Source organism: Acinetobacter sp. MYb10, from assembly GCF_002980175.2.
GTDB lineage: Bacteria > Pseudomonadota > Gammaproteobacteria > Pseudomonadales > Moraxellaceae > Acinetobacter > Acinetobacter guillouiae.
Genome location: NZ_CP058272.1, coordinates 403,579 through 461,249 on the forward strand (window position 1 = coordinate 403,579; position 57,671 = coordinate 461,249).

Sequence of the window (57,671 nt, forward strand, 5' to 3'; positions counted from 1 at the left end):
ACGCACAAACTGACTTGGTATTTCAGCCTGAATCATGAGGATTAAGACTGGTTCAAAATAATCAATCGTAGAGAATAGGATGCTTTCTACAATGAAAAAATTTAACTACAACATCATTTTGGTGTCAATGGGATTACTTAGCCTAAATATGGCGCATGCAGATTCGATGACAGAAGTTGAACAGTTACGTAATGAAGTTAAACAATTACGTTCAATGATTGAACAACAGCAACACATGCAAAATAAGCAAATTGTGGCATTGGAAAATAATGTTAAAGCGGCACAGGTTGTATCGCAGGCAAAAGATCAAACCTTTGCACGAACAAAAGCAGGTGCAGAAGTAACATTATATGGGAATATCCGTGCGGATCTATTGTATCAGTCGGAAGGTGGAAGTGCCGATCGACTTTATAATCAGATCAATAGCGTACCGCTTAAAGGCCATAATGAAAGTAGTGATCAATTAAAATCAACACTTGCTGCGACTCGTTTAGGTTTAGATTTTAAAACTGCTGACAAAGATATTTCAGGAAAAATAGAAGTTGATTTCTTGGGTGCGAATGATGGACTTAGAATTCGCCATGCCTATTTTAATTATGGTCAGTGGTTGATTGGTCAAACATGGTCTAACTTTGCAATTCCCGATTATATGCCAGAAACAATTGATGCTTTAGGTTATGTGGGGGGCGCTGTTAAACGAGATGCACAAATTCGTTATACCCATAAATTTAATGCAGAAACACAGCTGGTAACGGCTTTGGAAGATTCCAAAGATGCCTTATCGAATATGCGGATCCCGGTTTTATCAACTCGACTAAATCAATCATTTGCTGATCGGGCGGGTGTATTGAGTTTGCGAGGCATGGTTAGTGAAAAGAGAACAGTTGCTGATAATGAACTCGCTTGGGGTGTTGGACTTGGAGCAAAATACGATATTTCTGCAAAAACCACCCTTAAAGCAGATTATTATCATGTTAAAGGTGATTCCAGTTTAGTGTCATGGACGAACCAAGGCTTTGCTATAGATGCCAATAAAAATATCATGGCGCTGAATCAATTTGACTCAATCACTGTGGGGCTGACGCAACAGTTTAACTCACAATGGCGAGGAACATTGGGATATGGCTATATGAAAGCAGATGAAAATCAGGATTATATTCGATATTTGAGTGATCCGACCAAAGCCAATAAAACACTTTGGCAAGCTTGGGCCAATGTATTTTATAGCCCGAAAAAGCCGTTAAGTTTTGGTCTGGAATATGTTTATGGTGAGCGTAAAGCCTTTGTTGCAGCGCCAAATGGACAGGATACAGGTGAGGACAATCGTTTTAATGCGGTTGCGATCTATAATTTTTGATAAATACTTCTATTTAGTCTTCTTGCGAAAGTAGAGTTTTAGAGGATATTAAAATGAGGTGAAGTCTTTAAAAAAATATGAAATTTACACTATTCTGTAAACGTTAATTCATATGGTGATAAAGTTTGTACAGCCATACCTTGCATTTAAAGTTTAATTATATTTGCGTAGGCGATGCCTCCCTTTTCAGGGATGAAAAGGGACAAAAATCCTCTGTTGGGTGAGAGGTACGTCCTGTACCCCCACCCAACGGCGACATCCATGTCGCCTCACGATAGAATGACCATGTATGGTTCAATAATGTATAAAGCTGTTTAATTTATATGATGATCAATATATGGATTGGTATTAAATAACGACTTTAAAAGCGTTTTTTAAAGATAACATGAGTAATTTGATAAAAAACCTCTTTTAATTTGATTTAAACGAGGTTTTTATATTGTTCGTTATTCGTTTAAATTAAGCAGATTCTTTTAAAAATAAACGGATTGCTTGGCTAAATTTCACGGGTTCTGTAATAAGCGGCGTATGCCCTGAACGTTTAAAAATAATATTTTTCGCATTGGCCAAACTGTCAGAAATTTGCATTTGACCTTCAGCAGGATAGAGTGATGACTTTTCCCCAATAAAGAATGTAGTCGGACATTCCAATTGTGAAATTGTCTGACGATAATCTTCATCATGGTTTAGATAATTATCGATATACCAAGTTAAATAATCCATTCGACGAATAGGCAATAAATGTTTTTGTAATTGTGGATGTTTAAGCGCCAAATTAAACATAAATGGACTTAATTTATTACTGCCTTGAATTTTAATAAAATTTAACCAAATTTGAATCAGTTCAGTTCGTGGTTCAATTGGTAATTCATCAACAAAACGATAGTTTGAATATTGATGTAAAAAATCAGAGAAGTCTTTTAGCAATCTTTTAATTTTAAAATACTTTTTCCCAAATAAACCAAATTCCCATGTTTCATCCGTTGGAATTTTAGGGGTTTGATCAATGTGTAGATAAGCTTTGAGTTTTTCAGCCAAATTGCCATATTGCATCCCATGCATGGCAGTGGTTGCTCCCATGGAATAACCCATAAGAATAAAATGATCTAAATTTAACTGGTCAATTAAGCTTTCAAGATCACGCCAATGGTTGCTAATCGCATCGATTTCTTGAGGGATCTTACAGGTTCTAGAGCCACCAAATCCGCGCCAATCTGGGATATAAAATTTATAATGTTTAATATTAGGCAGTAAAAAGGGAAGCCATTGCCAACTATGCATACCTAAACCAGACAGAACCAGTACAGGTTCACCCTGACCAATTTCACGAACAAATAATTTTTCGCCATCTGGCATTGTATAGTGTGGCATGCAGTTTCCTATGAATTCTCTTTATTCTCAAACGCTTTAAGCTGTGGGATGACTTGGTCGAGCCAATTGATCCAGCCCATTTCTAAGTCTATACCCAATTGTAAAATCATTTTGTGAATATATAAAGTTCGATCCAGTTGCTCGATTTGTTCAAAATCTTTGGAAAAAATCTGGCGGTATAGTTTTAAATTTTCACGATGTAATTCTAAATGACGCTCAAGTTCAGGTAAAACAGTATTTCCACCAAATTGTGCTTCTGCTCGTAAGCGAACCATAATTTCTTCACGTAGCTGGGCAGGTTGGCCTTGTTTGACCATCCAGTCAGCCAGTTCGACCCGTCCAAGTTGCTCAACTTGATAGGTTTTTTTTCGGCCATGATCAGACTGATCTTCAAGGGTGGAAATCCAGCCTTTCTTTTGCATACCGTTAAGTTCACGGTAGATTTGTTGATGCGTTGCATTCCAGAAGAATCCCATAGATCGGTCAAAGCGTCGTGCCAATTCAAAACCTGTACTTGGCTTCTCTATCAGACTGGTCAATAAAACATGGGCTAATGACATTGTGTAATATCACATCAACAAAATGAATATAAAGTCATTATGCAACATGTTGCATAAAAATCAAATCTCGATTATAAATACTCACACTATGCAACTTGTTGCATTAAACAGATATGAAGTGTCATTTAACAGATTGATAGCTAGCGAGAGCACGCCAAGGGAGTTCACATGTCTAATTATCCGCATTTACTTGCGCCTTTAGATTTAGGCTTTACCACATTAAAAAACCGTGTATTGATGGGTTCAATGCATGTTGGACTAGAAGAAGTTCAAGGTGGATATGAACGTATGGCTGCATTTTATGCAGAACGTGCAGCAGGTGGCGTTGGCTTAATTGTGACGGGTGGTATCTCGCCCAATGATCATGGGGTAACATTCTTTGGTGGTTCAAAACTGGATCATTTAGAAGAAGCAGAAAAACATAAGGTCATTACCAAAGCTGTGCATGATGCTGGCGGTAAAATTGCACTGCAAATTTTACATACAGGTCGTTACTCCTATCAGCCTGAAAATGTTGCACCATCTGCGATACAAGCGCCAATCAATCCAACTAAACCGCATGCTTTAACTTCAGCAGAAGTTCATCAAACCATTGCAGACTTTGCGAATTGTGCAAAATTGTCACAAATCGCAGGTTATGATGGTGTGGAAATCATGGGATCAGAAGGTTATCTGATCAATGAATTTATTGCTGCACGTACCAATCACCGTGATGATGAATGGGGTGGAAGTTATGAAAATCGTATTCGTTTCCCGATTGAAATTGTCAGAAGAACACGTCAGGAAGTGGGCGAAAACTTCATCATTATCTATCGTTTATCTATGCTGGATTTGGTTGAAGGTGGCTCTACACTTGAAGAAGTGATTCAACTTGCGAAAGAAATTGAAAAAGCTGGTGCAACCATTATCAATACTGGAATTGGCTGGCATGAAGCACGTATTCCAACCATTGCCACCAAAGTACCGCGTGCCGCATTTACTTGGGTGACTAAAAAATTAAAAGGTTCCGTCAAAGTTCCTTTAATTACCTCGAACCGTATCAATACGCCTGAAATGGCTGAGCATGTCTTGGCTCAAGGTGATGCTGATATTATTTCGATGGCGCGCCCAATGCTTGCAGATTCGCATTTTGTATTGAAGGCTGAACAAGGCCGTGCTGATGAAATCAATACCTGTATCGGTTGTAACCAAGCTTGCTTAGATCATATTTTTTCAATGAAAATTGCAACATGTTTGGTCAATCCACGTGCATGTTATGAAACTGAACTTATTTTTAAAGAATCGCCAGTATCTAAAAATATTGCTGTGATTGGGGCAGGTCCAGCAGGACTTAGTTTTGCAACATATGCAGCTGATCGTGGACACAAAGTCACAATCTTTGAAGCATCTAATCAGATTGGTGGTCAGTTTAATATTGCAAAAACCATTCCTGGCAAAGAAGAGTTCTATGAAACTTTACGTTATTTTAAACGTAAAATTGAATTACAACCGAATATCAAACTGGTACTTAACCACACTGCAAGCTATGAAGAATTAGCAACAGGTGACTTTGATGATGTTGTGGTGGCTACAGGTGTAATGCCTCGTCATTTAAATATTGAAGGTATCGATCATCCAAAAGTTTTGTCATATATCGAGGTTTTACGTGAGCGTAAACCTGTCGGTAAGAAAGTAGCAATTATTGGTGCAGGCGGTATTGGTTTTGATACTGCTGAATATCTTTCCCATGAAGGCGAGAGTGGCAGCTTAAATCCACAAAAATTCTATGATGAATGGGGAATTGATACATCGTATGAACATGTGGGTGGCTTGAAACAACCTGAGATCGAACAATCTCCTCGTGAAATCTATTTACTGCAACGTAAAGCCAAATCTGTTGGCGCTGGTTTAGGTAAAACAACAGGTTGGATTCATCGTACTGGTTTAAAACATCGCCATGTCAATATGATTCCTGGTGCAAGTTACGACAAGATTGATGATCAGGGCTTACATATTACAGTTGGCGAAAAAACCATGATTTTAGATGTCGACAATGTGGTGATTTGTGCAGGCCAAGAACCCTATACAGCAATGTTTGATCAACTCCAAGCTGATGGAAAATCTGTACATTTGATTGGTGGTGCGAAAGAAGCGGGTGAGTTAGATGCGAAGCGTGCAATTCGCCAAGGCGCTGAATTGGCAGCTGTGATTTAAATGGATTAACGCTGTTTGAATTCCTTCTCTTTAAGCCATGTGTAGTGTGAAGCATGCTGCAAGAGAAGGGATTTTATGACTGGATTTTTAAGAAAATGACTGGAAACGAATTCAAAGTATTTCAAATCAAAGGGATATAAAAAATGAGTTATACAAATACCAAACCTGCAATCCAAAAATGGCACAACATGCTGGAAAGTCGAGACATGAGTCTTTTAAATGAATTATTGGCAGACGATGTGGTCTTTCGTTCACCTGTGGCTTATACCCCCTATGAAGGTAAGCAAGTGGTCTTTTTCATTTTAAGCAATGTGATTCAAATTTTTGAAAACTTTACTTACCATCGAGAATTTTTTACAGAGGATGAGCAAAGTGTTGTTTTAGAATTTTCTGCCAATGTCGGCGAAAAAAAATTAAAAGGGATTGATATGATTCGTTTTAATGAACAGGGTCAAATTGTTGATTTTGAAGTGATGATTCGACCAAAAAGTGGTTTGGAAGCATTGGCTGCTCAAATGGGGCAACGTATGGCCAGCTTTATACCTAAGGCCTAATTACGTATATACTGCAATAAATAAAATTAAGCGTGAAAAATTTCTTAATTTTTAAAATGATGATGAGTGATAAAAAGAGTTGAGGTGGAAAATGTCTGTATTACATAAGTTTACTGAGATTAGCCAAGATTTATTGGATCAAGTGACAGGTGCTGAATTACCAAAGCTGTATTTTAATCAGCAAGGAAAAATGTCTGAGATTATCAAGAAACTGCCTCAACTACAGGATAAATATCGTCCTACACCATGGCTCAGCAATACCCATGCTCACCTGTTATATTTTGATTTAATTAAGAAAAAATCCATTAAGCTGGACTATGATCGAATTGATCAGCTGACCATGCAAGATGGTGGGGTCACGGCAATTGCTTGGTATGGCTACGATTTACCACAAGCAACTCCAACTATCGTGATTATGCATACGATTACAGGTACACCTGACAGTATGCGTGAATTGGTCAAAGATCTACATGAATATACAGGATGGCGTATTGCATTATGTTTACGCCGTGGGCATGCGGGCTTACCTATGCCTGTTCCACTAATGTCGATTTTTGGTTCAACCTCGGACTTAAAAGAGCAATTGGCTTCGATTCAAAACACTTTTCCACAATCTGATCTTTATGCAGTTGGTTCTTCCGCTGGTACAGGCCTACTTGTGCGTTATCTTGGCGAACAAGGCCTAGATACACCTTTTAAAGCGGCTTTTGCCATGTGCCCTGGTTATGATACTGAGCTTGGATTTCAAAATGTCCATCCTTTCTACACCAAAGTCATGACCAAAAAATTGTTTAAGGCATTTATTAAGCCTTATGAACAAATCTGGACACCATTACATTCTGTACAAAATGTTTTACAAACGAAAACCCTACAAGAGTTTCAGACTGAATATTTTGAAATGGCTGGATTTTCAGATTATGAAAGCTATTCAAAAGCCACCAATCCAATTTATGTATTTGAAAATGTTAAAATTCCATTAATGATTCTAAACTCAGAAGATGATCCTGTATGTTCAATCAAGAATTTAGAACCGTTTAAAGAAACCATTCAAAATATGGATAATGTTGTGGTGGTGACAACCAAAAAGGGCAGTCATTGTGGTTTTTATGAAGGTCTTAATACCAAATCTTGGGCTTCGCGTTTAATGGCTGATTTTTTAAGACAGTATTCATGATGATACGCAATATCAATAAATATTTATTTAAGTTAAAAAAAACTGACAGATCAAACTATTATCATTAGATCTGTCAGTTTTAATTGCTCAACTGGGTGTTTTATTGATCCTAAGTTGCTAGGTTAAGATAAATATTAGACTTCTTTTATAAGTCCATTTTAAAACACAGAACAACATAAAAATCTCCCTCATCCTAGCCTTCGCCCAGTGGGAAAAGGCACTTTCAATATCGATAGATTCACGCTACATGATCATTTTTTGAAGTAAGAAAGATCTTTATTTAAAATAAAGCCCTATTTAAGCGCTAAATAATTCCAAACAAAATTTATCTTTTGCGAGTAAATAATATTGCTACGAACGATATAAATATCTTGAAAGAAACTATAACCATCAAGTATCTTTAATTTATTTTCATTTATTTCTTCTTCAATCAGTAAGCGAGGTAGCCAAGCTACACCTAAGCCTTGTAAAGCCAAGGCTTTTAAGTCACTGGCATTATCTGTTTCATATAACGTTCGGTAATTGAGTTTGCTTTCTATAATTTTATCTACACATTTTCTCAGATAAGCTTGTTTACTATAGGCTAAAAGGGGGAAGGATTGGTTAAGTTGGTATTTAGGTAATCCATTTTTGCTTGCTGTAACCGGTACAATTTGCATATTTACAATTTTATGATAGGTAAAAAGTGTGAGATCCAATTGTTGTAAAGTGAGTTGATCACAATAACAAATGAGAAAATCACAAGAACCTTCTTTTAATAAATGTATGCCTTGTTGCAGATTTGCAGCAATAATTTCCAACTTTAGATCATTATAGTCTGAGTATAGTTTTTGAATAAATTTGGGAAAAAACTGCGTGATGAGAGAATGGGATACTGCAAATTTAATTGAGAGTTCATTATCCTTAATATTTTTTTCTAAATACTTTATTGTTGTATCCATTTGGTTCTGAATGTTTTTTGCTGTTGAGAGCAAGACTTGACCAGCATCTGTAAAATCAATATTTTTACTATAACGCTTTAAAATTTGAAACCCTAACGACTCTTCAATATTTTGTATTCTACGTGTAAAAGCCGATTGAGTGACATGACGTATAGCAGCAGCTTTAGAAATGGATTTCTCTTGGTCTAATGCAAGAAGATCCTCTATCCACCGAATTTCAAGCGTCATGTTCAATCACCAATAAATATTTAACTCAAGCAAAGTATAACAAGTGATATGCAAAAAATGCATACAGATATATTTTTTTACATTGGTCAAGTTTAGATTGTTTCACCTAAGATGAATTGATTATCTTCGTAGAGTTACATTGCAAATGAACATTGAAATTAAAACGAGAACTGAGAAAGATTTATTGGGAATGAAAGAAGTCCCATTTCATTGCTATTACGGTGTACAAACATTAAGAGCGGTTGAGAACTTTAACCTAAGTGCGCATAAATTAAGTCATTTTCCTATTTTTATTCAAGCGCTTGCTATGGTGAAGTCTGCTTGTGTAGAGGCTAATTTTAAATTAAATAAAATTGAAGAAAATAAATATAAAGCGATTCAACATTCATGTCAGCAATTAATAAATGGTTCATACCATAATCAATTCCCTATTGATATGATTCAGGGCGGGGCAGGAACTTCTACAAATATGAATGCAAATGAAGTTATTGCAAACATTGGATTAGAGTTTCTTGGTCATGCAAAAGGCGAATATCAATATCTACATCCTAATAATGATGTAAATATGTCTCAATCGACCAATGATGTATATCCAAGTGCAATAAAAATAGGTCTATTATTTGCATTGGATCATCTCAATGTTCCGTTTCAAAAACTAATTGAAAGCCTAGGTCGCAAAGCTGAAGAGTTCTCTGATATCTTGAAAATGGGACGTACTCAGTTACAAGATGCGGTACCGATGACATTAGGGCAAGAATTTAGTGCTTTTGCGCATACCTTACAAAATGATTTGCAAAAGTTAAATCATATTATGCCCGATTCACTTAGTGTGATTAATTTAGGTGGGACTGCAATCGGTACGGGGATTAATACCGAGGTTGAGTATCGCTTAAATGCGATTCAAGCTTTATCAGAAATCACCGGTAAAAACATTTCAAGCTCGCCTGATTTGATTGAAGCGACTACAGATATGGGTGACTTTGTACTTTTATCAAGTTTACTCAAACGTACTGCAACAAAGTTGTCTAAAATCTCTAATGATTTACGTTTGTTATCGAGTGGGCCGCGTACTGGTATAGGTGAGATACAATTGGAACCACGTCAGCCTGGTAGTTCAATCATGCCAGGAAAAGTAAATCCAGTAATTCCTGAAGCGATGAATTTGGCGTGCTATCAAATTATTGCAAATGATTTAGCAATTACTTTGGCTGCAGAAGGTGGTCAACTACAATTAAATGCGTTTGAACCATTAATTGCGCTTAAACTATTTGAATCTATTGAGTTATTAGGCAAAGCGATGCAAATGCTGAATGAAAAATGCATTCAAAATATTCGTGCCAATGCGGCGCATTGTCAGCATTTAGTGGATAACTCAATTGGTATCATTACCGTGCTAAACCCATATTTAGGTTATGAAACCACTACACGAATTGCAAAGATGGCAAATGAATCTGGGCAGAGTGTTTTGGCTTTGATCAAAGCTGAGGGATTACTTTCAGATGAAATTTTAGCAGATGTACTTGCTGTTCATAATATGGTTCAGCCAAAACAACATGCGGCTTAGTTGTTAAAAGCTAAAGGTACAATTAAACTCATTCATGACTTATTATAAGAAATTAAGTTTCATATGGCATATGCAACTTAATACTTATGTAGAGTTATAAAAAAAGGGAAATTATAATTTCCCTTTTTTTAGCGATGCAAAATCTTAGTTTTTCAAAGCTGGTGTAGCAGCAGCGATGGCAGCGGCAACAGCATCATCTTCAGATTGTGCTGAACCAGAGCTTGCTTTTGGTGCTGGTGTTTTGGTTTGTGCAGTTTCAGTTTTTACTGACTCTGCTTTTGCAGGCTTCGCCTCAGTCGCAGCAGGTTTATTTTCCGCTTGTGCACTTGGCATAGTTGCATGGGCTTCATGCGTTGGTTCACGGCGAATTTCAGTGCTTGTATTTGCTGTTTCTGTGCGTTCAACTTCTACATGTGCCGGAATTTCGACTTGTTGCGCATTATTCTGCTCAACGCTTGGTAAGCTTTCAAACTGTGTCGGTTCAGAAGTCGCAGGTTGAGCAGTTTCAACTTTCTCTGGCTCAGCTTCTTTAGGCTCTTCTTTTTTTACACAAGCAGATACCAAAAGCGCTGTCGCAATTGCACCACAAATTAAAAATTTCTTATTCATAATGACTCAAAACAAAAGGTATTAAAGAGATGTTACTTAGTATAACAGCAAAATGATATTTAAAAATCACCTTATCAAGTGCTAATTTTTTATTGGAAATGCTGATAGAATAGCCAATTGTTTATTGTTCTATGAATTGATGTGAATTGACTTTGCTTTCTTGGTACAAGGTAAAGTAAAATCGCACAACATTGTAGGCCAATTTAGGCTCCATTGTACGAGAAACTTAATGACCCATTTTATATTCGTAACTGGTGGTGTTGTATCATCACTAGGTAAAGGTATTTCAGCTGCTTCAGTTGCTGCACTTTTAGAAGCCCGTGGTTTAAAAGTAACCATGGTCAAAATGGATCCATACATTAATGTCGATCCTGGGACTATGAGCCCATTCCAGCACGGTGAAGTATTTGTCACAGAAGATGGTGCTGAAACTGACTTAGATTTGGGTTATTACGAGCGTTTCTTACGTCGTGCCAAAATGACCAAATTAAATAACTTTACATCAGGTCGTGTTTATCAAGACGTTTTAAATAAAGAACGTCGTGGTGATTATCTCGGCGGTACAGTACAAGTTATTCCACATATTACGGATAATATTAAAGAACGTGTTCTTCGCGCAGGCGAAGGTTATGACGTTGCCATTGTGGAAATCGGTGGCACAGTAGGTGACATTGAATCTCTCCCATTCATGGAATCTGTACGTCAGTTGATGGTTGAGCTTGGTCATAAACGTACCATGTTGATGCATTTGACTTTATTACCTTATATCAAGTCTGCTGCTGAACTTAAAACCAAACCAACTCAACATTCTGTTAAAGAATTATTGTCGATTGGTATTCAACCAGACATTCTGATTTGTCGTACTGAACATGATGTTGACGCAGATACCACCCGTAAAATTGCACTCTTTACAAACGTTGAAGCGCGTGCTGTTGTGGTGTGTAAAGATGCACGTTCAATTTATCAAATCCCACGTACATTCTATGAACAAAACGTTGATGATTTAATCTGTGAACGTTTTGGTTATGACAGCTTACCTGAAGCCGATCTTTCGGATTGGGATCATGTGGTTGAAGCATTATTGAATCCAGAGTACACAGTTCGTGTAGCGATGGTCGGTAAATATGTTGAATTGCCAGATGCATATAAGTCTGTCAATGAAGCACTTTTACATGCGGGTATTCAAAATCGGGTCAAAGTTCAAATTGACTATATCAATGCTGAAGAGCTTGAAAGCCAAAATCCTGCAGAAGTATTAAAAGGTATCGATGCAATCTTGGTTCCTGGCGGTTTTGGTGAACGTGGTACTGAAGGCAAAATGCAGGCAATTCAATATGCCCGTGAAAACAAAGTACCTTTCTTGGGTATTTGTTTAGGTATGCAATTGGCCGTGATTGAATTTGCTCGTCATGTTGCTGCTATGCCAGAAGCGACTTCTACAGAGTTTAATCGTTCAACAAAATTCCCATTGATTGGTTTAATTACTGAATGGTTAGATGAACGTGGTGAAATCCAGCATCGTAGTACTGAGTCAAACCTTGGTGGCACAATGCGTTTAGGTGCACAAAAATCAGAATTGGTTGAAGGCACTAAAACACGTGAAGTTTACGGCAAAGCTGAAATTACTGAACGTCATCGTCACCGTTATGAAATGAATGATCGTTTTATTCCTGCAATTGAACAGGCAGGTATGAAAATTTCGGGTTATTCTACAGCGCAACATCTTGTTGAAACTGTAGAAATTCCTGAACATCCTTGGTTTATTGCTGTACAATTCCACCCGGAATTTACAAGTTCACCACGTGATGGACATCCATTATTTGCGAGTTTTATCGATGCCGCTAAAAAGCAGCACCAAAACAGCAAGTAAGTATGTAAGAACTTAAACTAGGAAGTTTAAATGTCACAATTAAAACCACAAGAAATTGTACGTTTAGGCGATATACAAATGGCAAATCACTTGCCATTTGTATTATTCGGCGGCATGAACGTACTTGAGTCGAAAGACTTGGCTTTTGAAATTGCAGAAACGTATGTCGATATCTGTACTCGTTTAGAGATACCGTATGTCTTTAAAGCCAGTTTCGATAAAGCCAATCGTTCAAGCTTACATTCGTTCCGTGGCCCTGGTTTGGAAAAAGGCATCGAATGGTTAGACGACATTAAAAAGCATTTTAATGTTCCGATTATTACCGATGTACATGAACCTCACCAAGCTGCAGCTGTCGCTGAAGTTGCTGACATTATCCAGCTTCCTGCATTTCTCAGTCGTCAGACTGATTTGGTTGAAGCAATGGCGAAAACTCAAGCCATTATCAACATCAAAAAAGCACAATTCCTTTCTCCTCGTGAAATGAGCCATATTCTAAACAAATGTTTAGAAGCGGGTAATAACAAGCTCATTTTGTGTGAACGTGGTACGTCATTTGGCTATAACAACTTAGTTGTTGATATGTTGGGTTTCGACATCATGAAAGAAATGAATGTGCCAGTATTTTTTGATGTCACGCATGCATTGCAAACACCGGGCGGTCGTGCTGATTCAGCAGGTGGTCGTCGTGCTCAAATCACGACCTTAGCACGTGCGGGTATGGCAACAGGGCTTGCAGGTTTATTTTTAGAAAGTCATCCAGACCCTGAAAATGCAAAATGTGATGGTCCTTGTGCATTACGTATGTCACAGCTTGAGCCGTTTTTAGCGCAGTTAAAAGAATTGGATACCTTAGTTAAAGGTTTCAAAAAGTTAGATACACATTGATGCGCTTAGAAAGCATCTTATTTTTAATCAACTGAGGAATTATTCATGAGCCAAATCGTTGACATTCGTGCACGTGAAATTTTGGACTCTCGTGGTAACCCAACCATCGAAGCAGACGTAATCCTAGACTCTGGCGTTGTTGGCCGTGCATGTGCACCATCTGGTGCTTCAACTGGTTCTCGTGAAGCTTTAGAACTTCGTGACGGTGATCAATCACGTTACTTGGGTAAAGGTGTTCGCACTGCAGTTCAAAACGTAAATGGTCAAATTAAAGACTTATTAAAAGGTCAAAACGTATTTGAACAAAAAGCGCTTGATGACAAAATGATTGCGCTTGATGGCACTGAAAACAAAGAAAAATTAGGTGCAAACGCAACATTGGCTGTATCTTTAGCGGCTGCACGCGCGGCTGCTGTTGAGAAGAAAACTGAATTGTTCCAATACATTGCAGATCTTCGTGGTCAAAAAACTTTGTCTATGCCTGTTCCAATGATGAACATCTTGAACGGTGGCGCACATGCGGATAACACTGTTGATATTCAAGAATTCATGATTGAGCCTGTAGGTTTCACATCTTTTGCTGAATCTTTACGTGCTGGTGCTGAAATTTTCCATGCTTTAAAATCTGTATTGAAAAAACAAGGTTTAAATACTGCAGTTGGTGATGAAGGTGGTTTTGCACCTAACTTACGTTCAAATGAAGAAGCAATTACTGTTATTCTTTCTGCAATTGAAACAACTGGTTATAAAGCAGGTTCTGATATTATGCTTGCGCTTGATTGTGCATCTTCAGAATTCTACAAAAATGGTCAATATATTCTTGCTGGTGAAGGCAACAAAGCATTCACAAGCAACCAATTTGCTGACTATCTTGCGGGCCTTGTTAAGCAATATCCAATTATCTCAATTGAAGATGGTTTAGATGAGTCTGATTGGGAAGGTTGGAGCTATTTAACTTCTATCCTTGGTGATAAAATCCAATTGGTCGGTGACGATTTGTTCGTTACAAACCCTAAGATTTTACAACGTGGTATTGATGAGAAAGTAGCTAACTCTATCTTAATCAAATACAACCAAATCGGTACTTTGTCTGAAACTTTAGATGCAATCTATCTTGCTAAAGCGAATGGTTATAGCACTGTGATTTCACACCGTTCAGGTGAAACTGAAGATTCTACAATTGCGGATCTTGCAGTGGGTACAGCAGCAGGTCAAATCAAGACTGGTTCGCTTTGCCGTTCTGACCGTGTTGCAAAATATAACCAATTGCTTCGTATTGAAGAATTGACTCATGCTGCTTATCGCGGTAAAGCTGAGTTTAAAGGTTTAAATTAATATCTTTTATTGATTTAAATTTAAAAAAGCCATTCTTTTATTTGATATAGGGAATGGCTTTTTTATACGCTAAAAAATAATCATGAATAGTATGTTTTAAGAGAAATTTAATATTATGTAATTGATTGATAATAAAATTTAAGGTAAGAATTTAATTAACTTAGTTTATTGAAAAAGAAAATTTATAATAAATAATATCGCGATATGTGAGTTTTTAGCATAAAGATAATTTTTAGTTTTTTAATTACAAAGTAGATTATTGATCACCCACTTATTTTTTATAAAGAAAGAAAAGTTATTTTGTTCTAGTTTTGCAGTTTTCGCATAGTTTAGTGTTCTTCATACAAAATATTTGATGTATATTAGCATCTTAATTTAATGCTGTTACTCAAGACGCAAATCCATGTTAGAAGTCTTTAAAACAACTTCAAGTAAAGTGATTGCAGTACTCGCGATTTTAATCGTTGTGGTATTACAATATCGCTTTTGGTTCGGTGAGGGTGGTCATTTCCCTCATCAAGCTTTACTAGAGCAAATTGAACAGCAAGCTGAAGTCAATGCTGAGTTAAAAGAACGCAACCGAATTCTTGCTGCCGAAGTGTATGATCTAAAAAATGGTGCTGAAGCCATAGAAGAACATGCACGTTTAGACCTCGGTCTAGTTAAGCCACATGAAACTTTTGTACAGATGAGTACCATTAGTACCCATTACAAACCTATTTATACCGATCCAAGTGTAGATTTAAGAACCAATGAAGATGACAACGAACCTGCGCCAGAACAACCGTAAAATTTGGGCAATTGTTCCTGCGGCTGGCTCAGGTCGTCGTTTTTCAAAAACCGAACTTAAACAATACCAAGTCATCCAAAATCAAACAGTGTTAGCGCATACCATAGCGCGTCTAAACGATTTACCGCTTGCGGGTTATGTACTCGCTGTTGGTGAGCAAGACCACTATGCGCAAACATTACCATTAAAAAATAAACATTTGAGCCATTTTTGTTTGGGGGGTGCAGAACGTGTTGACTCTGTTTTAAATGCATTGCGTTATTTAGAACAATTTGCACAAGCCGATGACTTGGTTTTTGTACATGATGCTGCGCGTCCTTGTGTGACACAACAATGTCTTGAAAACTTAATCGATACTGCAATAAACCTGAACAGCAGTGCGATTCTTGCAATTCCTGTAAGAGATACTTTGAAGTTTGTTGAAAATCAGCAGGATATCAATAAAACAGTCAGTCGTGATCAATTGTGGCAAGCACAGACACCACAAATTTCTACCTTTTCAAAGCTTAAAACTGCAATCGAAGCAGCTTTAGCGAATAATATTGTCATTACAGACGAGGCGAGTGCATTGGAATATATCAATGAACCTGTCAAAGTGGTCATGGGGCGTTCTGATAATATTAAAATTACCTATCCAGACGATTTGGAGTTAGCCAAGTTAATTTTGCAATCACAGCAGTAAAAACAATGAAAATAAAAAATAATTATGCATTGATTGATTTTCTCAACCGCTATTTATCTCTATAATTTGACCAGATTAAACTAGGTTTAAGATTTGTATTCATGACACCATCGCCACAGTATAAGTTTTTACGTCAATCAGTCAGAGATGGTTTAAGTATTAATCAAAAAGTTTCAAGGTGGGACAAACTACACCTTGATCCTTGGTTATTGGGCTTTTTAATTATCAATGCGATTTTGGGTTTATTGATGGTCTATAGCGCATCTTCTGAAGATATGTCTATGGTCATTCGACAAGCCGTGAGTTTCGGTGTTGGTTTTGTTTTGCTTTTTATTTGTGCTCAAATCCCACCAAAAGTATATCAAGCGATTAGCCCTTGGTTTTATTTGTTCGCAATTTTGTTGTTGATTCTGGTTTTATTGGTCGGTGATGTTCGATTAGGCGCAAAGCGCTGGCTGACCATTCCAGGGATTGGCAGTATGCAACCCAGTGAATTTATGAAGTTTGCCATGCCATTGATGATGGCATGGTATTTTGCACGTAACCCGTTGCCGCCTAAGTTTAAACACATTGTAATTGCATTGATCATCATGATGGTGCCTTTTGTACTGGCATTATTACAGCCAGACTTGGCGATTGGTATCGTGATTGGTGGTGTGTTTGCTCTGTTTTTAAGTGGTATGTCGTGGACTTTAATTCTTGGGACTTTAGCGGCATTGGCCTTGGCTTTCCCTTTAATTTGGACTTTTGTATTACAAGCTTATCAAAAGAAAAGGATTATGACCTTATTTGATCCTGAGTCAGATGCACTTGGGGCAGGATGGAACATTATCCAATCTAAAATTGCGATTGGTTCAGGCGGAATGACAGGGCGTGGATTCTTAGAAGGAACACAGTCTCAGTTGGGCTATTTACCTGAACATCATACTGATTTTATTATGTCGACTTATGCAGAAGAATTTGGTTTTATTGGGGTGTTCTTCTTATTTACACTTTATACTGCAATGATTTTTAGATGTATGATGATTAGCTTAAGCAGCTTCCATAACTATGGTCGTTTATTGGCAGGTACGATTGGTTTATCCTTGTTTTTCTATGTATTTGTAAACTCTGGTATGGTTAGTGGGATTTTACCTGTGACTGGTGATCCATTACCGTTGATGAGTTATGGTGGATCAGCCGTGATTGCGTTATTGGCGAGTTTTGGTATTGTTATGTCTATCCATACGCATAAATAAAATCTTCACAATTTATAATTTCTCAAACTAAAGCTATTCCTTCTCTCTTTTAAGAGAAGGATAGTATCAAACATAAACACAAACTATTTTTCTTAAAATTAAATCTATTATATAGCTTTCTGATGGTTTAAAAATCATGTGATATTGTGAATGAATTATCTATTTAAAGTTGAGTTAAAGCTGACATTTCAACATCAAATCGGTATTGCTAAATCTGTTCTAAGTGCTAAATTAAAATAGTCATATAAATTATTTCTCTAACTAGATCATTTTTATTATAAGACGATTAATTCGTATAAGGTTCGGTTCAGTATGCATATCATCATCATGGGGGCAGGTGTTATTGGTACAACATCCGCCTACTATCTAAAACAAGCAGGTCATGAAGTCACTGTGATTGATCGACAATCCAATGTGGCTTTAGAAACCAGTTTTGCCAATGCAGGGCAGATTTCTCCGGGTTATGCATCACCTTGGGCTGCACCAGGTATTCCACTAAAAGCGTTTAAATGGATGTTTCAACCACATTCACCATTGGCGATTAAGCTAACAGGCGATATGCATCAGTATCAGTGGATGGTCCGTATGTTGGCTGAATGTAATATCAATCGCTATCAGATCAATAAAGAGCGAATGGTACGAATTTCTGAATATAGCCGTGACTGTTTGGATGAGTTACGTGCAGAGACCAAGATTCATTTTGATGAACGTCAACTAGGCACATTACAACTTTTTCGTAAACAACATCAATTGGATGTGGCAGGCAAAGATACCGAAGTTTTAAAACATGAAGGTGTACCCTTTGAGTTGCTGGATAAAGCTGGGGTCATCAAGGCTGAACCTGCTTTAGCCCATGCTACAGTCGATTTTGTTGGTGGTTTGCGTTTACCCAATGACCAGACAGGCGATTGCCAAAAATTCACAACAGAGTTGGCAGAACTTGCAGCCAAACAAGGGGTCAATTTTTTATTTAATACGGTAATCGAATCAATCGAAAAAGATGCTGAACGGATTACCGCGATTCACTTGAAAGATGGTAGCAAAATCAAGGGAGATGCTTATGTCATGGCATTGGGCAGTTATAGTCATGAAATGCTCAAACAATTGGAAATAGATGCACCTGTATACCCATTAAAAGGCTATTCGATCACCACCAAAATTGTTGATCCTGCACTATCACCTGTTTCTACAATCCTAGATGAGTCTTATAAAATTGCCTTAACCCGTTTTGATGATCGAATTCGTGTAGGGGGGATGGCTGAAATTAATGGTTTTGATCGCTCTTTAAAATCTAGCCGTGAAGACACTTTGCTTATGGTTTTACAACAACTATTTCCAAATGCAAGTGACATATCAGATGCACATTTCTGGACGGGTTTAAGACCAGCCACACCAGATGGCACACCGATTGTTGGTAAAACAAGGTATCAAAATCTATATACCAATACAGGGCATGGAACTTTAGGTTGGACTATGTCATGTGGTTCAGCAAAATTATTATCCGATATTATTTCTGGAACCACACCACAAATTGAATATGATGATTTGAATGTGTTCCGATATGACTCAGTAAATCACTAAGACGATTGTTAAGGCGAGATGAATCAAAATCACCAAGTCGCGGAACAAGAAATTTCATTTTCCAATGTGCATTTTTGGCATTGGTTTCTGCTTTTATTTCGTGGTTTTGATGAAGAAAAGGAGCTGAATTTAGATGAGGCGATTCAGGAAGCGGTTGGCTTAGATCCATATAACAAAGAATTAGCCGCGTGGTATCAATCATTTCTACCCAGTGAAAATAATAGCATTCGAAATTATCAATTTTCCATTAGTGCGGATATTCGGGTAGATATCCAGTTTGCTCAAGAGCAGATCAACTATTATATTAATGATCTATACATAGGCAATCTGGGTGGGCACTTTGAAGCATGGTTTTTTACGCTAGAAGAGTTTCTGAGTTTTCAATTGAATGATCAGCATTTCTTACTATTGTTAGCAATGCTGGGTGTTGAACCTCAACAGACTTTAGACGTTAGAATTCAAATATCAAAAAGATTAAATAACATTCCGTCATTTCAAGGACAACAAGATTACATTGCAAATTGTATCGTGAATGGTTTAAAGATGAATCAAGAATTTTATCAGGATGAACAAATCGGGATATTAAATCGACAAAATCATAGTATGCGCAATGTTGAGTTATATCCTGATGATTTGGAACATATAAAAACCATTAATCTTATTTTAAAGCATGATTAAATAGGAAAATAACAATGAAAGCGTTGTTTACAGCCATTAGATATAGGGAAATTGAAAATATTCAACGACTGATTGAGAAAAAGCCTGAATTGGTCAATTGTGTTGCTAAAGCACCTCCGAAGAAAGATGATGGTTTATCTCCATTATAAGTTGCATTTAAAACCTTCAACATATGGGCTGTGAGATTTTTTATTGAACATGGCGCAGATGTTAATTATATGGATCAATCGGAAGTTAATACTTGGAATATGCCTGTATTACATGATGCTGTGATGGCAATTGTGGCATTGGCTCGCTTTGAGTATCCAATTGATCCGTGGGATAAAATTAAAAAAAGTCAAATAGAAATTCGTGGGAAGAAAGAAAATTTTGATGCTGTACTTATGTTATTAGAAATAATGATTGAAAAAGGTGCTGATGTAAATTCTCAAGACAGTAAAGGTAATACAGTGCTGCATAGAGCTTGTTTAGATGTTGAAAATAGACGGTTTGATCAGCATCAATTGTCAGTTGCAACTTTGGAAGATGTCCGACAGCTTTTTCAATTACTGATAAAGTATGGCGCTGATTTGAATCAAGCAACAACAACGCGAGAGTCGCTGATCAAGTTATTTCCAAACCTATTTGAAGAACTTGATTTAAAAATTAGAGAATAATTAAACAATTTTACTTGTATTCGAACAAATTCATGGCATATTAATTGCTAATACAAGGAAAGATGATTGCAGGAGAGAAGTCTCTTGCGGACTCGCCGAAGGAGCAACGACCCCGGAAACTCTCAGGCAAAAGGACTGTAATCATTGTAAAACCTCTGGAGAGAAGTCATTCTATTGAAAACAAAAAAGAAATGACTCACCGAAGGGGATGGTAAGGCCTAAATAGTTTAGGTTTTTATCGAAGCTCTCAGGTACACATGACAGATGGGGCATACATTGACAATGTAATAAAAAAATATTGCATTTCAACGGAGTGTGCGTATGTGTCATGTCGTCATTATTGGTTCTGGTATTACAGGTGTTACCTCTGCCTATGAACTTGCTCAATTAGGTTATCAAGTTACTGTTATTGATAAACATTTATTTCCTGCTATGGAAACATCATTTGCCAATGGTGGACAATTGTCTGCGTGTAATGCTGAAGTGTGGAATCAAAAATCCACCGTGTTAAAAGGCATCAAATGGATGGCAAAAAAAAATGCACCATTATTGCTCAATCCGTCTTTTGATTTGCACAAGTATGCATGGCTGGTCGAATTTCTTGGCAACATCAAACACTATGAAGAAAATACTCAAAATACAGTGAAAATGGCACTTTTAGCACGTCAAAGGCTATTTAATATTGCTGAACAAGAAGGGATAGATTTTGACTTAGAAAAACGAGGCATCTTGCATTTCTATCATTCGGAATATGATTATAAAGTTGCAACTAGTGTAAATGAATTGCTATGTAAAGGTGGTCTAGAACGCCATGCAGTGACCAATGAAGAAATTAAATCCATCGAACCGAGTTTAATGGGTGAATACTATGGTGGTTTTTATTGCCCAGGTGATGCAACTGGTGATATCCATAAATTTACTACTGGACTTGCCAAAGCCACTGAAAAATATGGGGTAAAATATTTATTTGGTATGGAAGTTGTTGATGTAGAGCATACAGCCAACGGGGTGAATATTAAATACCACTCAAGTGTTGAAAATATGGAAGGCAGCTCAGTAGCAATCGAACAACTCAGTGCAGATGCCGTGGTGATTTGTGGTGGTGTTGGCAGTTACCAATTGGCCAATCAATTGGGCGATCGTGTGAATGTTTATCCTGTAAAAGGCTATTCAATCACCGTACAATTGGATGATGAAAAAAGTATCAATGGCGCACCTTGGGTCAGCTTGCTCGATGAAAGTGCGAAAATCGTCACGTCACGATTAGGCGCTAATCGTTTACGTATTGCTGGAACTGCTGAATTTAATGGCTATAATCGAGATATCCGCTCAGATCGTATCCAACCTTTAACAGATTGGGTTAATAAGAATTTCGATATTTCAACCGAGCATTGTATCCCGTGGGCGGGATTACGTCCGATGATGCCGAATATGATGCCTGTGGTAAAACGTGGAAAACGTGAACGGGTATTTTACAATACAGGGCATGGGCATTTAGGCTGGACGTTGTCTGCTGCAACAGCTGTGATGATTAGTCAGGAAATTGCAAGCTCGCATCCGATTTAATCATCTAGGCAATATTTTTGTATTTGCACTCTGGTGAATGTCCATATCCACCAGAGTGCTGGTAAAAATAATTAGGTGTGTTATGAATATAGAATCAACAACGCAAAAGCACTGGCATGAAACGAGTTATGCAAAGTTAGTTGAATCGATTCAATATATTGCACAAAATTATCATGATGTGTACGCCTTGGCCTTGTACTATTATTGTGACGACGATGAACCTTGTTTTCCCAAAGTTGAACTTAACTTTAATACCAATGAACAGTTTCAAGCGCAAATTTCTGAAGCTTCGAGTCAAGCTGAAGCGAAATGGAATTATGCCTATTGGTTACAAGAACCGTCTTGGGATATTGGTGGAGAGAATGATCAGCTTTTGGCACAATGGTTTGAGCAAACGCCATTTTATTATTCTCAAAAACAGATGGAATATGCTGAACAAGAAGATGATGCGCTATTTAATGAACTTTTAGAAAAAGGCGAGCAGTTTGCTCAATTGTTTATTACACAAATAATCAAAATGGTTCAGCAATTATTTTCTGAAAATATTCTTCAAGATACATTTGGGAAAAATCTTCCAGTCATTATTCATGAGCTTGAATATTATGAAGAACCCATTTCGTGGACCAAAAGAGCCAATCCAAGTGCATTAATCAATGAATTTATGGATGCCTGTGAAAGTGATTTCTCTTAACAAAATATGCTTATGATTCAATGCTGAGGGACGTGATGTGCCCCACAGCACTTATTGAGTGGAAGCAAGCACTTTAAATGTTATAGACGAGTAAAGACTTCTTCTTGGGTCAAACGAGACTTGGGCAATTTTGCATTAAAGTCAGTATCACTACGATAACCGAGTGTCATAATCACAGACGGGACCAAATTCTTTTCAATTAAGGCTAATTCTTCAGTCAGAATATCTTCGTCAAAACCACCGATTGGCGTTGCATCGATACCTTCAATACCTGCAGCTAATAGCATTTGACCCAGTGCGATAAAGGTTTGATTTTCCGCCCAGCGCTGAATATCACCTTTTTCATTGCGATAATAAGAGACATAGCCTGTACGACTGTCTTTTTGACCTTGCTTAGCCTTGTCATCTTTAAAGCGGCCACTGAGATCATCCTGCTGAAGTAAATTACTCAGATGCTGTTCTGTAATATCTGCTTTGGTACAGAATAAAATCGTATGTGATGAATCTAAAACCTTTGGTGCGTTGTAGCTATATTTTCCGACTAAGGCTTTAGAAATACGTTGTTTAGCTGGATCATTGTCAGCAATAAAAAAATGCCAAGGCTGGATATTGATTGACGATGGGGTTAAACGCAGGATTTCAAGTAAACATGCAAATTGTGCTTGAGGAATCTTTTTAGAAGAATCATAAGCTTTTGTGGTGTAACGTGTTTTTGCTACATTTAATACATCCATAAGGCGATCTCATATATCGTAAATTTTCGATATATTGTATGCTAAAATGGCGAAATGTGAATCTTCAAAACGTAAATAAAGGTGAAGAATCATGATTTTTAATCAATCGGTAAAGTGATTTTTATCTGAAATTGTCCATCTAATAAATTTCCAATCCGCATTTTCATCCACTTCTAAAATCATTGCTTCAGATGTTTTTTCACGCCAATCTCCTAAAACAATTCTAGCTTTACCATTTACATCATGAATTTCAGGGCGATGGGTATGACCATGAACCAGCAGATCGACATTATTAACTGCTTTTTCTACTGCTTGTTGGTTAACATCCATAATTTCATAGGACTTATTTTGTTGAGACTCACGGCTTTTTTTACGAAAACCATTGGCAAGTTTTTGTCTAAAACCAAGTGGGGTACTTTTTAAAAGTCCCAATACAATTGGATTGCGAATAATTTTCTTAAATCGTTGATAAGAGATATCATCGGTACATAAAGCATCGCCATGTTCAAGACGAAATTTTTTTTCACCAATGCTAAATGTATAAAATTCAGGTAGTAATTTTCCATTAAACTGATTTAAAAATGTCTGCCCTAAAGCAAAATCACGATTACCCACTTGAAAATAAATTTGATTACCAGCTTGCAATGAAAATTGCTTTAGATGCTCAATAATTTCATCTAACCAAGGCGCAGTATAATCATCTCCAATCCAAGCATTAAACCAGTCACCGAGAATAAACAGTTGCGTGTTTTGATATTTATAGTGCTCTAATAAATCAAAAAACCCTCGAACCAGTCGAGGGTGTTCTGGTGACAAATGTAAATCAGCGATAAACAGATAGGTCACTTATTTTTCCTATTTAATAACTCCTCCCAAGCTTGCTTTGTAAAGAGGACAGTATCCCTTTATTTAAAAGTCAGCTTCGGGAGGATTTATAAATTATTCAGAGATAATTTTTGCAGATTCAATCACAATGTTTTCTAAAGGAACATCAGCATGATAACCACGGTTACCTGTACGAACGCCTTTGATTGCTTCAACGATGTCTAAACCTTCAGTTACTTTACCAAATACTGCATAACCCCAACCTTGAGCAGTTTTACCTGTATGGTTAAGGAAAGAGTTGTTTTTTACATTGATAAAGAATTGTGCAGAAGCAGAGTGAGGTGCTTGAGTACGTGCCATTGCAACCGTACCTTCATCATTGCTTAAACCATTGTCTGCTTCATTTTCAATTGAATCACGTGTGGTTTTTTCTTTGAAGTTTTCATCCATGCCACCGCCTTGGATCATGAAACCGTCAATAACACGATGGAAGATTACGCCATCATAAAAACCATCACGAACATATTCTAAAAAGTTAGCAACAGTTTTTGGTGCTTTTTCAGAGTTAAGTTCAAGAACAATGCGTCCTTTGTTGGTGTTTAATTCGACTTGAGGAAAACTCATTCTATAATCTCCTAATCATGACTAAAAATGTCATGGGTTTTTGGTTGAGAGAAGCATAAGCAAACTGTAAACTACATAGCAAGTAAAAATGTGAAATTCTTTTGTTAAAAAAGGATAAAATCACATTTTCTATATTCAATTTTAACTTTTAGAAGTGATTTATCAACTATGAAGCCAAATGATGTTGTTTCAGAACTGCCGAAAACCCCGACAAATAGTCCAAGCCCTGTCGATAATGCGCAGCAAGAACAACAAGCGGGCTTAGATTTTGTACGCCAAGTCATTACAGAGGATTTGGCAGCGGGCCGTACACAAAAAGTTGTTACACGTTTTCCACCTGAGCCAAATGGTTATCTACATATTGGTCATGTAAAGGCTATCTGCTTAAATTTTGGCATCGCTCAAGAATACGATGGTTTGTGTAACTTGCGTTTTGATGACACCAACCCAGATGCTGAAGAACAAGAATATGTTGATGGTATTGCCAATGACGTAAAATGGTTAGGTTTTGAGTGGAATGGCGAACCTCGCTATGCATCAAGCTATTTTGACCAATTACATACTTGGGCAATTCAGTTGATCAAACAAGGCGATGCTTATGTAGATCTACAAAGCCCAGAAGAAATTAGAATTAACCGTGGTAATTTTGTCGAGCCAGGTAAAAACTCACCTTATCGTGATGCATCTATTGAAGAAAATCTTGCTCGTTTTGAAAAAATGAACAATGGTGAATTGGCTGAGGGTGAAGCAGTATTACGTGCCAAAATTGATATGACCTCACCAAATGTACATATGCGTGATCCAATTCTATATCGTGTACTTCATTCAGAACATCACCAAACTGGTGATAAATGGAAAATGTACCCAATGTATGACTATGCTCATCCATTGTCAGATGCGATTGAAGGGATTACCCATTCATTATGTACCTTAGAGTTTCAAGACCATCGCCCATTTTATGATTGGGTGGTTGAGAAAGTACATTCACAATCAGTTCCACGTCAGTATGAATCTAGCCGTTTAAATATAGATTATACGATTACCTCTAAACGAAAATTACGTAAATTGGTAGAAGGTAACTATGTTCATGGTTGGGATGATCCACGGATGCCAACTGTGGTAGGCATGCGTCGTCGTGGTTTTACCCCTGAAGGGTTACGTGAGTTCTGTAAGCGTGTAGGCGTGTCTAAAACAGATGGTATCGTTGATGTGGCTATGCTTGAGTTCTGTATTCGTCAATCTCTTGAAAATACAGCAGCACGTGGTATGGCTGTTTTAAATCCATTGAAAGTGACTTTGACCAACTTGCCAGCAGATTTGGATTTAAGCCATGCACGTCATCCAAATGTAGATATGGGCGATCGTATTATTCCTTTAACCTCTGAAATCTTTATTGATCGTAAAGACTTTGAAGAAGTTCCACCAAAAGGTTTTAAACGTTTAGTTCCTGAGGGTGAAGTACGTTTACGTCATGCTTATGTGATCAAGTGTGATGAAGTGATTAAAGATGCCAATGGCGAAGTGATCGAGTTGAAATGTTCAATTGATCCTGAAACTTTAGGTAAAAACCCAGAAGGTCGTAAAGTGAAAGGTGTTGTTCATTGGGTTTCTGCGTCGAAAGGGATTCCTGCTGAGGTTCGTGTTTACGATCGTTTATTCACCGAAGCTGCACCAGATGCAGATGATGATTTCTTGGCAAATTTAAATCCAGAATCTTTAACGGTACTTCAAGCGGTGATCGAGCCTGCTTTGGCTCAAGCGCAACCAGAAGATCGTTTCCAGTTTGAGCGTGAGGGTTATTTTGTTGCGGATCAATATGATCATACAGCAGATAAACCTGTGTTTAACCGTGTCTTAGATTTGAAAGATAGCTTTAAACCGGGTAAATAATTTTATTCAACCCTGAATAAAATCATGATTTTAGACCTAGCTTCGGCTAGGTTTTTTTATACTGTTTAAAATTGATTGAGGAATACTATAGAAAAGCGATATAGTAAATGCACAAATAATAATCAGGACAAATATATGTCTTCCCAATTTGATTTTGTTACGGTCCATATTAAACCTAATATTCATTATAAAGGGCGATCAATCAGTTATCTTATCGAATGCAAAGATGGTTCGAAGAAAACATTGGGGGTAATTTTACCCACAGAGAAACCTTTAACTTTTGAAACTCATGTGACTGAGCGCATTGAGATTGTCTCTGGAAAATGCTTGGTTCGGATAGCAGATCAAGAAGAAATGGAAGTTTACAGTTCTGGAGAGTCTTTTACTGTTCCTGCAAATAGCCGTTTTAGTCTGCAATCCAGCGAAGTTGTAGATTATGTTTGTCATCTGGAATAACGGATAACATTAGCCAAATCATCATTAGAATTCTTTAAAGTAATCCTGTAAATACTCAATAAAAACTTTTACTTTATCAGAGATTAAATTTTTATCTGGAATAACAGCATAAATAGCAGTGGGTTCTACCCTAAAATTAGGAAGAACATGAACCAGTTTCCCTGAATCTAAATCGTTTTTGACATGCCAAAGTGAGTGATTGGATATGCCGAGCCCTGCCAAAGATGCCTGACGAATTCCTTCGCCTGAGTTGGTAATAAAATAGCCATTTACCTGGATATCTAATCTTCTATTTGGGTTACTGTGATCCAGAAAGTTCCATGTATTGCTGATGCCTTGTTGATGACGCTGCACGATACAACGCTGTTGTTGTAAATCCTCTAAACGTTTGGGGATACCAAATTTAGCGAGATATTCAGGTGCAGCACAAAGTAAGCGTTTATTGATAGATAATGGTTTTGCGATGAAAGAAGAATCTTGTAGTTTGCCAATGCGAATCGCAAGATCCATACCTTTGGTAATAAGATCTACATTTTGGTCATTTAAATCTAAATTGATTAATAATTCAGGGTGTTGTTTTAAAAACTCAGCAATAACCTGAACCAGTATCTGTGTTCCAAAGGTTGCGGAAGCGGTGATATTGATGCTTCCTGAAAGTTTTTGATCTTGAAGCTTTAAATTTTCGGTTAATGTCTGGAAATTATCGAGAAGTGGTCGTCCTTGCTCAATCAGTATTTTGGCTTCTTCGGTCAGACTTAGTTTCCGTGTCGTACGATAAAAGAGTTTAAGACTGAGCTGATTTTCAAGCCTTTGCACTCGTTGACTTGCCACTGAAACTGCAATATTGGCTTCTTTTGCCGCTTGGCTGATTGAACCCAAATCTGCGACACGTAAGAAGAATTGGAAGTCTTGTGTATTCATTTTCCATAAAATCGAAAAAGTAATTCCTCATTATCCTGATTTTTAAAATAATACCAAGTTGTTATTTTGTGATGAGACACATTATTCAATCAAGGTGAATGATCATGAAATATAATTTTTTAGGCAATTCTGGTTTAAAAGTATCTGAGTTGGGATTTGGTGCTGGAACCCTTGGAGGAAAAGGTCCTCTATTTTCTGCATGGGGACAAGCAGGGCAGAAAGAAGCCAATCAAATGATTACCACATGTATAGATGCAGGAATTAATTTCTTTGATACGGCCGATGTGTATTCAGACGGTGAATCTGAAAAAATGCTTGGAATTGCATTAGCACCTTATCGGCACAATGCGATTATTTCAACTAAAGTTGCGCTTCGTAGCAATGAACAAGTGAATCAGGTCGGATTGAGTCGTCATTATTTAATTCATGCAGTAGAACAATCGTTAAAACGCTTAAATACAGACTATATCGATGTTTTACAGTTACATCAGTTTGATAGCTTTACTTCGCTAGATCAGCTTATGAAAACTTTAGATGAATTGGTCCGAAGCGGAAAAGTTCGTTATATCGGGGCATCTAATTTTTCAGGCTGGCAATTGATGAAAGCGCAGTCGATTGCAGATCGTTATGGTTATGAAAAAATGGTGGCACATCAGGTGTATTATTCATTGATAGGTCGGTATTATGAATGGGAACTGATGCCTTTAAATCATGATCAGCATATTGGTGCTGTTGTGTGGAGTCCTTTGGGATGGGGACGTTTGACAGGTAAGTTTGATCGTGAGCATCCTTTGCCTGAAAATAGTCGCTTACATGAAACAGCACAATTTGCGCCACCTGTAAACGAAGAATATCTCTATCAAGTAATAGACGCATTAAAACAGATTGCATTAGACACGGGATATTCAGTCCCACAAATTGCTTTAAAATGGCTGTTAACACGAGCTACAGTGTCTACTGTACTGATTGGTGCTCGAAATCAACAACAACTGCAAGATAATCTAATCGCAAAAGATCTAGTGCTTACGGATTCACAATTACAGCGTTTAAATCAAGTCAGTGCGGTTCATCCAGCATATCCATATTACCCGTATTGGAATGGTCAATTTTCAGAGCGCTATCAGAGCATAGTTGAATCATCACTTATTCAAAACTAATTCGTTAAATTTGTTAACAAAAACATGATACTGATTACATAGCACTTATGTTATCAGTATCACTTTGTTATCCATATAGTTCTATATAAGCTTAGAAGAGTAATAAGAATGAATCCAACCATTGAAACTCAAATGTTAATTCGTAAACCCGTATCTGCGGTTTTTAATGCATTTATTGATCCTGAAATTAATTCAAAATTCTGGTTTAGTCGTTCTACAGGACCCCTAAAAGAAGGCAAAATTGTGCAATGGAGTTGGGATAAGTATCAAGTCAGCTCAAAGGTTATGGTATTTAACATTATTGAAAATAAATTGATTCAAATTACTTGGGGTGAACCCAAAACATCGGTAGATTTTATATTTGAAGAAATCAGCTCCGAGCACACCTATTTAAAAATTAGAAATTACGATATTTCGTTGCAAGGCTCTGAACTGATTCAATTTATTATCGATGCAACTGGGGGATTCACCACAGTGCTGGATGGTTTAAAAGCTTATTTGGAACACGGATTAGAACTCAAATTGGTTGAAGACAAATTTCCACCATTTTAATGGTGATTTAAAATCAGGGCTTTGCCTAAGGTCATGTGAACAACCTAGTTGAGTATTTTACTTTTTAGGTTGCTGTTCTTTAAGTGATAAATAGGTTGGAAGTTTTAATTTTGACTGAGCCCTGAGTTTCATTTTTATATATAAAACCAAAGCAAAACAGGTGGTTGCAACTGTTAAAAATAAGCCATTCATATAGGTCATGATTGAACTGATATAGCCAATCGTGGTTAAACGGTTCATCATTTTTACCACTTGAGGACTACTTTCAACTCCTGTAATTGCCCAACTACACAGATGTTCACAATTATTGATAATCAAATGATAGCTGTTTTCGTTCATGCGTGTACGCATACGTCGAACTACATGACGACCAGAAAACTTAGGTTGATCATAGTAACGGACACGGATCACTTTACCATGTGAAAATTTTTCAAGTGAAGTGATTTCGATTGGGCGTTTTTTTACAAAATGTGCCAGCCCAGAATAATGTATAACACGACCTTTTCCAGCATAGATTCCATGATGGCTATAGCCAAAATGTTTGACGATTAAATGCGCACCTAAAGGGTATTTAGCTATATGTTTTGTCTGCATATTCCACTCAGTTCAAATAAAGTGTACACATGTATTTAATTGAAAGGATAGTTTGATTATAACCATGCAAAATGAATTTGATAGCCCTTAAAGTGATAATTAAGTAAAAAAATGCATTAAAAGTGCTAATTAGCCTTCATTATTCAATAGATCACACGATAAAATATAACACTTTGAATGGGGATGTTATGAATTTGAAAACTGGGGTATATGCGCTGATAAGCATGATGGGATTGAGTGCACTTTCCTTTCAAGTCAATGCCAATACTGACTATATCAAAATAATCAAAGACAAGAAGGTGATCGCAGATGCTGTTCGTATCGATGATCTAGATCAGCTACAACTATTTTTAAAAAACCAACAAGGGCAAATCTATAAAAAGTTCGCAGCTGTGCAAAAAGAGCGTAAAAAATGCCAGATCAGTTTTGCCATGAATGCAGGAATGTATCACCCTAATTTTGCACCAGTAGGCTTGTACATTGAACAAGGTAAACAACAAATAGAATTAAACCAACAAAAAAACAAATTTGGTAATTTTTTTATGCAACCCAATGGTGTGGTTGCTTGGAACAATAAGCAAGCTGTGATTAAAACCACAGAGCAATATCTTAAATCTAATTTTAAAGCTCGCTATGCTACACAATCTGGTCCAATGTTATTGATCAATGGTGAGATCAATCCAATTTTCGTTAAAAACTCAGATTCATTGAAAGTTCGCAATGGGGTGGGAATTAAAAATAATCAACTGTATTTTGTGATAAGTCGTGGAAAAATTAATTTTTATAATTTTGCTGATATTTTTAAGTCGCAGCTTAAAACAGATCAAGCTTTATATTTAGATGGTTCAATTTCAAGTGCATTCATTCCACAAGTGAAAAGGAATGATCAGACTTATGATTTAGGCCCAATGTTTATTTATAGTGAAGCAAAAAATTGTGACGATTAAAATGGCAAAATTAAAGTTTGAGTTTTTATTTACAGGCAAAAATGGATGCCTGCAAACAGAAGCATCCATTTTGTAGATCAAGGATAAATTACTTAACCATGCCAATGATTGAAGATTGTGCTTTACAGGCTTGAATAGCATCTTCTTTAGATAACTTTTTAATTTCTTCTTCAAAGGCTTTTTTCTGTTCTTTTAGTGAATCTTCAGGAATGCCACTTTGTTTTGCCAAGTCTTCCATATGCTTCCAAGATTCTTCACATTCCTTTGGCATACCACCACATGCGGTTAAGATAGTGCCTAAAGCGAGAATTGGAATTAAATGTAATAATTTCATATTCAGATCCTTTAATTTAAGTTGGTTTTTTGCTGAGGTTTATTCATATTGATCATTAAAATTTATAGCGTATACAAATGACGAAAAAATGAATTTGTCTTTGAATAAAAAGAAAAAGACTTCATTCTCAAGTATATACACTAGAATGAAGTCTACGCTAAAAAATAATTTTAACAAGATCATGCATTGAGCATTAGAAACGGTAACCTATTTTTAAACCATAGCCTATGGCATTGTTGTCTCGATAATCGCCTTGTTGGGCAATTTCTGAAGCACCGGGTACCGGAATGTAATAGGTACCATCTTGTGCCGTGGCATCACCAATCCAAATATATTTGATGCCTCCTGCGATAAAGTAATTGTCAGCAGGGTTGTATTGAACACCCAACCCTAAGCCCCAACCGCCTTTGGTAGGATTCAATACAGAAGCAGGATTTCCAGTACCAGAATCCCATGAAACATCAGCCGACGCAGCCCATTTTTGTGTAAATTGATGTCCTAAACCAACAGTGATGCTGTATTGGTCTTTCTGATAGTCATCCAGATTAAATCCACCAGCATATAGGCCTTGGCTTAACTCAGCTGTTGCCAGTTCAGTGAGTGCGCCAAACTGTGTTGGACGGATTCTAAAATCTTTCCAATTTACCCAACGCGCATTTAAATATGCCAGCGTATCTTTATAAACACCTGTTTGAAAATCTAAATTTACCGATTGTGGCGTGTTGATTTCTGTATCTTTATCAGGAGTGAATGCTAAAGGTTGTCCAAAAATGGTTTCTTGAGCATCTATTTTGTGCTTAATTTTAGAACGATAAGTCACGGCTGCCTTTAAAGCAATTTCAGGAATCTGAAAAGCAGCACCAGCAAGCCATCCAACAGCACTATCTTGTTTAAAGTTGGCATCATAGCCATTAAACACACTCATCGAATTACCACGTAAAGACACTTTGCCTTTGACTGTCTGGTATACGCCACCGCCGTAGAGGTTAAAATGAGCATCTGGCTGAAAACCAAATAGCATCGCAATATTTTGAGTATCAACATCCGCAAGGGTACCTTTCATACTGATTTCAGTATCAGAGAAGGTATTATTGCTACGTAAAGGATATTCGATTGCAGCACCATAAGGTTGATCATAGATGAGCCCAAAGGAAACTTTTGGCGCAATTTGCAGTTTTAATGCTGCATTATAGTATTGATATGATTGTGCCATATCACCTGTACTCAAATCATTGCTGCCTGCATTGATTAAATCAGGTCGATTTCGAACTTTACCTGATACTTTCGGGTCAACTGTGGCAATACTGGCTTCGAAATAATTCCTGTCTTCAAGAAACGCCAGTATCGATTGACCAGATTGATCCATCGCAGCTGCATGAGTATAAGCAGTGGGTAAAATGCTGAGGATACTGAGAATGAGTGATTGAGTTTTCATGCTTTTCTTTCCTTGAATGTTTTTTTTATTTCGCATATAAAATTCAGACAAAACTATAGTGAACAATAGAAGTTAAGCTATTAGTTTATTTAAGTTTTATCTGAAAGCTTTATGATTTTAGTGAATCATTTTTACTGGATTTAATAAAGGGGTGTAATGACCAATTTAAGGGGGGATTATCGGACAATTCATATGTGCATTGTCTTAAGAAGTTGCCTTAGATCATTGAAGAATCAATCGCTGATTTAAAAAAGATTATTTTCCAAAAAGAATTAATTTAAAATGACTGCTTTGATCGATCAGGAATTGATAGATCAGCAATGGTACAAAATAACCTCAACAAGATAACTAAGTTGATCAATGATTTATTAAATATTGAATGAAGCGATCAGGGTGGATAGCTTATTGCTGCAAAATTTATTAGTATTTAATCTGAATTACCTTGTGGTATCAGCAAGGACAAACTATTCATTGCCAGTTTATTTGGAAAGGAATTTACGTATCGCTATGAACTATAAAAGATCCTCTGTCATGGAAGAGAAAATGCAACAGAACCGCGAGATGATTTTATTGTCTGCACGAGAGCTGGTTGCACAAGGAGGATTTAAAGATGCACAAATTCAAGCGATTGCGGATCGGGCAGGCGTATCAAGTGGTCTGGTCTACCGTTATTTTGAAAATAAAAATCAAGTACTGATTGAAGTCTTAAATGCGGCGATTCATATCGAAGTCAATATTCTCAATGATATTGCACATACCCAACTCAGCGCACTAGAAAAACTAGATCGCGCCGTTACAACCTTTGTAAAAAGGGCAATGAACAGCCCTCGACTGTCTTATTCATTATTGTTTGAACCTGTCGATCCTCAATTTGAGTTAGAACGCTTTCAAAGTAAGCAATTGATTAAAGAAAGTATTATTAAAATTTTGACCGAAGGACGTCATTCAGGCGAGTTTATTTTTGAGGATCTAAACACCACGGCATTGTGCATCGTGGGTGCAATGACTTTTGTTGTGATTGAACCTTTAAGTATCGCCAAGACCAAGCGTTTTGATAAAAGCTATAAAGAGTATTTTGTAAAACAAATCGCTGATTTTTGTTTGCAGGCAGTGAAAGTCAAACATCCTCAGGAATAATAATATTAATCATCATTGCAAGGCTTAAAGAAATGGCAAAGGACTTTAATAATCCAGTTGTAGTTGAAGGATATGATGCACATATTCGTAAATTAATTCCCGGTTATGAACTGATACATTTACAAGTCCATGCTGTATTAAAGAGCTATGTATCGACTCAAGCAAAGATTTTAGTCGTGGGATGTGGTACAGGTTATGAACTGCAATATTTGGCTGAGCAATTTCCTCATTGGAATTTTACAGCAATAGATCCTGCAGCAAATATGATTGATAAAGCCAAACAACATATAGCAGATTTAGGGCTTTGTTCTCGAATTCAGTTTATACAAGGTGATACATCTGTTCTTAAACGAGTCGATGTGAGTTTTGATGTGGCTTTGGCTATCTTGGTTTCACATTTTGTTCCAGTTGATGCAAAAGCACAATTTTTAAAAGATATTGCAAATCACCTAAGCAGTACTGGTCTATGTTTAAGTTATGAATTGATGGAAATTTGGAATGCCAAACAATTACAAGCTTTAAAAAATCTGAGTTTAGCAACAGGATTAACAGAAAAACAGGTACAACTTATGGCAGATCGTATTGAACAAGATTTTGCTTTAATTTCTGTTGATGAAATGAGCGCTTTGTATTTGCAAGCAGGTTTTAAGCGTGTGGAAAGCTTTGCTCAAGTATTGAATTATCATGGTTTTATTGCATTTAAAACGGACTAAGAAAAACGTATAAGTAATAACTAAAAATCATTTTTTGCTTTAAAGTAAATCAATTAGTTATATTTCTATGAGCTATATACGCTTATAAAAAAGTTCCTTATCCAAGTGGATGAAGGAACTTTTTATTGCGGATCAAAGCCAAAAATAAAGGATTATTTCTCTTTGCTTTCTTTTTCAGGTTCTTTCACAACATTGACATCATACAAATGAGCAAAGGCTGAAAGTAAACGAATTTTAGGATCTGCATTTGAAATCTTAATGCTTTGATCTGCTTCAAGTGTGATTAATTTCTCAGCAACAAAATAATCGACAATTTGTGTGATTTCACTCTCAATCTCAGATTCATCCCATTTTAAAAAGAAGGCTTTTTGAATAAGTGGGTATTGTTCGATGACTTGGGTATATAAATCAGATTTTGAAATCTCAAACAGCTGCTGCTCTGTTTCAACGCGCAATACTTTGGCAATCAGTGCTGGCAGTATAAACGTGTGAAGAATGTTATTACTGAAATACTTAAGCAGGCCCACCTGTATATCACTGACTTTCACCCAGCGTTCATTATCATGCTCAATCAATTCAACTTGTTTTAGCTTCATGGCATATTGAATGATTTCTGTGTTGGAAAGCTCGGTGATTTGCATACGATCATCATAACGATGCTGTTTGAGTAGATTGCGGAATTGTTCTAAACGTACCAATACTTCACGCTCTGCCAAAGCATGCGTTGGTGCATTTAACAAGACCAGAGAAATCAAACTAATAGGATTAATCACCACGGCTTTATTGATATTTTCCAAAATATCAAATGCAACATCATTGACCGTGGCTTTAACAGACTCAGGCATCTCTTCATGCAAAGCAACACGTTGTGGAGCATTGTTCTTTTTTAAGATCTCTTCAAGGAAAACTGGTTCACCTAAATTGACGTGGACAACACCAAAGACTTTTTCAATCTTTTGAATAGATTTAAGTAGTCCAAATAGTGATTCAGCTTGTTTTTTCTGTCCACCCAGTTCTTTTATGTATGAACTGCCTTCGATCAGTTTTTCATATCCAAAGTAAGTCGGAATAAAGGCAATCGGTTTACTATTCCCACGCAAATAACTTTGGATGGTCATTGCGAGCATCCCTTTTTTTGGCGGCAATAAAAGTCCAGTACGAGAACGACCACCTTCAATAAAGTATTCCATCGGTGTATTTCGATTGAGCATACTGTAGATATATTCTTTAAAGACAGCGGTATAAAGCGCATTACCATTAAAGCTACGTCGAATAAAGTATGCACCTGCACCACGCATCAGTTGTCCAACCACAGGCATATTTAAATTAATACCTGCTGCAATATGGGGAACCATCAAGCCACGGTTATAAATCACATAAGACAATAACAAATAGTCAATGTGGCTACGATGACAAGGGGTATAGACAATTTCATAATCTTTGGCAAGTTCACGAACCGTATCGAAATTATGTACTTCGATACCGTCATAGAGCTGGGTCCACAATTTAGTTAAAGCAATTTCAGCAAAGCGTAAGGTCGAATAAGAAAAATCAGAAACGATTTCATCGAGGTATTTATGCGCGAGTGCTTCGGCTTCATTGATGCTGATTTTTTTATGAATGCTTTCATTGAGAATGGCTTCTTTGACCGCATCACTCAGCATGAGTTTGTTAATCACATTGCGACGATCTGAAATATCAGGACCAAGAATTGCTTCTTTGTAGCCATTAAATTGTTTATTGAGCTCAGTTACCACATAATGCGCTGGTGAAAAATTGGGTGTGAGTTCAATGGCTGAATCAATTAACTGCCGTAAAGAAACTGCTTGATGGAATTCAATATAATTATTACGGCCATACAGGGTAATGTTGAGTGCTTGTTTAATGCCCGTTGGCTTTGCCCAAGCATCGGTCATCAATGCTTTATACCAGCTATCTTCATTCTCTGGTGCACGTCCCCATAAAATCGTTGTTGGTACTAAAAGCACATCTTGCTCAGGATGTTTCAATAAATATTCGACTAAGCGAATAATTTTATCTGGGTAGTATGCAGAAGCATTGCTTTTGGTTGGTTCTAAAGTGATAAAACGATCATCTTCCTGATAATCTGCCCCTAGATTAAGTGGCGCAAAAGCAGGGCTGAGTTTTCTTTTTTCTGTTTCATTGTCGATCAAGACTTTATTTGAAGTTGAGTCATCTTGAATGACATAGCAAATCGGAAAATTAGCTGTGTTTGGATCATTAACTGTATTTTCAAGAGTTTTTGTATCGCCTAAAACTTGTGGGCTGACGATTTTATCTAAGATTTTTTTTGTAAATTGACGATAAAATTTTTGATAAGCATTGCTTGCCATAATATTCTCTAAATATGAGTCATATCGTTATTATGCTTGAAATAATATACAAATATATAGTTTGATTTGACGACAAATCGGTCAAACACTTTGCCTAAAAACTAAACTTATGATTTTTATCAATAAACTATTTCGATATTGGTATAATTAAATTCAGTTACTCAATATCAAAGTTTCATAGAAAAGCATTATGATAGATTGATATAAATTCATTTAAATTCAAGGAAAGGTCATGTCTACAGATCCAAATTTTCCAGCAACTGAAAACTTAGGTATTGCTGTTTATTCTAATAATGCTGAGGCAATTGGGAATACACCACTTATTCGTATCAATCGTCTTATTACAGGTGGCGCAACGGTCTTAGCAAAAATTGAAAGTCGTAATCCTGCTTTTTCTGTTAAAGATCGAATTGGCGCCGCACTTATTGCAGATGCAGAGGCGAAGGGGCTTTTGAAAAAAGGCATGCATATTGTAGAACCAACCAGCGGGAATACTGGTATTGCATTGGCATTTGTAGCAGCGGCAAAAGGTTATGCCATCACTTTAACCATGCCAGCAAGTATGAGTATAGAGCGCCGTAAAGTATTAAAAGCGTTGGGTGCAAATTTAATTTTAACTGAGCCCGCAAAAGGTATGAAAGGCGCAGTTGATGAGGCAGTACGTTTAGCAACTGAACAACCTGAAACATATTATTTACCGCAACAATTTGAAAACCCAGCCAATCCTAAAATACATGAGACAACAACTGGTCCGGAAATTTGGGCAGCCACTGGTGGTAAAGTCGATATCCTTGTTGCTGGTGTCGGAACTGGCGGTACCATTTCAGGTATTTCAAGTTATTTTGAAAAGGTCAAGCAGCAAGCGATTTACTCCGTTGCTGTAGAACCCGCAGATTCACCAATTATTGGACAAACCAAACGTGGTGGAACTTTAACGCCTGGGCCACATAAGATCCAAGGGATTGGTGCAAACTTTATTCCGAAGAACTTGGATTTAGACTTAGTTGATGAAGTTATTGCTATCGATAATCAAGAAGCGATTGATTTTGCTCGTCAAAGTGCCACTCAAGAAGGTATTTTTGTCGGTATTTCTAGTGGTGCGGCTTTAGCTGCTGCTGCACAATTAGCTGCTCGTCCTGAAAATGCTGGTAAAACCATTGTGGTGATTCTTCCAGATGCGGGTGAACGTTATTTGTCTTCCGTTTTGTTTGAAGATATTTCAGCAGATTAAGTTTAAATTAAATCGTCTATATCTATGCTGTGTATTATTGTCATAGACTAAAAAATAAACCCGCTCAAGTATCTGCAAGAGTGGGTTTATTTTATTGATATTCAGTTTCTATTCTTAAACTTCTATAAAGAAGACTTTAACTGTTTTTCATGTTGTTTGACTTGTTTCGCGTATCGTTTACCTTGACGTTTCATTTTACGATTTGTTTGGTAATTTGTGGGTCCAACATTGTAGTAGGCTAAGGCTTTTTTCCAGCTTCCTGCACTTTGATTGTATTTAGCCAAGATCATGGTGCCACAGCGTACATTGGTATATTCATCAAACAAATCACCAGGGCAGGCTTGTTGCCAATAACGCGGCATGATTTGGGTAAGCCCAACAGCACCAGATGGAGAGGTGACATAACTCCGATAACTCGATTCTTGACGGATGGTTGCTGCAATCAGTAAAGGATCTACATCATATTGATCTGCGCTTTGTACAATCATTGGGGATACACGATTGGCAACATCGGGAGAGACAGAATAGGCTTTTTGGATTCCAGTCGAAAGTTTAGCAGCACGTTTTTGCACAGAGCCGCCACCCAAAGACGAACATGCTGTGATCGCAAGTGTTAAACCCACTGTAGAAATTATTTTTAACTGATACTGAAAATTCAAAATAAAACCAATGTTATGTATCCAAGATTGCCCTGATGTTAAGTAGCTGATTTAAACCTGTCAATCTATGAAAATTGGTAGATTTATTCGTGATTTGTATCTTAAGCTGTTGGTTGCTTGCTATTTAGGCGTTATTTCGTCATTTTTGCTTGTTTTTTCTGTAACATTATTGCCAACATTAAATGCAATGGATTCTGAGCAGTATATTGGACTTCAAATTGTTGATTTCTATTGTGCTGGTACAGAGCATAAATTACTGGAATATTTAATTTATTTCCGTCAATCACATTTGAGTCTTTATCTAAAAGTTCTTTGGTCATATCTGCAAGTACATTGGTGCTAATCTCTTGTTGAATTACACCTTGGCAAATATATTGTGCACCTTCAAAGTGATCAGTAATCAAATCGATTAGATTTTGTGAATCCTGATTGTCTTTATCAGCCTGTAATTTTTCCAGATTTAATCGCTTTATTTTAGTTAAAGTGATTCCTTCTATAGAAGGTATGGTTTTTGTTGTTGTGTTTGCATTTGGATTAAATTGTTGAGTAAGTTGATTTAATTTTGATCCAAAACTGATATTTACCTGACTTGAGTAGAGTTTTTTTACACGATCAGTCACTTGTTGATTATTACATTCAGACTGATTAAATAAACTGCACCCTTGCAGACCAAAACCTACACAGAGCATTGTAAATATTATTTTGTAATTCATCTATATCTCTCACAATCATGTTTATTCACTAACTCCACCAATATCTTAAAATATGAAAGAAGATGGGTGCAGAAAAGCAGATAGAATCAATCCGATCTAACATCCCACCATGACCATGAATCAACTGTCCCCAATCTTTGACACCGCGGTCACGTTTGATGGCTGACATCACCAAACCACCGAAAAAGCCAAAGATACACACAACCAGTCCTATCAATGCAGCTTGTAGGTAGCTAAATGGAGTGAGCCATGCCATAGCAACACCTAAAGCTGTGGCTAAAACAATACCACCCACTAAGCCTTCAACTGTTTTTGATGGTGACAAGACAGGTGCAACCTTGTGCTTTCCAAAAAGCTTACCACAGACATATTGCAAAACATCGGATGCTTGAACGACCATAATCAGCCAGATTGCTAACCAAATCGGTTCACCTTTAAAACCATTTAGTTTTAAATTGAGTAATGCAGGAACATGGGAAATACAGAAAACACAGACCATGAGTCCCCATTGAATTTTAGAACTACGTTCAAGGAAGTGTTTGGTATCTTCTTGTTTTAGACTGGCTATTGGAATCAGTAAAAATACATAAAGTGGAATAAAAATTGAATATAAGCCGTACCAGTCGATATAGATCAAATAATATTGATAGGGAATAACAAAATAAAAGGCGATAAGTAAAGGGAAATAATCACCACGCCGTGTCGGCAATAGACTGGTAAATTCTCGTAGAGCAAACAGGGAAATAATCCCAAATAAGATAATAAATGCAGTTTGACCCAATAGGATGGCTGCACCAATGACGATCAACATCACCCACCAAGCATTGATCCGTGCGTTTAAATTATCAATCACTGATGAGGGTTTTTGCCCAGCTTTTTGCTTGAGAATAAAGCCCACGCTAGATGCAAAAACTAAAATTCCCGCAAAAATACCAAATAAAAGATAGGTTTTATTCAGATTATCTAAAATCATTGATTCTCAACCTCTTTTAATTGTAATAGCTGCTTCTGTGCATAATCTATAAATGTGGCTTTATCCATTTCTAAATGTTGTTCTAAAGGAAAGCCAAAGCATACGGTAGACAGTAACGGCAAAGGAACAAAAGAACCTTTTGGCATGACACGTCTTAGATTTGAAATCCAAACAGGGACAATCTCAATCTCAGGAAATTGTTTATGTAAGTTATAGAGGCCACTTTTAAAAGGCAATAGCTCAAGATCATCATCAAGATTTCGAGTACCTTCAGGAAAGAAAATAATGGAATAACCCTGAGCAAGAGCGTCTTTAACAGGTTGTAAAGGGTCTGCATTATCTTCGCGATTACGTTGAATCGTAACACCATTAAAGGTGTCTTTAATTAAAAATTGTCTAAAGCCATCTTTCAGCCAATAATCTGAAGCAGCAACAGGTTTAGTTTTACGACGCATCAGTTTTGGAAGTGAAGACCATAATAAGATAAAGTCGATATGACTATTGTGATTGGCATAGTAAATACGTTGTTTCATCTCAGGCTGACAACCAACCCATAAGCTACGAGCACCAGTTAAGAGTCGTGCGCCACGGCGTGTCAAAAATGCAATAAAGCGAGCAATAGAGTGTGATGCTAAATTTCCATTAGATGAATCTAAGTGTTGAGTCTTTTGCTCTAAAGACTGTTTATTGTATGACTCTTTATCTTGTTCGGAACGTTGTTCAGGTAGTTGATTCATTCTCTAAGCCGATTGATATTGAAGCATTTTATTGTGGGGCAAGCTATATAATAGGATGATTAAAGTACAAAATTCTACTTTTTAAGTGACTAAAATAAAAATATAACCAACCTTAGTTTTGAATAAAAAGTAAAAAGCTTGGTTTCCATTTATAAATTTATCATTTCTGTTTTTTGAATCATAGAAGAATTTTATAGCATTTCAAGATATTCACTGCTGAGAAACTGAGAATTTTCTTGATTTAAGACGATTCAAACCATCATACGATAACAATTGAATATATCAGTTCAAACTGTATCAGTTGAGGTTAAAATCGCTTTAAATAATTCTAGAAATCAAAATCATTAAAACCAGATATTGTATCAATAATAAAGCAATTTGAAGTTTTAAAAGTTTAAAACATCCTGCAAAACGCTGTGACCAATCACGTCCTGCTTTGGATGCAGGCATCAATTTCATACTCATTAGAGTTTGATCAAATTGTAGGGTTAAGTTTTCAATAGATTCAGTTTGGGATTCACGTGCAATCATTTTAATGAGTTGAGCATCAAACTTAACTCGAAATGAGAGATAGTGATGAAGCCCAGATAATAACAATGTAATGACAATGAACGTCCAGAACTCAATGGATTGCCAGCCTTTGAACAGGATGGCAAAAATAGATAAGGCAAAAGCCAAATAACCTGAAAGCAATATAGCTGTGGTTGCTGATAACAGTTGCGCAACCACATAAAAATTCATTTTCATGGCACTAAACCTTTCAGTTTTAGATGGTAAATTTCTAATTCTTCCAGTTGGGCTTGTTTTAATACCACCCAAGGGCGAGCTTTACGAATAATGCTTACCATTTCATCAATATTGGCATCTTGGTTTTGTTGAATCAGCCAAGCAGTGAGTACAGCGCTACTTCTTGAATAACCTAAGGCACAAAAAATCAGAATATTTTGGGTAGAGCTATGTTCAAGCTTCGACATCAAATCATTTAATCGTGCTACGGCAAACTCAAGCTGATTGGCTTGTAATGGAATCAAATCTAGACTGAGATATTGCTGATATGCCATTGCATGATTTAGGGGTAACTCAGCAACACAATCAAATATTGCATTGTATTGGTGGTGATCTTGTTGTACTGGAATTCTTCCAATATAGATTTTTTTAAGTTCATGTTGAATGATAAAAGAATCTTCGGGATGCTTTTTGGTCCAAATACGACTATTAAGCCAAGCAAAGATTAAATAAGGCGCAAGCAGTATTTGCGCAGCAACAGTCATTTTACCATTTTCTTGTTTTTGAAAAAAATGTGGACGCACAAAACTATAGCTATGTGCAACGATAAATAGGCTCACAGCAGGGTAAATTAGCCACAATCCCCAAGGTCTAAACTCGTAGGCTAAGATAAAGAAAATCACTGAGCCACAAAGGTAATAACTACCAAGCTTTAAATGTTTTGCTGTTAACAGTTGCAGTCCATCTTTTCTAAATGGGGATTTTACTGAAATTGGAAATAACCATAAGCATAAAGCGCCAACCAGTATTCCAGTGGGAAGGTCAATAAAATGATGCTGCCATGTCGTGAGTACAGAAATTCCAATCAGCACACACCAAAAATCGACCACATATTTCCATGCCCCAGATACATGGCGACGATAGAAATCCCAAAGAATCATCAGCAAAACAATATGTAATGAGGGCGCTTGATTAAAGGGCTTATCAAAGCCCATGAGGACATCAAACCATAGACCGAAAAAACCATCTAAAGGTGGACGTTCAAAACTAAACTTTAAAGGGAACAGTAAGAAGCAACTAATCGAAATGACTTGCGCTAAAAATAGCCTAAGCGCTTGTTGTTTAAGCTCAAATTTGTTCCAACAAAGTAATAAGGAGAGGCCATAAAACAGGTCAATTGACCAATACGGCACAATCGTCCAAGCCCAAAGTGGAATATGCTTTTCCCAAGCAAAGACAATACTTGGAACATCACTAAGACCTGATGCATATTGATTTGCAAAGCCATAAGTGAGGAAAAAGAAAGGCGCAAGAAAAACTAAGCAAAGTACGCCCCATTTCCAAGTCCCAGTTTCTTTGATTAGATTATTGCTCATAAAATTTTTATTAAGTTGATAAGGTTGGAGATTTTTAGAATAATCAGAAACAATCTCTGTATCCGTAATGTGTGATTCAGAATCAGATAGAGTATTCATTTCAGTTATCGAATGATTTGGTTTTAAAAGTCTTTCCTTAGGTAGATGAACCTCTTGAGAAAGAATATCTTTAATTTCCAAAGCTAATTCTACGGTATCTACTTGAATCCAAATCGTAGAAAATGCAAAATCATTTCCTATTGTTATTTTTTCATCACCAATTAAATATGTAAGTTCAATAAAATCTTCATATGGTTCGAAAGGCGGTTCTGAAATGACCTCAATAGGATAAATTTTTTCTAATACATTTAAAATATGTGTTACACACTCACGCCATTCATAATTATCACCATCAAAATCTACATCATAATTCAGACGGAATTGGTTTTTAGGCCAAAGTGGAAATCTACGCATATCTTCAAGTGTGTACATATTCTTTAATCCATTTCTAAGTTAAGTGCGCATCCTTGCACATTTGATTGATCCTAACTTGATTACATGGTGTCAAAGTTTCTGTGCGACTGAGACGGTAAATATTCCAAACTCATCAATACATTGGTCGACCTTTTTAAAGCCAGCAGCTTCAACAAGTGCGTCCATTTCCGCTTGTGAGCGTAAACGCATTACCCAAGCATCACCTTCACGATGTGAGGTTAATGCACGCGCAATAAACTCTTGCTGTGGGTGCCAAATTTGACCGGTATAAATCAAGTAACCATCTTTAAGAATTGCTTTACTTAAACCTTCAAGTGATTGACGTAGCAAATCATTGTCTGCAAATAACTCATATAAACCCGAAACCACGGCAAGTGATGGTTTTGGTTTAATTGAGGCCAAAGACTGTGTATCAAATGCATCTGCTTGAACAAATTCAGCAATGTCATTGAGTCCTCGCGCTGCAATCATTTGCTGACCAGCTTGTACATTGATATCGCTATAATCACGTAATAAAATCGAATCTGGTCGTTTTGGCAGTTGAACCACAGCATCTAAAATATAACGTCCATGACCAGATGCAATATCCATGATTCTCAATGGTTTGCGTTTTTTAATCAGAATATCCGCATATTTCTGAACCAAATGTTCAATGTTTTGTTTACGAACACGGATCCCACGCCAACCAATCGCATTTAAATACTGGCGGTCAATGATTTTGCCAATAGGATTGCTACTTTCAGATTGGTTACGATAGACAAAATCTAAAGTACTTCCAGAGTCATAGCCTGTGTCTTCACCAATTTTTAAGCCTTTAGATAAATGGCTACCAATTTTTAGATTCTTTTTGGTGATTTCCCAAAATGCATTCTTCATTGATTTAGCGGGTAATGACGAACTGAGATCTTCTGCTATAGCGCAACTTGGACCAATTTTGTCCGCATTTAAAACGTCTGGAGCTTGATATTCAACCGCAAAACATTGCTGGATAAATCGGCGTATTTTCTCTGTTGCTATATAGCGATCTTTTTCACCTAAAGTATCGTGAAAGAAGCCATCTAAAATGTGTAATTCTTTTTTAGGATGCGGAAGCTTTTGGTAAAACTCACGTTGCGGTTTTTGAAAAACCACAAAATCTGAACCTGAGCATAACACTTGAGTCGGTACAAAGATGTTTTGTGAATCTGCAACAATTCGCTTAGAGGCATCATAGAGCCCAAGCAACATTCTCACCGAAATGGCTTTAGCAATTTTAGGATCGGTATCATAGCTTTGGGCACGTTCTTCATCATGGGTCAGCATTTTGGCTTTAACATAACTTTGGATGAAAAAATTACCGCGAATTTTTTCCATGACTCTTAAACTAGGTTCGGCAAATGGCACATAAAGCTTAATATCAAAAGCAGGGGAAGCGAGGCACAAGGCGCGAATTTTAGGCGCATAATCATGTACCCATGTTGCGGCTAATACAGCACCCACACTTTGTGCAACCACAGCAATATTCTTGACGTCGATACCATAGTTTTCTTCAATATGTTGGACAAAATATTGAATATCTTTTACACATGCTGAGAAGCTAGGTGCATCACCACGTTCACCAGGGGAATCGCCGTGACCGCGGGCATCCCATGCAAAGAAATCAAAATCACTTAAATTGAGTTCCTTGACCAAATGCGCCATACGTCCTGAATGTTCATGTCCACGATGAAACAGAAGAATGGCTTTTTTTGTTTCGCTTGGTGAGTTGGTTGCCCAATGTTGATAAAACAATTCTGTTCCATCATGACTCTTAAAGGTGTGATGACTGTTGTTATACATACGAATTTACCCTAAATATGAAACTGTTTTATAAAGCTGTTTTTAAGCTATTTTTAATTCGGTTATAGATGGTTAAACTAAGCAGCAGACCAATTAAAATGAGTATGCCATTACAGATTAAGCCGAGAAGTTGTAAATTTGTAGTGAATAATGGCACGGTGACAATCACGACTGTGATTAAACTAAACCAAAATGCACGGTCACTTTTCCCCATTGGGCCATCATAACGACGTTCTTGCCCAATCAGTGGCGCCATTACACCAGTGTATTCACTTAGAATTGCAAGAAAAGCAATCAATAACAGTAATTTTGCACTGATAAAGCCAAAAGCAATCAAGCATAGATAGAGTGCTGTGTCCGAAATAACATCACACAATTCATTGTAAAATGCACCTAAGTTGGATTGTTGTTTAAATTCACGAGCAAGCATTCCATCGATGGCGTTGAAAGCCATTCGTAGCAACATCCACAAGGGAAAGAGCAATAACCACCCATTTACAGCATGATTCAGATAATACTGGTATAGAAAAAAGCTTAAACCGAGCGATATAAACATCGCTAACAAAGTGACTTGATTTGCCGTGATTCCGATATTAAAAAGCTTTTGAACAAAAGGGCGCAGTAAGTTTTGAAATGCTGGTTTTAATTGATAGATTGATGGCATTGTTCTAGTAATATAAGGTATATGACAGGATTTTAATCAAGTTATCCATGATTTTACAAGTATTAATTTTCACCATTTAAATTTGTATTGTTATTTTAAAATTTATATAAATAGTCCTATAATTCAAAAGTCTTCTTAATTTTGATCTTGTTTATTCTATGACACCTGCTTGCAAAGTTTTAAAATCAAATAAAATTGAATTTTCAATTCATGAATATGAACATGATGTAAATGCAAAAAGTTTTGGCTTAGAGGCTGCTGAAAAATTAGGCTTAAATGTTGAAGAAGTGTTTAAAACGTTGATGGTGACAGATGATAAAAACTATTTTGTTGCGATACTTCCTGTAAATCATCAATTAAATTTAAAGAAAGTGGCGAGTGCCTTTGCTTGTAAAAAACTACATATGGCTGATCCTAAAGATGCAGAGCGTTTAACTGGATATTTAGTCGGTGGAATCAGTCCTGTAGGTCAAAAAAAGCGTTTAAAAACGGTGATTGATGCTAGCGCAACAGCATTAGCAATGATGTATGTTAGTGGTGGTAAACGTGGTTTAGACATTGGGGTGAAACCTCAAAATTTAGCCAAGGTGTTGGGTGCAAATTTTGTTGATATTGTTGATGAATGAGATGTGTTTTTAGCGTTAAATTTAAAAAAAACTGTTATTCACTATATTAGTCACAAAAATATTGACTCCACTAAGGCAATAGAACTGAAAATTAAAGACAAAGATTACAGTCATTAATTCAAGATATGAACCACCTTTGCGGTGGTTTTTATTGTATAGATGAAAGTGAAACAAAATTAAGTAAGCAAAACAGGTGGTAGTTTTAAAACCTAAATAATCTTTTCCATATTCATCAGATTTTGGACGAGCAAGCCAAGTTCTCATATTTTTAGCTAGCGACTACACACGTTATTTCAGTGTTATGCCTGATTGCTGGGTGGTAGCTGTGCGAATAATATCATCAGATTGGTCATAGTGAGATTGGCACACCTGAATGGTATCCATATTCTCGACGGTCCAGTCGTAGAGCGCGTTAAAAGGCAATTTGAGTGATTGACCAAGTGGCGTCAAGGCATATTCCACCCCTAGCGTTTTCCCATCTATAACGGTGCGTGTCACCATACCATTGCGTTCTAACTTGCGAAGTGTCTGTGTCAATACACGTTGGGTAATACCATCAAGACGCCGTTTGATGGCGTTGAAGCGGCGTGGTTCATGTAACACCATCAAAACCAGCATTGACCATTTATCTGCGATTTGATCGAGAATGGCACGGCTTGGGCAGTCGGCACGGTAGATTGGATCGTGATCAGGGTTCATAGGTATGCTCCAAGATACTTAGGATGCTTAAGGTGCGTAATTGACACTAAGTATACATAAGATACCATGATTGCACACAGCTAAAATCAAGGGTATATGATGACCATTCCAACTTATTCCACACTTCACATTGAGCATGATCGAGGTGTGGCGACTGTCAGCATTAACAATCCACCAGTTAATGTATTGGATGTTGCATTGATGAGTGATATTCGAGCTTTTCTCACTCAGGTACGTGATGACCCACAAACACGTGTAATCGTGTTCCAAAGCGCCGATCCTGAGTTTTTCATCGCTCATGTAGACATGACCTTAATTGATGAGCCAAACGCTTTTGACCAGTTCGCAAAAGATCTACCTAATGGATTGAATCCATTTCAGGCTTTGGGAGAGATGATTCAGGCACAGCCGCAAGTGACAATTGTTAAGCTCGAAGGCTTGGCGCGTGGTGGCGGTGCTGAATTTGTGGCAGCAGTGGACATGGCATTTGCTGCTATTGGGCGCGCTGGTCTCGCCCAATGTGAGGCATTGATGGGGATTATTCCTGGCGGTGGTGGTACTCAATATCTTTCACAGCGTATGACACGGGGGCGTGCATTAGAGGTAATTCTTGGTGCTGACCTTATTGACGCTTTGCTAGCCGAACGATATGGTTGGGTAAATCGTGCGCTTCCGGCAAATGAGTTAGACGCTTTTGTTCATCGCATCGCCACAAATATTGCAGCTTTACCTGAAGGGGTCATCGCCGCTGCAAAGAAAGCAATCCCACCAGCGGATTTAAGTGAAGACTTCCTTCGAGAGCACAAGGCATGGGCTGGTCTGTTTGCGCGTCCGGCTGCTGAAAAACTCATTCGTGGCGGCTTGCAGGCAGGTGCTCAAACAAAAGTAGGCGAACAGGATATGGAGCAACTACTCCGCGATTTGTCTGCATCCTGAGGTCTTGCTGCTGTCTAATATTCTGCTCTAGCTTATTCTTGAGATTTGAGACAGAGAAATACAGCAAACCATTTTCCTTAAGCCTAGCGCTATTTATGCAATTGAGAGGTAATGACAAAAGTTTGAAGCATTGACCCTCTATAGGGAATAAGCCATATTTTTGCTACAGTGAACCTAATTAAGATCATCTATTTACTAGGCCTCGCATTTGCGGGGTTTTTAATGCTGAATAAAAGGAAAACTTGATGAAATTGCCTAATATTATTCAACAATTTATTGGAAACAGCGTTTTAGAGCCAAATAAAATTGGTCAGTCGCCATCGGATGTTTATTCTTTTAATCGAAATAATGAAACTTTTTTTCTTAAGCGATCTAGCACTTTATATACAGAGACCACATACAGTGTCTCTCGTGAAGCGAAAATGTTGAGTTGGCTCTCTGATAAATTAAAGGTGCCTGAACTCATCATGACTTTTCAGGATGAGCAGTTTGAATTCATGATCACTAAAGCAATCAATGCAAAACCAATTTCAGCGCTTTTTTTAACAGAGCAAGAATTGCTTGCTATCTATAAGGAGACACTCAATCAGTTAAATGCAGTTGCTATTATTGATTGCCCATTTATTTCAAGCATTGATCATCGGTTAAAAGAGTCAAAATTTTTTATTGATAACCAACTCCTTGACGAGATAGATCAAGATGATTTTGAGGCTGAATTATGGGGAGACCATAAAACTTACCTAAGTCTTTGGAATGAGTTAAATGAGACTCGTGTTGAAGAAAGATTGGTTTTTTCTCATGGCGATATCACGGATAGTAATATTTTTATAGATAAATCTGGTGAAATTTACTTTTTAGATCTTGGTCGTGCTGGATTAGCAGATGAATTTGTAGATATATCTTTTGTTGAACGTTGCCTAAGAGAGGATGTATCTGAGGAAACTGCGAAAATATTTTTAAAGCATTTAAAAAACGATATGCCTGACAAAAGGAATTATTTTTTAAAACTTGATGAATTGAATTAACTCCAAGCAATATCTAAAAATACTTAGCTGTATTTTTAAGTTGCTAATTTTTAAATAAATAAGTGAAAAAAGTTAGTGGAACTACTGATTTAAAGTTTTATATAGCCAATAAATCTAAATTTTGGTTTTTAAAATGAACTTATTTAAAATAGCTAAAGCTGTTTATTAGCTTAACTTGTGATTTAAGTTTTTTTGAATATAAAATTGTTAATTTATTAGCTTTACAAGTTTATTTAAATTTCATCGTGCAACATTTTTAACCAATTTTATTATCGATGGTATTTTTTTGTCTGCTTTTCTTTTCCTAGTCTTTTATCTATCCGTCAACCATATAGTATTTTATTAAATTCTTATGGGAAATGACGAATGTTAAATTATCTTAAGAGCTTTAATAATATCAATACTTATTTGATTTTATCGATAATTCTGCTGTTAATCATAATATCTCTAGATTATTTCTAAACTGAATGAATGTTTATAATGAGTGATTCATATTGCTATTGAAATCGCCTTCTCACTTTGAAAGAAGGCGAGGATGAGCGGCTTTTATGTTGATTTATCATTTTAAAAATGTCTTATAAAAGAAGCCTAACGTGTTTTCTTATATAGGTTTAAACGTAATTGTTGTATATCTTAAATCTAATTGATCTTATAATTTTCCTTTATTTTTTTGTATTGTTTTGCAGGTTTAAAAGTGAAAATTTCTAAAGGATTATTGAATATCATCAGCTACGCTTGTTTAATCATCAGTTTTCCAACGATTGCTAAAACCAGCACAAGTTTAGTTTCACCTCAAAAAGGTGTGATTTGTGATCAATATATTTGTGTAAATAAGAAAGGTATATCAAAATCACTTACGGCTCAATATTTAGGAACCAAAAAAGCGAATAAAGTTTTCTCACAAGGTGATTTTGATCGTTCTGCATTTACTTTCTCAAATGGAGTATTCTGCGATACAAATACAAAACGATGCCATGTAGATCGATATTTTGACAATGGACATCGAAGTAAAGTTGATCAAAAGATAACAGATCAGCTTTTTAATCATAAGTAGTTCTTTGCCATAAATCGGCTAAAGAGTTCACCCGCAGATGGGCTTTTTGATTTATCTTCAAATTTTTAGAATACTGTGTTCTATTAAATAAGATTGTATAAATCCATATACATGTTAATAATTAGGAATAGATTTATTAAATCATTCCTTCTTCCCCCTCTGAATTGGAATTTTAATTTGTCTAACAAGCCCTTCAATCGAAGGGTTTGTTCTATAAAAATTATAAATTTAGTCATTTCATCAATTACTTATGTTTTTTGTAGAATAATTCATATTTTTGTTTGAAAATGTGACTTGTTTTGCTAAATTCCGCTTGGATTTATTGAACAGAAAAGTAATGAATATGAATAAATATTTTGCAGAATTTATTGGAACATTTTGGCTGGTCTTTGGAGGGTGTGGTAGTGCAGTACTTGCTGCTGCTTTTCCAGAATTGGGTATCGGTTTTGTTGGTGTTGCACTCGCGTTTGGTCTCACTGTACTGACTGGTGCTTACGCATTAGGTCATATTTCAGGTGGACATTTCAATCCTGCAGTAAGTATAGGTTTATGGGTTGGTGGTCGTTTTAATGCAAAAGACTTAGCACCATACATTATCGCTCAAGTCGTAGGTGGTATTTTCGCGGCATTTATATTGTATTTGATTGTACAAGGTCAAGCAGGATTCACTGGTACGGGCGGATTTGCAACAAATGGTTTTGGTGATTTATCGCCTGGAAAATATTCTTTGGTTTCTGCATTATTAATTGAGATTGTCTTAACTGCTATTTTCTTAATTGTAATTCTCGGTTCTACAGATAAACGTGCACCAGCAGGTTTTGCGCCTATTGCTATTGGTTTGGCATTAACTTTGATCCATTTAATCAGTATTCCTGTCACCAATACTTCGGTCAATCCTGCACGTAGTACAGCAGTGGCTTTCTTTGCTGAAACAGCTGCACTGAGTCAATTATGGCTTTTCTGGGTTGCACCAATTGTTGGTGCTGTGATTGGCGCTTTAATTTATAAATGTTTTGAGCAAAAAAATAGCCAATAACATTAAAGATCTTTCATAAATCAAAAAATGATCATGTAGAGTGAATCATATTGGTATTGAAAGTTCCTTCTCCCTTTGGGAGAAGGCTAGGATGAGGGTACTTTTATGTTGATTAATGGTTTTAAAAAGGACTTATGAAAGAAGTCTATTATCAATGCGCCTAACTATAGACAACATTATAAAAACCTCCATAGGGAGGTTTTTATAATGGTTGAGATTAGGCTTAAATAAGTGGTACTTCAGCTAATATTTTTTGAGCTGTTGCATCGCCATTTAAGTATGCGCCATGAACAGTACCCGCATATTTCAAGCTACAATGTTCGCCAGCGAAGAAGATTTGTTCTCGAATTGGTTTGTGCAATACCTTAACAATATCTTCAGAGTGCTTTAGTGAGGGAAAACTAAAAGAACCATAACTATAAGGGTCGGAGCCCCAACGTGTAACGATGAGTTTTTTAGGTGTATGGGGAATATTGTTGAATTGTTTTTGCAAGCTACTAAAAATAAAGTTTGATATTTCATGATCCGCTGAATTATCGATAAACTCAGATTGCTTTCCTCCAAACAGCATTAAATAAATTGGTTTTTTATAAATTCCAGATAAGTCAAGGATATTAAAACAGCCAAGCTCATTCCAATAGAAATCACTTATCTTGTCTATCGGCATTTTTGATCTAAAAGAGAGTGGTTGTTCTAATTCGAAAAATACTTTATTGAAGGATCCAAATCCAATATCTTGAATAGATTGCGCATAGTGATGAGGTAATGCTGGATAAAATGCTATATGGTTTTTCTTTAAGATTCCGAGTGGGACAGTAACCACTACGCGGGAAGCTATGTAAAAATTATCATTGGAATCAATGATTTTTACATAATCATTTTCACAGATGATTTTTTTTACATCTATATTGAATTGAATGTCGATTTTTTTTGAAAGCACGTCTATAACTTGAGCATAACCATTGGGAAAAATAACTTCATCACCTTCAAAATAACCTTCGTAATTTTTATAATTCGATGAAAGTAGCTCAAGATTGGTCGCAAATGGATCATTTGCTATTCGGTTGAAAAAGTTAAATAATAATTTTTTAAGATAATCTTTTGAAAATGTATTGCCTGAATAATGTAAAGAAGAAATTATTTCTTCAGTCGCGTTGAGGGCCGATAGCGTTTGTGTTTGAGAAAGTTGCTTTTCTATTTCTTCTACATAAGATTCAAACTCATGGACTTCTTTGTCAGAAAATAACAAGCCATTTTCATGAAAATATTGCGATTTATCATAGTTAAATACTGTTGTTTCGATATGATTCTCTTGGGTGATTTTCCAGATAGGGTTATCTTCAACACCATGAATCCATGATGCACCTAAATCAAAAACATCAGTATCAGATTGCAATGAATCTATGCGCCCACCTATGCGAGACCTCGCTTCGAGTATGGTAACTTTTTTACCATTTTCTTGTAATTTTTTAGCGCATGCGATTCCTGCTATTCCAGCGCCAATAATAATAATCGGTAAATTAATATCGCTATGTTCTAACATAAAAATCTATAGCTCTGTTCAATATCCTAAAATTAAGATAATACACCTTATACTTCTCAGATAAAATTATTTGATTTTTATTTTAAAAAATCAATAAATTATATTTTATCACATTGATTACAGGCTCTTTAGAATGGCTGAGATTGTTGAATAATAATCTTTTAATATGAGATTTTTTGTTTTCGATGAAAGCGCAAAATATGATGAAATTAAAAGCATGCTTATGCGACCAATGAGTGCGATTAAAGGCTCCTATTATTAAAAATAAATATCATCTAATAGACTTCTTTCATAAGTCCTTTTTAAAGCCATAGATCATCTAAAATCCCCCTCATCCTAGCCTTCTCCCAAAGGGAGAAGGGACTTTCAATACCAATATGATTCACTCAATATGGTCATTTTTTGATTTATGGAGGAACTTTAATTTATTGAATTCAAATGTTTTTTATGAGTATGGATTGTTTTTAATATTATTTCCCCTAGCTAAATATATTTATAATTTTGCAATTTTGTTACTGATCAATATTTAAAATATATTTACAGGAATATGAGTTGAGTAGACGGCGTAATCAAACAGGAATGAGTTCTTTTAATTTATCTAAAAAGTATCATTGAAAACTACTCTTGATTCTACTAGAATAAAAAAACTTCATTGGGGAGTAGCCGCTTTTTACCTTGGGTAAAAAGGTGATGGTCAACATAATTGCTTAAACAAGCATGGTCATCATAGCAAAGAACCAAAAGATCCTCTGATCATAGATTTCTTTTTGTTGGCAAGACCTTTGATTTATTACTCTGCTATGGCTAGCAAGAGTTATAAATCAATGGTAATTATTGCTAGCCAGAGAAATTATTATGCTATCCGCTTTCCTAATATCTCTTGCTGTAGTTGCTTTATCCGAAATGGGAGATAAGACCCAATTACTGGCACTACTGCTTTCTGCACGATTCCGAAAACCTATTCCTATTCTTATCGCTATCTTTCTTGCAACACTGGTAAATCATGGTGTTTCAGCCGTACTCGGGCAGTGGATTACGACTGTTCTTAGCCCAATTGTATTATTATGGATTGTTTCTCTTGGATTTATTGGGATGGCCGTATGGATGTTAATCCCAGACAAGCTAGATGATGAATCTGAAAGTATCGATAAGTGGCAAAAATATGGTGTCTTTGGCGCAACCTTTGTGCTTTTCTTTTTGGCAGAAATTGGTGATAAGACTCAAATAGCGACTGTGGCATTAGCTGCTCGTTTTGACAGTGTCGGTTGGGTTACTGTAGGTACGACGTTAGGAATAATGTTAGTGAATGCTCCAGCCGTATTTATTGGTAATAAGCTTGCAGAAAAGCTTCCAATTTCACTCATTCATAAAATCGGCGCACTTGTCTTTTTAATTATTGGTGTTGCTGCACTTATTCAACATTACCTTTTCTAATGACAATGAAGCGATTTCATCGAATACCAGTAAGCTGGCAACGTATGTTTTTTATACCGTATCTACTTGCACTACCACTGATCACTTTACTGTTATTAGGTTTAGCTGGGAGTTGGTCGGATAGTGTCCGTTTGGCATTTTTATCACTACCAGGGTGTTGGTTGTGTTTTCAAACCACAAAAAAGCCAAATTTATTTTGGAAATTATTTTCAATTGTTTGGTGGTTTATTTTTATATTTCATACCAGTTTACTCTCAGTAAGTTGGCTGTTGTTCAATAGTGATGCTGAAGCATATTCAATTATTGAATCTATTGCGAATACAACATTGAATGAAAGTTTAGAGTTTTTTCAACTACATTTTGGTTTTTTTATTCTATTTGTTGGCTTGATTTTAAGCGCTTTGATTTTATATTTTTATATTTTATTTAAATATTTTAATACGCGTGAGTTCCGTGATCAGAAAGTACATCGATTAGGGCGTTATGCTATAGGTTTGTTATTTCTACTGTGTACTGCCAGCTATGCAATAAAGCCTTCAATTGCTTTACATCCATTGCCATTTTGGTATGGATATTATGGCAAAATTCAGGACTTCAAACAACGTATTCTAAAACATGATCAGATACATAAAGAATGGACATTGAATGCAGAAAAACGCTTGGATTTTAGCGGTAAATTTAATAAAAGCCAGACACATACCATAGTTTTGACGGATAGCATTACCAGTTTTAATTTTGGATTATGCGGTTATCCAAGAAATACAACACCTGAGTTAAGTAAACGTAGTGACCAGTTCAAAGTATTCTGTCGTGGATATTCACCAGCATCTTCTACTATTCAATCTTTACGTTATTTATTTAATGACGGTACGCGCAATGTAATGGATGATCACGCACCTGAGAATATTATGGCATATGCTAAGGCAGCAGGGTTTAAAGTTTATTGGATTAGTAACCAAGATGATGTTTATATCTCTTCACTTTTTGCATCATATGCAGATGAAGCTGTTTTTATCAATAAAAAGTCAGGTCGTAGTAGCACGTCATTAGATGAAAATATTCTGCCTGCTTATAAAATTGCATTGGATGATCCAGATCCTCGTAAATTGATTATTCTGCATCTCATTGGTTCACACCCAAATTATAAGTTACGATACCCAGAACAATTTTCTAAGTTTAATGATTCTAGCAATGATGAGGTTGAAAAAAAACTTGAACGAAATGAGGTTAATCATTTAATTCAGTTAAAACGCAATGAATATGATAACAGCATACTTTACCAAGACTGGATTGTTGCAAAGTTATTCGATCTTTTGATTTCCACTCAATCTGATTTTAGATCTTTTACTTTTTTATCTGATCATGGTAATGAAGTAGGGCATGCTAAAAACTATGCTGGACATAGTGCAAATACAGAGGCTGGATATCGTATTCCAGTTATTATTTGGTATGATCATATGCCGTCTAAAGGGGGAAGAAGTGAACAACCCATTGATGCCAGTGACCTAGACCGTTATGTATTACGCCTCATGGGTGCTCATGATCGGTTGGATCGTAAAGAAAAACTATGTTGGTTAGATCAAACTTGTAATTTTATTCCTCATTTACTTTGGCGTTAACTAAAACAAACAAGCGTTATTACAATTAGCTTTTGGTAAATTGTACAGCCCTGATTGATTGGATCAGATTTGCTTCGAAAAGATGTAGATGAAATATTTTTTAAAGAAGCGACACAATTCACAGATATCGTTAAATCTACTTTTTATTTTTCAATAAAAATATCACAATAAATCAATAAATAAGCTATAGATTAAAATCTGCTAGTGAAGTTTTAGATTAATTAAACTTGCTAAATAATCCCCTAAAATAAAAATTCCGATGAAATTTCTCAATTCTAAATGAGAATATTATCATTTATTACAATTGAAAATTTTAAAGAGATAAATCATAAGAAAAAGACCAATTCATCATAAATATTTAAAAAATCATAGAGTTAAACCTGTATAGACAAGCAGGGTGTAACATTGCTTTCTCAAATGAGAATGATTATCATTATTTTGTGTTAAGCAGAGCTTCACGATCCAAGAAAACATAAATTAAATTTCTAGATCTTTTTAGTGCAGTAAAAAGTCTTGTACAGAGGATATGGTCAGATGAAAGAGCTTGCCAGCCGATTGGCGATGCAGCACCTAATCAATGCATACTCACAAGAAACAGGAAGTAGAATTTTACTGGAGAAATATCAGCAAAACTCTACGCAACTTGCGTTTAGCCAAGGCTTGACCTTGTTAATAATTCCATTGGAATCCATTCAATCCCAATTATATGCACCGCTTTCATATAGAAGTCTTGTAGGGCGGCATCGAATAGAAAAACTGCCACAGATTTTTAATAAAGGGCAAGTGCAAAGGTTTAGTCCAATTGCAATGGTGTGCTTACTTCTAGAAGAGCTGGTAAGAAACGCTGTTGAATCCTTAGATTCAGCATCATTGGTTGAAAAATGGATACAAAGCCGAGATGCTTTAGCTGAGTTTTTAAAGCAGCGTGAATATGATTTTGACCAATTGATTCAAGCCAAACAAGATTTTATCCAGACAGAACAAGCATTGATTCTTGGGCATAGTATGCATCCAGCGCCAAAGAGTCGCACCGGTTTCGTTCATGAAGATTGGTTAAGGTTCTCACCAGAACATAAAGGTCAAACGCAACTGTATTATTGGTTAGTTGCACCAGAATATCTGGCAGAAA

General features: G+C 36.5%; 55 protein-coding genes and 2 riboswitches (1 of these 57 running past the window's edge). Of the genes, 33 read left to right on the forward strand and 22 right to left on the reverse strand.

The window, feature by feature from the left end:
- The first annotated feature begins 91 nt into the window (after positions 1-91).
- Complete coding sequence (locus tag CQZ96_RS01860) at positions 92-1,357, forward strand: DcaP family trimeric outer membrane transporter (protein WP_105712510.1); 1,266 nt, start codon at positions 92-94, stop codon at positions 1,355-1,357.
- Between the two features lie 459 nt (positions 1,358-1,816).
- Here the strand turns inward: CQZ96_RS01860 and CQZ96_RS01865 are convergent, their stop codons facing one another.
- Positions 1,817-2,728: an alpha/beta fold hydrolase gene (locus tag CQZ96_RS01865; RefSeq protein ID WP_105712511.1), complete on the reverse strand. Its 912-nt coding sequence runs from the start codon at positions 2,726-2,728 to the stop codon at positions 1,817-1,819.
- Between the two features lie 8 nt (positions 2,729-2,736).
- A complete protein-coding gene (locus CQZ96_RS01870; RefSeq protein ID WP_004719902.1) occupies positions 2,737-3,288 on the reverse strand; it encodes a PadR family transcriptional regulator in 552 nt (183 codons plus the stop codon).
- A gap of 168 nt (positions 3,289-3,456) precedes the next feature.
- Between CQZ96_RS01870 and CQZ96_RS01875 the strand changes: the two genes are divergently transcribed.
- The 3 genes from CQZ96_RS01875 to CQZ96_RS01885 all read left to right on the forward strand — a co-directional run bounded on the left by CQZ96_RS01875 (position 3,457) and on the right by CQZ96_RS01885 (position 7,209).
- Positions 3,457-5,481: an NADPH-dependent 2,4-dienoyl-CoA reductase gene (locus CQZ96_RS01875; RefSeq protein WP_105712512.1), complete on the forward strand. Its 2,025-nt coding sequence runs from the start codon at positions 3,457-3,459 to the stop codon at positions 5,479-5,481.
- A gap of 143 nt (positions 5,482-5,624) precedes the next feature.
- A complete protein-coding gene (locus CQZ96_RS01880; RefSeq protein ID WP_105712513.1) occupies positions 5,625-6,035 on the forward strand; it encodes a nuclear transport factor 2 family protein in 411 nt (136 codons plus the stop codon).
- Between the two features lie 91 nt (positions 6,036-6,126).
- Positions 6,127-7,209: a YheT family hydrolase gene (locus CQZ96_RS01885; RefSeq protein ID WP_105712514.1), complete on the forward strand. Its 1,083-nt coding sequence runs from the start codon at positions 6,127-6,129 to the stop codon at positions 7,207-7,209.
- A 293-nt stretch (positions 7,210-7,502) separates the two neighbouring features.
- Here CQZ96_RS01885 and CQZ96_RS01890 read toward each other — a convergent pair whose 3' ends face one another.
- Entirely contained in the window at positions 7,503-8,378 is an 876-nt protein-coding gene (locus tag CQZ96_RS01890) for a LysR substrate-binding domain-containing protein (protein ID WP_004719911.1), read from the reverse strand.
- A 145-nt stretch (positions 8,379-8,523) separates the two neighbouring features.
- Here CQZ96_RS01890 and CQZ96_RS01895 point away from each other — a divergent pair, with 145 nt between their 5' ends.
- A complete protein-coding gene (locus CQZ96_RS01895; RefSeq protein WP_056511534.1) occupies positions 8,524-9,942 on the forward strand; it encodes an aspartate ammonia-lyase in 1,419 nt (472 codons plus the stop codon).
- 144 nt (positions 9,943-10,086) lie between these two features.
- Here the strand turns inward: CQZ96_RS01895 and CQZ96_RS01900 are convergent, their stop codons facing one another.
- The gene (locus CQZ96_RS01900) at positions 10,087-10,551 is read right to left on the reverse strand and encodes an internalin (protein WP_105712515.1); all 465 of its coding nucleotides are present in this window, start codon (positions 10,549-10,551) and stop codon (positions 10,087-10,089) included.
- Positions 10,552-10,780: 229 nt separating this feature from the next.
- On the opposite strand from CQZ96_RS01900, the gene CQZ96_RS01905 reads away from it, so the two are divergent.
- The 12 genes from CQZ96_RS01905 (at position 10,781) to CQZ96_RS01955 (ending at position 22,526) form a co-directional block, all read left to right on the forward strand.
- A complete protein-coding gene (locus CQZ96_RS01905; protein ID WP_004719920.1) occupies positions 10,781-12,421 on the forward strand; it encodes a CTP synthase in 1,641 nt (546 codons plus the stop codon).
- 30 nt (positions 12,422-12,451) lie between these two features.
- Positions 12,452-13,309, forward strand: a complete 858-nt coding sequence (kdsA, locus tag CQZ96_RS01910; RefSeq protein WP_105712516.1) for a 3-deoxy-8-phosphooctulonate synthase — start codon at positions 12,452-12,454, stop codon at positions 13,307-13,309.
- A gap of 45 nt (positions 13,310-13,354) precedes the next feature.
- Positions 13,355-14,644, forward strand: coding sequence for a phosphopyruvate hydratase (gene eno, locus CQZ96_RS01915; protein WP_105712517.1), 1,290 nt, complete (start codon positions 13,355-13,357; stop codon positions 14,642-14,644).
- A 403-nt stretch (positions 14,645-15,047) separates the two neighbouring features.
- A complete protein-coding gene (ftsB, locus tag CQZ96_RS01920) occupies positions 15,048-15,434 on the forward strand; it encodes a cell division protein FtsB (RefSeq protein WP_056511523.1) in 387 nt (128 codons plus the stop codon).
- Positions 15,397-16,116 carry a 2-C-methyl-D-erythritol 4-phosphate cytidylyltransferase gene (ispD, locus tag CQZ96_RS01925; RefSeq protein WP_105712518.1) on the forward strand — a complete coding sequence of 240 codons (720 nt, stop codon included), beginning with the start codon at positions 15,397-15,399 and terminating at the stop codon, positions 16,114-16,116. The genes ftsB and ispD overlap by 38 nt, the downstream gene beginning before the upstream one ends.
- A 101-nt stretch (positions 16,117-16,217) precedes the next feature.
- Positions 16,218-17,354 carry a rod shape-determining protein RodA gene (rodA, locus tag CQZ96_RS01930; protein WP_105712519.1) on the forward strand — a complete coding sequence of 379 codons (1,137 nt, stop codon included), beginning with the start codon at positions 16,218-16,220 and terminating at the stop codon, positions 17,352-17,354.
- Between the two features lie 312 nt (positions 17,355-17,666).
- Positions 17,667-18,935 carry a D-amino acid dehydrogenase gene (locus CQZ96_RS01935; RefSeq protein ID WP_105712520.1) on the forward strand — a complete coding sequence of 423 codons (1,269 nt, stop codon included), beginning with the start codon at positions 17,667-17,669 and terminating at the stop codon, positions 18,933-18,935.
- An 18-nt stretch (positions 18,936-18,953) separates the two neighbouring features.
- Complete coding sequence (locus tag CQZ96_RS01940) at positions 18,954-19,613, forward strand: Imm19 family immunity protein (RefSeq protein WP_105712521.1); 660 nt, start codon at positions 18,954-18,956, stop codon at positions 19,611-19,613.
- Positions 19,614-19,627: 14 nt separating this feature from the next.
- Positions 19,628-19,762: a hypothetical protein gene (locus CQZ96_RS21780; RefSeq protein WP_004719945.1), complete on the forward strand. Its 135-nt coding sequence runs from the start codon at positions 19,628-19,630 to the stop codon at positions 19,760-19,762.
- Positions 19,763-19,831: 69 nt separating this feature from the next.
- Positions 19,832-20,269 (forward strand): ankyrin repeat domain-containing protein, encoded by a 438-nt coding sequence (locus CQZ96_RS01945; protein WP_016539729.1) that lies wholly within the window; start codon positions 19,832-19,834, stop codon positions 20,267-20,269.
- A gap of 59 nt (positions 20,270-20,328) precedes the next feature.
- Positions 20,329-20,417: riboswitch (glycine riboswitch) on the forward strand.
- Positions 20,418-20,590: 173 nt separating this feature from the next.
- Positions 20,591-21,835: a D-amino acid dehydrogenase gene (locus tag CQZ96_RS01950; protein WP_056511511.1), complete on the forward strand. Its 1,245-nt coding sequence runs from the start codon at positions 20,591-20,593 to the stop codon at positions 21,833-21,835.
- Between the two features lie 82 nt (positions 21,836-21,917).
- Positions 21,918-22,526: a DUF4303 domain-containing protein gene (locus CQZ96_RS01955; protein WP_105712522.1), complete on the forward strand. Its 609-nt coding sequence runs from the start codon at positions 21,918-21,920 to the stop codon at positions 22,524-22,526.
- Positions 22,527-22,606: 80 nt separating this feature from the next.
- On the opposite strand, the gene nfsB is transcribed toward CQZ96_RS01955, so the two are convergent.
- The 3 genes from nfsB to CQZ96_RS01970 all read right to left on the reverse strand — a co-directional run bounded on the left by nfsB (position 22,607) and on the right by CQZ96_RS01970 (position 24,709).
- Entirely contained in the window at positions 22,607-23,260 is a 654-nt protein-coding gene (gene nfsB, locus CQZ96_RS01960; RefSeq protein WP_105712523.1) for an oxygen-insensitive NAD(P)H nitroreductase, read from the reverse strand.
- A gap of 102 nt (positions 23,261-23,362) precedes the next feature.
- On the reverse strand, positions 23,363-24,106 hold the full coding sequence (locus tag CQZ96_RS01965; protein WP_105712524.1) for a UDP-2,3-diacylglucosamine diphosphatase: 744 nt from the start codon (positions 24,104-24,106) through the stop codon (positions 23,363-23,365).
- Positions 24,107-24,199: 93 nt separating this feature from the next.
- Complete coding sequence (locus CQZ96_RS01970) at positions 24,200-24,709, reverse strand: peptidylprolyl isomerase (protein WP_105712525.1); 510 nt, start codon at positions 24,707-24,709, stop codon at positions 24,200-24,202.
- Between the two features lie 168 nt (positions 24,710-24,877).
- Between CQZ96_RS01970 and CQZ96_RS01975 the strand changes: the two genes are divergently transcribed.
- Both CQZ96_RS01975 and CQZ96_RS01980 read left to right on the forward strand, forming a co-directional pair.
- Positions 24,878-26,599 carry a glutamine--tRNA ligase/YqeY domain fusion protein gene (locus CQZ96_RS01975; RefSeq protein WP_105712526.1) on the forward strand — a complete coding sequence of 574 codons (1,722 nt, stop codon included), beginning with the start codon at positions 24,878-24,880 and terminating at the stop codon, positions 26,597-26,599.
- 135 nt (positions 26,600-26,734) lie between these two features.
- On the forward strand, positions 26,735-27,055 hold the full coding sequence (locus tag CQZ96_RS01980) for a pyrimidine/purine nucleoside phosphorylase (RefSeq protein WP_004719963.1): 321 nt from the start codon (positions 26,735-26,737) through the stop codon (positions 27,053-27,055).
- A 24-nt stretch (positions 27,056-27,079) separates the two neighbouring features.
- Here CQZ96_RS01980 and CQZ96_RS01985 read toward each other — a convergent pair whose 3' ends face one another.
- Positions 27,080-27,976 carry a LysR family transcriptional regulator gene (locus CQZ96_RS01985; RefSeq protein ID WP_105712527.1) on the reverse strand — a complete coding sequence of 299 codons (897 nt, stop codon included), beginning with the start codon at positions 27,974-27,976 and terminating at the stop codon, positions 27,080-27,082.
- A gap of 104 nt (positions 27,977-28,080) precedes the next feature.
- On the opposite strand from CQZ96_RS01985, the gene CQZ96_RS01990 reads away from it, so the two are divergent.
- A complete protein-coding gene (locus tag CQZ96_RS01990; protein ID WP_105712528.1) occupies positions 28,081-29,133 on the forward strand; it encodes an aldo/keto reductase in 1,053 nt (350 codons plus the stop codon).
- 108 nt (positions 29,134-29,241) lie between these two features.
- The gene (locus tag CQZ96_RS01995; RefSeq protein WP_105712529.1) at positions 29,242-29,685 is read left to right on the forward strand and encodes an SRPBCC domain-containing protein; all 444 of its coding nucleotides are present in this window, start codon (positions 29,242-29,244) and stop codon (positions 29,683-29,685) included.
- 57 nt (positions 29,686-29,742) lie between these two features.
- Here CQZ96_RS01995 and CQZ96_RS02000 read toward each other — a convergent pair whose 3' ends face one another.
- Complete coding sequence (locus CQZ96_RS02000; RefSeq protein WP_105712530.1) at positions 29,743-30,279, reverse strand: lecithin retinol acyltransferase family protein; 537 nt, start codon at positions 30,277-30,279, stop codon at positions 29,743-29,745.
- A 188-nt stretch (positions 30,280-30,467) separates the two neighbouring features.
- Between CQZ96_RS02000 and CQZ96_RS02005 the strand changes: the two genes are divergently transcribed.
- Positions 30,468-31,226 carry a phosphodiester glycosidase family protein gene (locus tag CQZ96_RS02005; protein WP_056511482.1) on the forward strand — a complete coding sequence of 253 codons (759 nt, stop codon included), beginning with the start codon at positions 30,468-30,470 and terminating at the stop codon, positions 31,224-31,226.
- 88 nt (positions 31,227-31,314) lie between these two features.
- Here the strand turns inward: CQZ96_RS02005 and CQZ96_RS02010 are convergent, their stop codons facing one another.
- Together CQZ96_RS02010 and CQZ96_RS02015 are read right to left on the reverse strand one after the other, a co-directional pair.
- Entirely contained in the window at positions 31,315-31,560 is a 246-nt protein-coding gene (locus CQZ96_RS02010) for a hypothetical protein (protein WP_105712531.1), read from the reverse strand.
- Between the two features lie 193 nt (positions 31,561-31,753).
- Positions 31,754-32,995 carry an outer membrane protein transport protein gene (locus tag CQZ96_RS02015; protein WP_105712532.1) on the reverse strand — a complete coding sequence of 414 codons (1,242 nt, stop codon included), beginning with the start codon at positions 32,993-32,995 and terminating at the stop codon, positions 31,754-31,756.
- A 507-nt stretch (positions 32,996-33,502) separates the two neighbouring features.
- Here CQZ96_RS02015 and CQZ96_RS02020 point away from each other — a divergent pair.
- Both CQZ96_RS02020 and CQZ96_RS02025 read left to right on the forward strand, forming a co-directional pair.
- Complete coding sequence (locus tag CQZ96_RS02020) at positions 33,503-34,132, forward strand: TetR/AcrR family transcriptional regulator (protein ID WP_056511474.1); 630 nt, start codon at positions 33,503-33,505, stop codon at positions 34,130-34,132.
- A 32-nt stretch (positions 34,133-34,164) separates the two neighbouring features.
- Positions 34,165-34,845 (forward strand): class I SAM-dependent methyltransferase, encoded by a 681-nt coding sequence (locus CQZ96_RS02025; RefSeq protein ID WP_105712533.1) that lies wholly within the window; start codon positions 34,165-34,167, stop codon positions 34,843-34,845.
- Between the two features lie 152 nt (positions 34,846-34,997).
- Here CQZ96_RS02025 and plsB read toward each other — a convergent pair whose 3' ends face one another.
- Positions 34,998-37,199, reverse strand: a complete 2,202-nt coding sequence (gene plsB, locus CQZ96_RS02030; protein WP_105712534.1) for a glycerol-3-phosphate 1-O-acyltransferase PlsB — start codon at positions 37,197-37,199, stop codon at positions 34,998-35,000.
- Positions 37,200-37,431: 232 nt separating this feature from the next.
- On the opposite strand from plsB, the gene cysK reads away from it, so the two are divergent.
- The gene (cysK, locus tag CQZ96_RS02035; protein WP_105712535.1) at positions 37,432-38,430 is read left to right on the forward strand and encodes a cysteine synthase A; all 999 of its coding nucleotides are present in this window, start codon (positions 37,432-37,434) and stop codon (positions 38,428-38,430) included.
- Between the two features lie 122 nt (positions 38,431-38,552).
- Here the strand turns inward: cysK and CQZ96_RS02040 are convergent, their stop codons facing one another.
- The 8 genes from CQZ96_RS02040 to CQZ96_RS02075 all read right to left on the reverse strand — a co-directional run bounded on the left by CQZ96_RS02040 (position 38,553) and on the right by CQZ96_RS02075 (position 46,570).
- A complete protein-coding gene (locus CQZ96_RS02040; RefSeq protein ID WP_016539727.1) occupies positions 38,553-39,089 on the reverse strand; it encodes a lytic transglycosylase domain-containing protein in 537 nt (178 codons plus the stop codon).
- Between the two features lie 131 nt (positions 39,090-39,220).
- Entirely contained in the window at positions 39,221-39,802 is a 582-nt protein-coding gene (locus CQZ96_RS02045) for a hypothetical protein (RefSeq protein ID WP_105712536.1), read from the reverse strand.
- 28 nt (positions 39,803-39,830) lie between these two features.
- On the reverse strand, positions 39,831-40,775 hold the full coding sequence (locus CQZ96_RS02050; RefSeq protein ID WP_004719987.1) for a phosphatidate cytidylyltransferase: 945 nt from the start codon (positions 40,773-40,775) through the stop codon (positions 39,831-39,833).
- On the reverse strand, positions 40,772-41,512 hold the full coding sequence (locus tag CQZ96_RS02055) for a lysophospholipid acyltransferase family protein (RefSeq protein ID WP_004719989.1): 741 nt from the start codon (positions 41,510-41,512) through the stop codon (positions 40,772-40,774). The genes CQZ96_RS02050 and CQZ96_RS02055 overlap by 4 nt, the downstream gene beginning before the upstream one ends.
- Before the next feature lie 318 nt (positions 41,513-41,830).
- Entirely contained in the window at positions 41,831-42,259 is a 429-nt protein-coding gene (locus CQZ96_RS02060) for a hypothetical protein (RefSeq protein ID WP_004719991.1), read from the reverse strand.
- Positions 42,256-43,614 (reverse strand): phosphatase PAP2/dual specificity phosphatase family protein, encoded by a 1,359-nt coding sequence (locus CQZ96_RS02065; RefSeq protein ID WP_035372462.1) that lies wholly within the window; start codon positions 43,612-43,614, stop codon positions 42,256-42,258. Before CQZ96_RS02065 ends, CQZ96_RS02060 begins: the two co-directional genes overlap by 4 nt.
- Before the next feature lie 543 nt (positions 43,615-44,157).
- Positions 44,158-45,906: a bifunctional alpha/beta hydrolase/class I SAM-dependent methyltransferase gene (locus CQZ96_RS02070; RefSeq protein ID WP_105712537.1), complete on the reverse strand. Its 1,749-nt coding sequence runs from the start codon at positions 45,904-45,906 to the stop codon at positions 44,158-44,160.
- Positions 45,907-45,934: 28 nt separating this feature from the next.
- Positions 45,935-46,570 (reverse strand): CDP-alcohol phosphatidyltransferase family protein, encoded by a 636-nt coding sequence (locus tag CQZ96_RS02075; RefSeq protein WP_056511447.1) that lies wholly within the window; start codon positions 46,568-46,570, stop codon positions 45,935-45,937.
- Between the two features lie 158 nt (positions 46,571-46,728).
- Here CQZ96_RS02075 and ybaK point away from each other — a divergent pair, with 158 nt between their 5' ends.
- Positions 46,729-47,196, forward strand: coding sequence for a Cys-tRNA(Pro) deacylase (gene ybaK, locus CQZ96_RS02080; protein WP_056511444.1), 468 nt, complete (start codon positions 46,729-46,731; stop codon positions 47,194-47,196).
- Between the two features lie 288 nt (positions 47,197-47,484).
- Here ybaK and CQZ96_RS02085 read toward each other — a convergent pair whose 3' ends face one another.
- On the reverse strand, positions 47,485-47,895 hold the full coding sequence (locus CQZ96_RS02085) for a winged helix-turn-helix transcriptional regulator (protein WP_105712538.1): 411 nt from the start codon (positions 47,893-47,895) through the stop codon (positions 47,485-47,487).
- 99 nt (positions 47,896-47,994) lie between these two features.
- Here CQZ96_RS02085 and CQZ96_RS02090 point away from each other — a divergent pair, with 99 nt between their 5' ends.
- The 4 genes from CQZ96_RS02090 (at position 47,995) to aqpZ (ending at position 51,946) form a co-directional block, all read left to right on the forward strand.
- Positions 47,995-48,831: an enoyl-CoA hydratase/isomerase family protein gene (locus CQZ96_RS02090; RefSeq protein ID WP_105712539.1), complete on the forward strand. Its 837-nt coding sequence runs from the start codon at positions 47,995-47,997 to the stop codon at positions 48,829-48,831.
- 245 nt (positions 48,832-49,076) lie between these two features.
- Positions 49,077-49,856 carry an APH(3')-VI family aminoglycoside O-phosphotransferase gene (locus tag CQZ96_RS02095; RefSeq protein ID WP_105712540.1) on the forward strand — a complete coding sequence of 260 codons (780 nt, stop codon included), beginning with the start codon at positions 49,077-49,079 and terminating at the stop codon, positions 49,854-49,856.
- Between the two features lie 742 nt (positions 49,857-50,598).
- Complete coding sequence (locus CQZ96_RS02100; RefSeq protein ID WP_171287883.1) at positions 50,599-50,910, forward strand: YcgJ family protein; 312 nt, start codon at positions 50,599-50,601, stop codon at positions 50,908-50,910.
- A gap of 343 nt (positions 50,911-51,253) precedes the next feature.
- Complete coding sequence (gene aqpZ, locus CQZ96_RS02105; RefSeq protein WP_105712542.1) at positions 51,254-51,946, forward strand: aquaporin Z; 693 nt, start codon at positions 51,254-51,256, stop codon at positions 51,944-51,946.
- A 223-nt stretch (positions 51,947-52,169) separates the two neighbouring features.
- Here aqpZ and CQZ96_RS02110 read toward each other — a convergent pair whose 3' ends face one another.
- On the reverse strand, positions 52,170-53,489 hold the full coding sequence (locus tag CQZ96_RS02110; protein ID WP_105712543.1) for an NAD(P)/FAD-dependent oxidoreductase: 1,320 nt from the start codon (positions 53,487-53,489) through the stop codon (positions 52,170-52,172).
- Positions 53,490-54,131: 642 nt separating this feature from the next.
- Positions 54,132-54,276: riboswitch (yybP-ykoY riboswitch) on the forward strand.
- A gap of 68 nt (positions 54,277-54,344) precedes the next feature.
- Between CQZ96_RS02110 and CQZ96_RS02115 the strand changes: the two genes are divergently transcribed.
- The 3 genes from CQZ96_RS02115 to CQZ96_RS02125 all read left to right on the forward strand — a co-directional run.
- Entirely contained in the window at positions 54,345-54,923 is a 579-nt protein-coding gene (locus CQZ96_RS02115) for a TMEM165/GDT1 family protein (RefSeq protein ID WP_105712544.1), read from the forward strand.
- Positions 54,924-54,928: 5 nt separating this feature from the next.
- Positions 54,929-56,542, forward strand: a complete 1,614-nt coding sequence (locus CQZ96_RS02120; protein WP_105713007.1) for a phosphoethanolamine transferase — start codon at positions 54,929-54,931, stop codon at positions 56,540-56,542.
- Positions 56,543-57,076: 534 nt separating this feature from the next.
- On the forward strand, positions 57,077-57,671 hold the 5' end (the start) of the coding sequence (locus CQZ96_RS02125; protein WP_105712545.1) for an IucA/IucC family protein. 1,190 nt of this gene lie beyond the right edge of the window; the window shows 595 of its 1,785 coding nt (coding positions 1-595); its start codon is at positions 57,077-57,079; its stop codon lies beyond the right edge, outside the window.

Excerpts from the sequence above, each read along its gene's own strand:
- CQZ96_RS01885 (WP_105712514.1), top strand. The coding sequence starts at position 6,127 with ATGTCTGTATTACATAAGTTTACTGAGATTAGCCAAGATTTATTGGAT.
- CQZ96_RS01890 (WP_004719911.1), bottom strand. The coding sequence starts at position 8,378 with ATGACGCTTGAAATTCGGTGGATAGAGGATCTTCTTGCATTAGACCAA.
- CQZ96_RS01980 (WP_004719963.1), top strand. The coding sequence starts at position 26,735 with ATGTCTTCCCAATTTGATTTTGTTACGGTCCATATTAAACCTAATATT.
- CQZ96_RS02050 (WP_004719987.1), bottom strand. The coding sequence starts at position 40,775 with ATGATTTTAGATAATCTGAATAAAACCTATCTTTTATTTGGTATTTTT.
- CQZ96_RS01990 (WP_105712528.1), top strand. The coding sequence starts at position 28,081 with ATGAAATATAATTTTTTAGGCAATTCTGGTTTAAAAGTATCTGAGTTG.
- CQZ96_RS01985 (WP_105712527.1), bottom strand. The coding sequence starts at position 27,976 with ATGAATACACAAGACTTCCAATTCTTCTTACGTGTCGCAGATTTGGGT.
- CQZ96_RS01940 (WP_105712521.1), top strand. The coding sequence starts at position 18,954 with ATGAATCAAAATCACCAAGTCGCGGAACAAGAAATTTCATTTTCCAAT.
- aqpZ (WP_105712542.1), top strand. The coding sequence starts at position 51,254 with ATGAATAAATATTTTGCAGAATTTATTGGAACATTTTGGCTGGTCTTT.
- CQZ96_RS02045 (WP_105712536.1), bottom strand. The coding sequence starts at position 39,802 with ATGAATTACAAAATAATATTTACAATGCTCTGTGTAGGTTTTGGTCTG.
- CQZ96_RS21780 (WP_004719945.1), top strand. The coding sequence starts at position 19,628 with ATGAAAGCGTTGTTTACAGCCATTAGATATAGGGAAATTGAAAATATT.
- CQZ96_RS02010 (WP_105712531.1), bottom strand. The coding sequence starts at position 31,560 with ATGAAATTATTACATTTAATTCCAATTCTCGCTTTAGGCACTATCTTA.
- CQZ96_RS01935 (WP_105712520.1), top strand. The coding sequence starts at position 17,667 with ATGCATATCATCATCATGGGGGCAGGTGTTATTGGTACAACATCCGCC.
- ispD (WP_105712518.1), top strand. The coding sequence starts at position 15,397 with ATGAAGATGACAACGAACCTGCGCCAGAACAACCGTAAAATTTGGGCA.
- CQZ96_RS01860 (WP_105712510.1), top strand. The coding sequence starts at position 92 with ATGAAAAAATTTAACTACAACATCATTTTGGTGTCAATGGGATTACTT.
- CQZ96_RS02015 (WP_105712532.1), bottom strand. The coding sequence starts at position 32,995 with ATGAAAACTCAATCACTCATTCTCAGTATCCTCAGCATTTTACCCACT.
- CQZ96_RS01995 (WP_105712529.1), top strand. The coding sequence starts at position 29,242 with ATGAATCCAACCATTGAAACTCAAATGTTAATTCGTAAACCCGTATCT.
- CQZ96_RS01975 (WP_105712526.1), top strand. The coding sequence starts at position 24,878 with ATGAAGCCAAATGATGTTGTTTCAGAACTGCCGAAAACCCCGACAAAT.
- CQZ96_RS01950 (WP_056511511.1), top strand. The coding sequence starts at position 20,591 with ATGTGTCATGTCGTCATTATTGGTTCTGGTATTACAGGTGTTACCTCT.
- CQZ96_RS02085 (WP_105712538.1), bottom strand. The coding sequence starts at position 47,895 with ATGAACCCTGATCACGATCCAATCTACCGTGCCGACTGCCCAAGCCGT.
- CQZ96_RS01905 (WP_004719920.1), top strand. The coding sequence starts at position 10,781 with ATGACCCATTTTATATTCGTAACTGGTGGTGTTGTATCATCACTAGGT.
- CQZ96_RS01870 (WP_004719902.1), bottom strand. The coding sequence starts at position 3,288 with ATGTCATTAGCCCATGTTTTATTGACCAGTCTGATAGAGAAGCCAAGT.
- CQZ96_RS02110 (WP_105712543.1), bottom strand. The coding sequence starts at position 53,489 with ATGTTAGAACATAGCGATATTAATTTACCGATTATTATTATTGGCGCT.
- CQZ96_RS02095 (WP_105712540.1), top strand. The coding sequence starts at position 49,077 with ATGAAATTGCCTAATATTATTCAACAATTTATTGGAAACAGCGTTTTA.
- CQZ96_RS02075 (WP_056511447.1), bottom strand. The coding sequence starts at position 46,570 with ATGCCATCAATCTATCAATTAAAACCAGCATTTCAAAACTTACTGCGC.
- ftsB (WP_056511523.1), top strand. The coding sequence starts at position 15,048 with ATGTTAGAAGTCTTTAAAACAACTTCAAGTAAAGTGATTGCAGTACTC.
- eno (WP_105712517.1), top strand. The coding sequence starts at position 13,355 with ATGAGCCAAATCGTTGACATTCGTGCACGTGAAATTTTGGACTCTCGT.
- CQZ96_RS01895 (WP_056511534.1), top strand. The coding sequence starts at position 8,524 with ATGAACATTGAAATTAAAACGAGAACTGAGAAAGATTTATTGGGAATG.
- nfsB (WP_105712523.1), bottom strand. The coding sequence starts at position 23,260 with ATGGATGTATTAAATGTAGCAAAAACACGTTACACCACAAAAGCTTAT.
- CQZ96_RS02000 (WP_105712530.1), bottom strand. The coding sequence starts at position 30,279 with ATGCAGACAAAACATATAGCTAAATACCCTTTAGGTGCGCATTTAATC.
- CQZ96_RS02025 (WP_105712533.1), top strand. The coding sequence starts at position 34,165 with ATGGCAAAGGACTTTAATAATCCAGTTGTAGTTGAAGGATATGATGCA.
- CQZ96_RS01875 (WP_105712512.1), top strand. The coding sequence starts at position 3,457 with ATGTCTAATTATCCGCATTTACTTGCGCCTTTAGATTTAGGCTTTACC.
- CQZ96_RS01955 (WP_105712522.1), top strand. The coding sequence starts at position 21,918 with ATGAATATAGAATCAACAACGCAAAAGCACTGGCATGAAACGAGTTAT.
- CQZ96_RS02060 (WP_004719991.1), bottom strand. The coding sequence starts at position 42,259 with ATGAAAATGAATTTTTATGTGGTTGCGCAACTGTTATCAGCAACCACA.
- CQZ96_RS02070 (WP_105712537.1), bottom strand. The coding sequence starts at position 45,906 with ATGTATAACAACAGTCATCACACCTTTAAGAGTCATGATGGAACAGAA.
- CQZ96_RS01945 (WP_016539729.1), top strand. The coding sequence starts at position 19,832 with ATGGATCAATCGGAAGTTAATACTTGGAATATGCCTGTATTACATGAT.
- CQZ96_RS02055 (WP_004719989.1), bottom strand. The coding sequence starts at position 41,512 with ATGAATCAACTACCTGAACAACGTTCCGAACAAGATAAAGAGTCATAC.
- cysK (WP_105712535.1), top strand. The coding sequence starts at position 37,432 with ATGTCTACAGATCCAAATTTTCCAGCAACTGAAAACTTAGGTATTGCT.
- ybaK (WP_056511444.1), top strand. The coding sequence starts at position 46,729 with ATGACACCTGCTTGCAAAGTTTTAAAATCAAATAAAATTGAATTTTCA.
- CQZ96_RS02005 (WP_056511482.1), top strand. The coding sequence starts at position 30,468 with ATGAATTTGAAAACTGGGGTATATGCGCTGATAAGCATGATGGGATTG.
- CQZ96_RS02090 (WP_105712539.1), top strand. The coding sequence starts at position 47,995 with ATGACCATTCCAACTTATTCCACACTTCACATTGAGCATGATCGAGGT.
- CQZ96_RS01865 (WP_105712511.1), bottom strand. The coding sequence starts at position 2,728 with ATGCCACACTATACAATGCCAGATGGCGAAAAATTATTTGTTCGTGAA.
- CQZ96_RS01900 (WP_105712515.1), bottom strand. The coding sequence starts at position 10,551 with ATGAATAAGAAATTTTTAATTTGTGGTGCAATTGCGACAGCGCTTTTG.
- plsB (WP_105712534.1), bottom strand. The coding sequence starts at position 37,199 with ATGGCAAGCAATGCTTATCAAAAATTTTATCGTCAATTTACAAAAAAA.
- CQZ96_RS01970 (WP_105712525.1), bottom strand. The coding sequence starts at position 24,709 with ATGAGTTTTCCTCAAGTCGAATTAAACACCAACAAAGGACGCATTGTT.
- CQZ96_RS01880 (WP_105712513.1), top strand. The coding sequence starts at position 5,625 with ATGAGTTATACAAATACCAAACCTGCAATCCAAAAATGGCACAACATG.
- kdsA (WP_105712516.1), top strand. The coding sequence starts at position 12,452 with ATGTCACAATTAAAACCACAAGAAATTGTACGTTTAGGCGATATACAA.
- CQZ96_RS02020 (WP_056511474.1), top strand. The coding sequence starts at position 33,503 with ATGAACTATAAAAGATCCTCTGTCATGGAAGAGAAAATGCAACAGAAC.
- CQZ96_RS02120 (WP_105713007.1), top strand. The coding sequence starts at position 54,929 with ATGAAGCGATTTCATCGAATACCAGTAAGCTGGCAACGTATGTTTTTT.
- CQZ96_RS02115 (WP_105712544.1), top strand. The coding sequence starts at position 54,345 with ATGCTATCCGCTTTCCTAATATCTCTTGCTGTAGTTGCTTTATCCGAA.
- rodA (WP_105712519.1), top strand. The coding sequence starts at position 16,218 with ATGACACCATCGCCACAGTATAAGTTTTTACGTCAATCAGTCAGAGAT.
- CQZ96_RS02065 (WP_035372462.1), bottom strand. The coding sequence starts at position 43,614 with ATGAGCAATAATCTAATCAAAGAAACTGGGACTTGGAAATGGGGCGTA.